We start from the raw sequence: 56,516 nt of genomic DNA, 5'->3' as shown, positions 1-56,516 counted from the left end.
GGCATCTCGGCCAGCATCGTCGCTGCCGTCGTCAGGATGGCCTTGCGGCGTTCGGCGCGCTGGTCCGCGCTCCGGGCGCGCTGGAATGTGGTCACCATCGCAGTTTACAGACCGGTGGTCCCTTGCGAACAGACCGCTGGTCGCTTATCGTCGACTTATCAGACCGCCGGTCTGCAAACAAGGAGTGACCATGTACGCAGTTCCTGATCAGACCGGACGTCTCGTCGTCGTCACCGGAGCCAACAGCGGTACCGGCAAGGAGGCCACCCGCCGGCTCTCCGCCGCCGGTGCGTCGGTCGTGATGGCGGTTCGCACCCTCGCCAAGGGCGAGCAGGCGCGCGCTGAGATCCTGGCCGACAATCCGGCGGCCGATCTCGAGGTCCGTCGCATCGACCTGTCCGACCTGGCCTCGGTCGCCTCGTTCGCCGACTCCCTGATCGCCGACGGGCGGCCGCTGAGCACGCTGGTCAACAATGCGGGCGTGATGGCGCCGCCCACCCGCAACACCACCGTCGACGGCTTCGAGTTGCAGTTCGGCAGCAACTTCCTGGGGGCTTTCGCGCTCACCACCCGCTTGCTGCCGCTGGTGCTCTCCGCCGACGCGCCGCGGATCGTGACGATGAGCAGCGGCATGGCAAACATCGGCAAGATCGACTTCGACGACCTGCAGTGGGAGCGGCGGCGCTGGAGCCCGATGCGCTCCTACGCCCAGTCCAAGCTGGCCGACCTGATGATGACCATCGAGCTGGCGCGCCTCGTCGATGCCCGCGGCTGGAACGTCCGCAGTATCGCGGCACATCCCGGCTTCACCCGCACCAACCTGCAGTCCGCCGGCGCGAGCCTGGGTCGGGACAAGCCGAAACGGTCCCTGGTCGACCTGCCACTGCTGCCCTCGCAGGACGTCCAGCAGGGCGCTGAGCCACTGCTGTTCGCCGCGGCTGATCCCGACGCTGCGCACGGCGGCTACTACGGGCCGGGCGGACGCTTCAAGCTGGTCGGTCCGACCGCGGTCGCGAAGATCCCCCGTCGGGCACGGGATCTCGAGGTCGCGTCACGGCTGTGGGCCGAGGCCGAACGGTTGACCGGAGCCCCTGTCCACGTCTGATCCGGAGCTGATCCGGGTGCTGCAGGTCGACGGGCAACAGGCCGGGCCACGACGAGTGCACTACGTTCCCAGGCATGACGGATTCCGCCACCCATGTGCAACCGACCTCCCTCAAGCGTTCGATCTCGAACACCCTGAAGGGATCGGCCGGCAACCTCGTCGAGTGGTTCGACGTGTATGTCTACTCGGTCTTCGCGACGTACTTCGAGAAGCAGTTCTTCGATGCGAACGATTCGAACTCGACGATCTACATCTGGGCGACGTTCGCGGTCACGTTCCTGATGCGGCCGATCGGCTCGTGGTGGTTCGGCCGCTACGCCGACCGGTACGGGCGCCGGGCGGCGCTCACCCTGTCGGTGACCATCATGGCGGGCGGATCGTTCGTCATCGCCCTGACGCCCACCGAGAACGCCATCGGTGTGCTGTCCGCGGTGATCCTGGTGCTGTGCCGGCTGGTGCAGGGCTTCGCCACCGGCGGCGAGTACGGGACGTCCGCGACGTACATGTCCGAGGCCGCGGTGCCCGGCAAGCGTGGATTCCTCTCGTCGTTCCAGTACGTCACGTTGATCGGCGGTCACGTGCTGGCGCAGCTGACCCTGCTGCTGATGTTGCTGTTCGGTGACCGGGAGTGGATCAGCAGCTGGGGATGGCGGATCGCGTTCGGTCTCGGCGGGGTGGCAGCCCTGGTCGTCTACTGGGTGCGCCGCACGATGGACGAATCACTGACCACCGAGATGATCGCGGATGCCAAGGCGGGCAAGGACTCCACCTCCGGCTCGATGAACGAGCTGCTGCGTCGCTACTGGCGTCCGCTGACCCTCGCGTTCTTCGTCACGATGGGTGGCACGGTGGCGTTCTACACCTACTCGGTCAACGCACCCAAGATCATCCAGGCCCAGTTCGCCGGCACCGACGTCATCACCGGCACCGTCATCAACCTGATCGGTCTCACGGTGCTGATGCTCATGCAGCCGATCGGTGGACTCCTGGCCGACCGGTACGGGCAGAAGACGCTGCTGGTGTTCTTCGGCGTCGGCGGCGTCGCCTACACCTGGTTCCTGCTCACGGCACTGCCCAAGCAGGACTCGGCCGTGGCGGCCTTTGCGATCCTGGTCGGCGGTTTCGTCTTCCTGACCGGGTACACGTCGATCAACGCAGTGGTGAAGGCGCAGCTGTTCCCGATCCACATCCGGGCGCTGGGCGTCGGTCTCGGGTACGCGCTGGCCAACTCGATCTTCGGTGGCACCGCGCCGCTGCTGTACAGCGCCGCGCAGGAGAACGGCAAGGTCACCCTGTTCATCGTCTACGTGACGGTGTTGATCGGACTGTCGCTGCTGACGTACATCTTCTTCCTCCGCAACAAGGCCCCGAACTGGCTGGAGGATCCCGAGGAGATGGCGGTGCTGCGCGATCGGCGCTCCCCCGCCCGCAGCAGCAGCTGAGAGCTGTCGTCGGTCCGGCGTGACACGCTTCCCGGGTGGCGAGCGAATGGACCGGTCCGGCCGGCGTGATGCAGCGAGCGGTGCTGGACGCAGTGTCTGCCGCGCGCGAGCACGACGCCGACGAGTTCAGCACCTGCCTGGCCGGCCTGTCGCGGCTGGATCGGGAGCAACTGTCAACACTGCTCGGCACCGTCGTGCAGGCGCTGCTCGAGCGGCGCCACCCGGACGGCCTCGACTCCGATGACGTCGATCAGCTGGTGGAGCTCACGGTGCGATCAGCGGCCTGGTATCCGCGGATCGACCACGACTCCGTGGTGCGGGTCATCGTCGGAGCGCTCGGCGTCACCGAGGTCGACGACGAGGAGCGGCGGGTCGACGGCATGACGATCATCGCGCACAGCCTCGTGTTGCTCGCGGACCAGCTGAGCGGGGTGCGCGACGGGGTACGCGCCCTGCTCGACCACGGGCTGCGGGAGCTGCACCGAGCGCAGACCCAGGAGATGCCCTGACCCGACCGTCCGTCCGCCAGCCGCTGGATTCAGCTGGGCGGCTTCACCCGGTTGCTCCGCCCGCGGCTGGATTCAGCTGCGCGGCTTGACCCGGCGGGTTGGTTCGGCGGTGAGCGGATCCTCCGGCCAGGGGTGGCGGGGATACCGGGCGCGCAGCTCCGCCCTTGCCTGCGGGTATCCCTGCACCCAGAACGACGCCAGATCCCCGGTGATGGCCACGGTGCGTCCGGCCGGCGACAGCAGGTGCAGCACGATCGGTGCGCGCCCGTCAGCGAGCCGTGGGGTGACCGTCCACCCGAACATCTCCTGGAGTTTGACCGCGACCACCGGCGGCGAATCTCCGTCGTAGCCGACTCGCACCTGGTTTCCCGACGGCACTCTGAGGCGGTCCGGGGCCAGCTCGTCCAGCCGCGCCGCCGCGGGCCAGGGCAGCAGTCGACGCAGCGCTCCGAGTATGTCGACGCGGCCGAGATCCTTGCTGCGGCGCACCTTCTGCAGGTCCGGGCCGAGCCATCCGTCGAGATCCGCCAGCAGGGCAGTATCGTCCACCGCAGGCCACGGCGCACCGATCATGGTGTGGCAGAAAGACATGCGCTCCCGGAGCCGGATCGCCGCCTCGCTCCACGGCAGGATCTCGAGTCCCGATCGGCGTAGTCCGTCGGTGATGGCGGCGACCAGCAGCGCCGGATCGGGTGTCCCGATCGGGCTCGCCGCCAACCGGATCGCGCCGAGCGATTCGACCCGCTCGGCGACCACACGTCCGTCGTGCCAACGGATGTCATCGGTGTGGGTGACCAGGTCACCGGCGACCAGCCGCGCGGTGGCCTCGTCGATCGGGGCGGCCGACCGGATCCGGGCGTCGGCGCGGCCCACCGGACGATCGGCGGAAGCCACGGCCAGCCAGGTCGATCGCCGTAGTCCCGACGTCACGACGAGTGCTGCACCGGTTCCCGACAGCAGTTGGTACGTCACGCCTTCCGTTGATCGCGCGCGGGCGATCCGGTCCGGGTACGCCAGTCCGACCACCATCCCGGCCGCGAGGTCGTCCGGTGTCCGGGAGGACGTCACGCCCGCCGACTCTGGTGACCGACCCGCTTCGCCGCTGCGCCCGAGTCGGCGGATCTCGTCCCGCCACCGGGCGGACGCGGCCCGATCCACGCCCTGCCGCATCTCGCGCCACCGCGCTGGGAGATCGTCGCTGCGGCCGGTGAGGGAGTCGTCCGAGAGCAGCGCCACCACCTCCCTGGCGCGATCGGTTCCCACCAGCGGCGCACCGTCCAGCAGCGCCCTGGCCAGCCGGGGATGGGCGCTGATCCCGGCGATCTGCTGTCCTCGCTGGGTGATCCGCCCGTCGGCGTCGACCGCGCCCAGCTCGCGCAGCAGGTCGACAGCCACGTCCAGTGCCGCGACCGGTGGAGCGCTCAGCAGCGCGAGGCCCCGACCGCCAGGAGCTCCCCACGCCGCCATCGACAGAGCGAATCCGGCCAGATCGGCGGTGGCGATCTCGGGGGGCGTGTGGTCCGCGAGGTGGGAGTGGTCGACGGCCGACCAGCAGCGGTAGACCCGACCAGGGCCTTCGCGACCGGCGCGGCCTGCTCGTTGGTCGGCGGCGGCTCTCGACACCCGGGTGGTGACCAGTGCGCTGAGCCCGCGGGACGGGTCGGTCCGGGGTTGGCGGGCGAGTCCCGCATCGACCACGGCGCGAATCCCCGGCACGGTCAGGGAACTCTCGGCAACCGCGGTCGTCACCACCACCTGCTGACGGTCCGATGGCGTCAGCGCTCGTTCCTGCTCCACCCGGGTCTGCCGACCGTAGAGCGGGAGCGCGTGGATGCCGCCACCGAGATTCCTGATGACACCGGCGATCTCGGCCTCACCGGGCACGAACACGAGGACGTCGCCCGGTCCTTCCTGCAGTGCCCGAAGCACGACGGCGGCGACGTGCACCAGCAGCCGGGGGTCGACCCGGGCGTCCGCCAGCAACGGGAGGGCCTGCGGCGGCGGGACCCACTCGACGGTCACCGGGAAACTTGCGGTGGCGGCAGTGACGACCGGGGTGTCTGCGCCCCCGAGCGCACGGGTCATGGCCTCGGTGTCCGGGGTCGCCGAGGTCGCGATCAGTGCGAGATCCGGCCGCAGCGTGTCCCGGACATCGACACAGAACGCCAACGCCAGATCGGCGTCCAGGTGCCGCTCGTGACACTCGTCGATGACGATCGCCCCGACGCCTGCCAGCTCCGGATCACGTTGCAATCGCTGCACCAACAGGCCGGTGGTGACGACCTCGACCCGCGTGCGCGCACTACCGGCCCGCTCGTCCCGCATGGCGTAGCCGATGCGGTCACCCGGCCGCTCCCCGATCAACCACGCCAGCCGATGCGCCGCCGCGCGGGTGGCGAGCCGTCGGGGCTCGGCCACGATCACCCGGCCGTCGACGGCGTCGGCCAGCGCGAGCGGTAGCAGCGAGGTCTTGCCCGATCCGGGCGGCGCGACCAGCACCGCTGTTCCGCGTGCGCGCACCGCCTCGACCAGCTCCGCCAGCGCGGGGCGGACCGGCAGATCGGCCCCCGGCGCCTCGGGTCCGGGGAGTAGCGGTGGAGAGGTCACGTCCCGACACTAGGGCTGCCTGGCGGACGAGGTGGTCGGCCCGAGCGACGACCCAGGCGCATGCCAAATCGTCAGCCGCATTTCGAATGGTCGAATCCAACCCTGCAGACACCCATTTCTGACCATCGAGAATGCGGCGGGGCCTGTGTCGGGGTGAGCGCAGCGCCCGGGAGCGCCGGGCAGCGAGGCCATCCGGACGCGTACGATCCCGCCAGACGTCGCCGTCAGCGTCCGTTGTAGTTGCCGACGGTCGGGCGTCGGGCCACCGGTGCTCCGGGTTCAGTTCGGGTGGCCGAGGGATGAGGGAGACGAGACCCCGCCGGTGATCCGGAGGAAGTCGAGCTTCTCCGCGGCCTCGGATCCTTCGGCCGCCGTGTACACGACGATGTGCAGGTCGGTGCCGGCGACGTTGAGCACGTCGCAGTCGAGTTCGATGTCGCCGACCGTCGCCGTCCGCACGACTTTGGCCTCGGACTGGTGCTCGCCGACGACGCCGCTGTTCCACAGTTCCCGGAACTGCTCGCTGCCCGCCGCGAGCTCCCCCATCAGGGCCGTCACGGCGCGATCTTCCGGATACCGGCCGTGGACCCGGCGCAGATCGGCGACGAGTGATGCACCGAACGCGTCGGTCCCGACGGATCTGCTGACGATCCGGTTGTCCGCAGCTCCCATGGACACGCCGGTGAAGTGCGCCCGCAACAGGTTCGGTCGACCGGGGCCCGGCTGGACGGGTTCACCCAACAACGTGACCCAGAGCGCGCTCCAGTGCAACAGGTCCCAGCTCGCGGTGAAGACCGCCAACGGCACCTCGCCGAGCCGGGTGACCAGCCGCTGCACACCGGGCGGGATGTGGGACGGGACCTGGGCCGGTGACGGCGGCAGCAGTCCGGCGACGACATGGAGATGGTCCCGCTCGCCGTCCGTCAACTGCAGCGCCCTGGCGAGCGAGGCGACGACCTGCGCCGAGGGTCGACTCGCCCGGCCCTGCTCCAGCCGGACGACGTAGTCGACGCTCAGCCCGGCCAGCGCCGCCAACTCCTCGCGGCGCAGACCGGGTGCCCGTCGCGCGCTCCCGGCGCGCAGACCGACGTCCACCGGCGACAGCCGGTCACGCCACGAGCGCAACAGCGGACCCAGCTCGGCGTGCAGGTGTGCCATGGCTCCAGTCTCCCCGTGAAGTCGACCCCGTGGGTGGTACTGCCGGTCCACCCGCTGGGCCGGGCCTGGCTGCCGCGGCATCCGGCGCCCAGACTGGGTCGCATGACCACCACCCTGATCACCGGCGCCAACAAGGGCCTCGGCCACGAAACCGCTCGCCGCCTCATCGAGGCCGGCCACACCGTCTGGATCGCCGCACGAGACCCGGAGCGTGGACGACAGGCGGCCGAAGGGCTCGGCGGTCGCTTCGTCCAACTCGACGTGACCGATGACGCCTCCGTCGCCGCGGCGGCCGAGATCGTTGCTGCCGCAGGCGGTCTCGACGTCCTGATCAACAATGCCGGCATCGCCGGTCCGCGGACCCCGGCTACCGAGCAGACGGGTGAGCAGGCGCTGGAGGTCTACAACACCAACGTCATCGGCATCGTGCGGACCATCAACGCTTTCGTTCCGCTGCTCCGGGAATCTGCGGCGCCGACGATCGTCAACGTCACCAGCGGCCTCGGATCCTTCGCACTGGTGCACGACGGATCGCGCATCGAGTCGACCATCGTCTCGCCGCTGTACACGTCGTCGAAGTCCGCCGTCACGATGCTCACCGTCCAGTACGCCAGGGCGCTGCCGGAGATGCGCATCAATGCGGCCGATCCCGGTTACACCGCAACGGATCTCAACGGTCACAGTGGCCCGCAGACGGCGACCGAGGGCACAGATGCCGTCGTCGAACTTGCCACCCGCGGGGGCGAAGGTCCGACCGGAACATTCATCGACCGCTCCGGCGTGGTGGAGTTCTGACCCGGCGTCGGCGGGTTGACGGTGGACGAGCGACGAGCGGGAATTCCCTCGACACCGATGGACCGCGATCTCCTGACCTGAAGCGCAGTGCAGGGTCCGGACCGACGATCGAGGTCCGGTGGACCGCATCGACGCGGCGGTGGCCACCGAGATGAGGAGGGCGTTCCGGATGCGGGTGACCATCGCCCGGCGGCTCCGAGGCGCCCCGATTCAACTCGGCGTTGCTGCGGGCGGAATCATCAGATCCGCACTGTGTACCCTTGCGGTTACGTACCTGATCAGTTACATTGAGTCCCATGGATGCGGTATTGCAGGCGTTGGCCGACGGTAGTCGTCGCACGGTGCTGGAGATCCTGCGGGATCACCCGGCGACGGCGGGTGAGTTGGCAGACGCGCTGCCGATCGCCCGACCGGGAGTTTCCCGGCATCTGCGGGTGCTGCGGGAAGCCGGCCTGGTCAGCGTGCACCAGGACGCGCAACGCAGGGTCTACAGCGTGCGGCCGGAAGCACTCGTCGAGCTCGACGACTGGCTGGAGAACTACCGCGCGCTGTGGCAGCACCGCCTCGATGCACTGCACACCGAGATCGCCCGAGGAAACAGGAGACGGACATGAGAATCATCGGCACGCTGCGAGAGCTCGACGACACGCGCGGGGCGGTGCGGGTCGAAGACGTGTACAACACCGACATCGACGACCTGTGGCAGGCATGCACCTCACCGGAACGGTTGGCGCGCTGGATCGCCGAAGTGTCCGGCGACCTGCAGGTGGGTGGGACGGTGCAAGCCGTCTTCACCAGCACTTGGAGTGGGCCGCTGCGGATCGACGTTTGCGAAACCCCTCACCATCTCCTGCTGACGGGCGAAGCGGGCACGGCCGACGAGAGCCAGATCGAAGCGTGGCTCACGGCCGAGGGGTCCCGGACCAGGCTCGTGGTCGAGGAGCGCGGTCTGCCGACGGACCAGTTGCACTTCCACGGGGCCGGTTGGCAGGTGCACCTGGAAGATCTCGGCAGGTCACTCACCACCGACGCCACCGTCCACCCGGAGGGCTGGTCGGAACAGGCGGCATCACCGACCTGGCATCGGCGCTGGAGCGAGCTCACGCCGGCGTATCAGACCGCGAAGCACTGACCCCCCGAACCATTTCGGCCCGGCGGCGACTCAAGGGCGGATCGGGGCATCTCGGCCAGTTGTTCATCTTGCGTAACTCTGACGGTCGCTACGGGGCGCGTGTCAAGACTTCGGGCGCCGGGAAGCCGGTAGCGTCCCGCTGATGACACAGAACACGCTGGACGTTGCCGCTGTTCGCGCTCGATTCTCCGCGCTGCACAACGGTTTCGCCTTCTTCGACGCTCCAGGGGGCACCCAGGTACCCGATGAGGTGGGGCAGGCCATGGCCACTGCGCTGCGGGAGGCCAGTGCAAATCTCGGAGCACCCTACGAGACCAGCCGGCGGGCTCAGGCCATCCTGGAAGAAGCAGAACTGCGGTCGGCCGAGTTCCTGGGGTGTTCGCCCGCGGAGATCGTCTTCGGTCTCAACATGACCTCCATCAACTTCGCGCTGGCCCGAACAGCCTCGCGCGACTGGCAACCGGGCGATGAGATCCTCAGTTCGTCACTGGATCACGATGGCAATGTCGCACCGTGGCTGGAGGTGGCCCAGGACCGCGGCCTGGTGGTCAAGTACATCGACGTACGCGCGGATTCCACCCTCGATCTGGACGACCTGGAGAGCAAGCTCTCCGACCGGACCAGGGTGGTGTCCTTCACCTGGGCTTCCAATGCGGTCGGCACCGTCACCGATGCCAGGCGAATCTGCGAGCTGGCACACCGAGTGGGCGCTCTGGCCTGGGTCGATGCCGTGCACTATGCGGCTCACCGGCCGATCGACGTCCGCGCCATCGATGCCGACGTGCTGCTGTGTTCGTCGTACAAGTGGTGTGGTCCGCATCTGGGCATGGCTGCCGTGCGCGAATCGGTCGGCCGACTCTGGCGGCCCTACAAGGCACGACCCGCAGCGACGACGCCGATGGGGCGGAGCTTCGCCAACGGAACGATGCCCTACGAGATGCTGGCCGGGCTGAATGCCACCTACCGCTACCTGGACGACGTCGGTGGTTTCGCGGCCATCGAGCCCTACGAGCAGCAGTTGGCGCAGCGGTTCGTGACCGGGTTGCCGGACGGGGTGACGTTGTACGGACTGCCCGGGATGGAGGGCCGGCTGCCGACGTTCCTGGTCACGGTGGACGGGGTCGATTCGGACGAGGTGGCAGAACGCCTGGCGCAGAGAAGTTATGGCGTCTGGTCTCACGACACCTGGTACTCGCTGGGCCTGTATCGCTCGTTGGGATACCCGAAGAAAGCGGTCCGGATCGGCATCGCGCACTACAACACGGCCGAAGAGGTCGACGGCCTGTTGTCCGAGCTGACCGATATCGCCCGGAAACCCTGATGGCGCAGGGGTACTGACCGCGGGGCGCCGCCGGGCTGCGCCACCGGGCAACGTCGACGGGCAGCAGCCCACCGGGATGCCGCCGGTCAGTGCCCGCGGAAAGCCTCCTCCAGCCACCAGGATGCTTGTCCCCTGGTGACTTTCGCGTCGATGAGCAACGGTCGCTCCCGCTGCCCGTTGACCCAGGTGCGGACCGCGTCGAGATCGGACGGGGCACGAACAGTGACCGCGTCGCAGCCGAACCCTGCTCCGATGGCTGCGATGTCGGTGTCGGGGAAGGTGACGGTGTCCATCGGCTCACCACTGCTGGCGAAGTGGTGGACCTCGGCGCCGTAGCCGTCGTCGTTGTAGACGACGATGACCATCGGGATGCCCAACCGGACGACGGTGTCCAGTTCCGCGATACCCATCAGTGCTCCACCGTCACCGAGCGCCGCCACGGGCAACCGGTCGGGTCTGGCCAGCGCGGCGCCGATCGCAGTCGCCAGACCGAGACCGATCGACTGGTACGCCTGGGTGAAACACATTCCCTGCTCGTCCGGAACCGACAGGAACATGCTCGGGTAGCCCATGAAGTTCCCCGAATCGACGGCCAGGATCCGCTCCGCCGGGAGGACATCGTCCAGACCGATGCTGAGGGTCCGCGGATCGATCAGCTCGTCAGTACTGTCGTCTTCGTAAGGCACTGTGCGCCAGGAGATTTCGGCTGCGATCCGCTGTTCCACCTGAGCGCTCCGATAGCCGGAGCTGTGGTGGTCCTGGCCGTGCAGTGCCCGCGCCGCGCTGACCGCCACGGCCGCCGCGTCGCCGGCGATCCCGACGTCGATCGGCCGGTTGGCACCCAATTCGCCGGCCTCGATGTCGACCTGGGCCACCGTTGCATCCGGGCCGATCAACCGGCCGTGACGCATCGTCCACATGTTCATCGAGCATCCCCAGCCGACGATCAGGTCGGCGCCGGTGATCAGCTCGGCGGCCAGTGGCGAGGCGAACCCGCCGGACACATCGAGCGCAAAAGGGTTGCTGTGGAACAGTCCACGGGCCACCGCTGAGGTGGCCAGCAGTGCACCGGTGCGTTCGGCCAGCTCGGCGATGGCATCCCTGGCGGCGTGCGAGCGGGCGCCGCGGCCGGCGATGAACACCGGCCGACGAGCGGCCGCGAGCGCGGCGACCAACTGTGCCATGGCGGCTGGATCCGAGGTGGGACTGGGCAATGGGGGTGCGGAGGGCACCGCGAGCGCACTCTCGGGAACTTCCTGCACCTGCAGTTCCAAGGGCAGATTGAGCAGCACGGTGCGTCGCTGATCGCGAGCGGCGTGGAACGCGGCGGCGCTCTCGGCAACAGCCATCTCGGCTGAGGTGACCCGGTGGGCCAGAGCGCCGACCGCGGTGGCCAGTGCTGCTTGATCGACATGGAAATTGGATCTGGGCGCGGTGGTCTCGGCCGCCAGCACCACCAGAGGTGTACGGCTCTTGGCCGCCTCGGTGATGCCGGTCAGCGCATTCGTCAGACCACATCCCTGGTGCACGGTGACCGCTGCAACCGTTCCACTGACCCGGGCATAGGCGTCTGCCATGGTCGCTGCGCCGCCCTCGTGGCGGGCGGCGAAGAACCGGGCACCACCGGCCACGAGCGCGTTCGTCACGTGGAAGTTCCCACTGCCGACCACACCGAAGGCCGCCTCGACCCCCAGGCGGGCAAGTGTCTGCCCGACAGCCTCGGCGACGTTCACGAAGATCGTTCGACCAGGGCCAGCGCTCGGGTCGGGCTGCCCGAGCCGCCGACGATCGGCAGCGGGGCTGTCACGACGAGGGCGCCGGTCGGCGGGAGGAGAGCGACGTTCTGCAGCTGGGTGAGTCCGAACTTCCCGGCACCGAGCAGCGACTGGTGGCACGGAAAGGGCGGGTCGAACGAATGGGCTGCGCCCGCGTCCGTACCGACCGTCTCGACGCCGACGCCGACGATCGGCGCCTCCTGGGCCAACCAGGTGGCGCATTCGACCGACACGCCCGGTGAGTGTGGGCCGGTGTCGTTGGCGTTCAGCAACCGTTCCTGGTCCTCGGAGAAGGCGTCCCAGCCGGTGCGGAAGATCAGCCAGCCGCCCTCCGGCAGGGCACCGTGCTCGGCCTCCCAGCTCCGGATGTGGTCCACCTCGAGCAGGAAATCGGGGTCTGCGGCTGCTTGGGCCGAGAAGTCGAGGACTGCCGCCGGGGCGATGAGCTGGGTCAGCGGCACCTGGGAGATGTCCAGACTCTCCCGCCCGGTGATCCAGTGCACGGGCGCGTCCATGTGGGTGCCGGCGTGCTCGCCGGTGTGGATGTCGTTCCAGTACCAGGCGGGACCGCGCTCGTCATACCTGCTGATCTCCTCCAACCGGAAATTGATGGTGTTCGCGAACGGCGGCGGCAACTGCAGGATCGGCGTGGTACTGGTCAACGGGGCCGTGAGATCGATGATCTGGACAGCGCCGGAACGCAGCGACCCGATTAGCTCGGTGAGAACGGACATGGCCATCTCCTTGTGGTGGTGGACCGGCCGACACGCGGTCGGTCCGGCGTGCTGGGGTGCGGCTGCGCTGGTCAGCGCAACAGGTGTCGATTCCGGTGCAGGGCCGCGATCACGGCCTCGACGTCCGCGTCATTGTTGTAGCAGTGCGGCGAGATCCGGACGTTGCCGTCACGGGAGCTGACGATGACGCCGTCGTTCTCCAACGCCTTCACTGCGGCGTGCTCGTCCGTGGTCGCCACCGCCAACATCGGTCCGGCCAGCGCGGCCGGCGTCGCCACGGTTCCACCGATGCCCTCAATGCCGGCGCGTAGCTGGGCCAGCAGGCTCTGCACGTGCAACCAGGAATCGGCGACGCCGATCTGCAGCATCAAGGAGATTCCGGCCTCCGCCGCATACAGACTCGGGACTGCCGGGGTGCCTGACTCGAAGCGACGGGCATCCTGGGCAGGGTCGTAGGAGTGGATGTCCATCGCGAAGATGTCCCGCGCGGCGAACCAGCCGGTCACCGTCGGCTGCAGGGCTGCAGTCGTGGCCTGCTTGGCGTACAGAAAACCCACACCCGGTGAGGACAACAGGTACTTCAGCACACCTCCGGTGACGAAATCGGCGTCGAGTTCGGCGACGTCCAGCGGTACGGCGCCGACCCCCTGGTAGGCATCCACCAGCACCAGCGCGCCACGAGAGTGCGCCAGCTCGATGATCGGCGCAAGGTCCATCCTCGCCCCGTTCCGATAGCAGACCTGGGTCAGCGAGACGATGGCCGTCCGATCGTCGATCGCGTCGGCGAACCGATCCAGCGGGATCGTGTTGTCCGGATCCGCCGGTACGTGGACCACCTCGGCCCCGCGCCGTTCCTGGGCATGCCAGATCTGACCGATCATCGGGAACTCGAGGTCGGTGGTCACCACCTTGGTCCGCCCGTTGCCGAAGTCGAACGAGCTCGCCAGCGAGCTGACGGCGGCGGACCCCGAGGTGGTCACCGCGATCTCGGCCGGCGTCGCTCCGAGCAGCGTGGCCAACTGGTCGCGGACAGATTCCTGCTTGCCCACCCAGTGTTCCCACAACGATCCTTCCCGCTCCAGTCCGTCCAGGTAGTCCTGGTAGGCCGCCCGCACAGAATCCGACAGCGCGCCCTGGGAACAACTGTTGACGTAGGTGAGATGCTCGAAGATCGGAAACCGGTGTCGGATGGACTCCGACAGGGAACCTGACGATGCAGCTGGCGATACAGCTACCGATCCGGTGGATGTTTCTTCCTCAACGGCCAAGATAAGCCCTCCTCAATTCTTCGTGGGCGGCCAGTTCTCCGGCCGGTCCGGTCAGCACGATGCGACCGGTTTGAAGCACATACCCTCGATCAGCCACGGACAGTGCCATGTTCGCGTTCTGCTCGATCACCAGCATCGAGACGCCGGCTGCATGGAGTTCGGAGATCAGTTCGAAACTCTGCTCCACCAGGCGCGGCGACAGCCCCATCGACGGTTCGTCCATCAGCAGCACCCTCGGCCGCGACATCAGCGCCCGCCCCACGGCCACCATCTGCTGCTCGCCGCCGGACAGCGTGCCCGCCAACTGGTTCCGGCGCTCGGCCAACAAGGGGAACAGGCTGTACACCCGGTCGAAATCTTCTGCCCTGGCATCGCCGTGCACATAGGCGCCGATCCGGAGGTTCTCCGTCACGGTCATCGGTGCGAACAAGCGCCGGTTCTCCGGAACGACTGCCATCCCGCCGGCGATCCGTCGGGACGGCGACCAGCTGGTCACGTCCTGGCCATCGAACAGCACCCGCCCGGACCGGGGCGCCACCAGGCCGAGGATCGTCTTGAGGGTTGTGGACTTGCCGCAGGCGTTTCCGCCCAGCAAGCACACCAGTTCACCGTCGGCCACCTCCAACGTCACTCCCTGCAGGATGTGGACCTGGCCGTAGTAGGTGTTCACCTCCACCAGACGCAGCAGCGGCTCCCCGACCGGGCGGCCGGACCCAGATGAATCACTGTGCGCAGCAACGGGTCCGGTCTTCCGGAAGCCCCTCATTTCGTGCCCGCCGTTCCGCGACCCAAGTAGGCTTCGACGACGTCGGGGTGCGCGGCGACCTCGTCGAACAGCCCGTCCGCGATCTTCACGCCGTGATCCAGCGCGATCACCCGATCACTGACTCCCTCCACGACGTGCATGTCGTGTTCGATGATCATGATGGTGTACCCGCGTTCGTCGCGGAGTCTTCCCACGAGCTCGCTGATCTCATGCGTTTCCGACGGGTTCATCCCAGCCGCCGGCTCGTCCAGGAGCAGCATCCTGGCGCCGGTGGCCATGGCACGGGCGATCTCGAGCCGTCGCCGATTGGCATAGGACAGCGAATAGGCCGGTTGATCCCACCGATATCCCATCAGTCGGGTGCCGAAGAACGACAGCAGCTCTTCGGCGCGGGCGCGGACCTCGCGCTCCTCGCGACGCGATCCCGGGGTACCCAGGGCCGAGCGCCAGAGTCCGGCCTTGGTGTGGCCGAAGGTTGCCGCCATCACGTTGTCGCGCACTGACATGTTGAGGAACAGGCGCACCGTCTGGAACGTCCGGGCGATGCCGCGGGAGGCGATGTCGGCGGGGGTTGCACCCACCAGGGACCGGCCGTCGAACCTCACGTCACCGGACGTGGGTGAGTAGATCCCGGTGATCACATTGAACAGGGTGGTCTTGCCCGCGCCGTTGGGGCCGATCACACTCACCACCTCTCCGGCGTCGACCCAGAGATCCAGCTCCTGCAGACTGCGCAGTCCGCCGAAACTCTTGCTCAGCTGCGAGAGTTCAAGCAGCCGGGTCCGGTTCGATCCGTCCGGGCTGATCACAGCACCTCCACCCGTTGCCGGCCGAAAAGACCCTGCGGCCGGGCGATCATCAGCACCACCAGCGTCGATCCGATCACCAGCTGACGGGTCAGGCTGGATTCCGTCGACAGGCGCACCATCCACACGAACACGGCCAACCACAGCAGCACGGGCAGGAACCACAGCTTCGCGCGACCGCGCATCCGCGAGAACACCGCCACCGAGGCGATCAACAACACGAACGCAACGTTGCCCCAGAGCAGCCGCTCCTGCGGGACGAACAGCCAGCGGCCCAGGAGCTGCCCGATGACGCCCTTGGTCCACTCATCGGCCGACAGGTACGGCACGCCGACAGCCAACAGCACCACGTTGATCCCGAACCCCAGGGCCACGGTGCCGGCAATCACCAGCGCGGCGATCTTCGGCCTGAGGATCCAGACCACCCCGGCGATCAGACCCACGAAGAACAGCAGCTCGCTGTAGTTGGGCTGTCGCAACACTTCGGGCAGCAGGCTCATGATCGCGGCGCCGATCAGGGTGCCTGGCAGCGAGCCGCTGCCGCCGAGAATCACCGCTGCGTACAACAGGATCAGCATCGGCAGGTCGAATGTGCTGGCATAGACGCCGACCTGCACGGCCGCGAAGATCGTTCCGCTCAGCCCGGCGATCCCGGCACCGACCACGAAGGCCAGCAACTTGAGCCGGTTCACCCGGATCGTCATGGCCGCAGCCGCGAGTGGGTCCTCACCGATCGCGCGCCAGGCCCGCCCCATCCGGGTCCGGCTGATCCGAGAAAGCCCCAGGACCAGGATGACGACGAAGAACAGCACCAGGTAGTAGTAGGAACGGTTACCGCTGAAAGTGAATCCGAACAACGACCAACCGCTGACCCCTGAGATGCCGTTGGCCCCACCGGTGATGTCCACCGGATCACTCGAACCAGGCAGGCTCACCGCGTCGCCGGCCAGCACCAGTTCGGTGAAGATCTGACCGAAGAACAGCGTGACGATGGCCAGATAGTCGCCGCTCAACCGCCGGGAGGGCAAGCTGACCAGCAGCCCGATCAGGCCGGTGAACAGCACCGCAGCGGGAACGGACACCCAGGTCGGCAGATGGACACCGAGTTGGTCCGACGACAGCAGCGCGTAGGCGTAGGCCCCGCACCCGTAGAACGCCACGAATCCCAGATCGAGCAGACCGGCATAACCGACGACCACGTTCAGGCCGAGCGCGAGCAGCGCGAACAGGCCCAGATTGACCCCGATCCGCAACAGATAGCCGCTGGACACCACGACCGGGAACAGCAAGAACACCAGCAGCGGAAGCCCCCATCGCACGGCGGCCGGCAATTTCGTCCACAGGAGCGTGACCCGTGCCCCCAGACCGTTCCCGGCGGTCGTCCGGGTTTCGTGCTGGGCCACCCATTCGTCGGTTCCGATCCCCAGCGGACTGACCGCGAGTGTCCCGGGACCTGGACCGGGGTCTCCGCTGATCGGATCGCTCCCGCTGATCGAGCGGGCGCCCTCGGTCGGATCGTCACCGGTCATCTCACACCTTCACAATCGCCGAACGTCCGAGCAAGCCGCGCGGTTTGACCAACATGACAGCAATGAGCGCGACGAACGAGATCAGGTTGGCCAGATTGGCTGACAGGTAACCGGTGGCAAAGGCCTCCAACAACCCGATCAGCAAGCCGCCGACCATGGCGCCACCCACCGAACCGATGCCGCCCACCACCGCTGCCGTGAAGCCCTTCAGGCCGGCCAGGAATCCCATGAAGTTGGAGACGTTGAAGAAGACAAGTCCCACCATCACACCGGCGGCGCCGGCCAGCGCGGAAGCACAGAAGAACGTCAGCACCACCACCCTGTTCACGTCGATGCCCATCATCACCGCGGCCTCGCGATCGAAGGCAACGGCCCGCATGCCGCGACCGAACCTGGTGCGGTTGACCAGACGCACCAGGACGAGCATCAAGATCACCGAGAGCACGACGACGAGAATGCGCATCGGATCGATGCGGATCGCACCGATCGAGAATCCACTGCCGATCGGTATGTACTCGGTGGTGGCGTAGTCGCGGATCCGCGGACCGAACAGCAGCAGCACCGCGTTCTGCAGGAACAACGAAACGCCGAGCGCACTGATCAGCGGGGCGATCCGAGGCGAGTTGCGCAACGGGCGATAGGCGAACTGTTCGATCAGCACGCCGAGAATTCCGCTCCCCAGCATGGCCGCCAGGAACATCGCCATGATCATCAACCACACCGGGACGATCGGGGCGGCGGGACCGCCCAGCCCGATCATCACGAAGAAGCCGATGAAGGCGCCGACCATGTACACATCGCCGTGCGCGAAGTTAAGCAGTTGCAGCACACCGTAGATGAGGGTGTAGCCCAGCGCGATCAAGGCGTAGACGCTGCCGAGCGTCAGCCCGTTGACCAGTTGTTGACCGAAAAACTCCACTCGAAGCCCTTTCGTTCCGCGCGCACCTGGGGGGACGAGCTACTGGACGAGCTCCGGCGTGCCGTCGGCTCCGATCTTGAACACGTAGAACTTGGCGCCCTCGACGTCACCGGAGGCCGTGAAGGTCAGGGTGCCGCCCAGGATCGAGTCGGCGATCTTGGTCGACTTCATCTGTGCCAGGACCGCTGCGCGATCGGAGCTACCGGCCTCGCACGCCCGTTGGGCTGCCTGCAGAATGGCCTGCGTCGCGACGTAGGTCGGCGGGCCGTAGGTGGTGGCGAAGTCGCCGTACTGCGACGTGTAGGCCTTCACCACGGCATCGGCGGACGGGATCGACTTCACATCCGGCGCGAAGGAGGAGACGTACCCGCCGGGGGTCTTGAAATCGGCCGAGAACGAGCCGTCAGAACCGAACACCACGGCCTTCTTGCCCTGCTGCTTGAGCTGGGTGGCCAGGACCTGGGTATTGGCCGCGATCTGGAAGGTGGCGAACACGACGTCCGTGTCCGCGGCCACCTTCGTCACCACTGCTGAGTAGTCGGGCTGGTCCTTGCTGACCGGAACGACCGTCACCGCAACGCCTTTGGTCTTCAATGCGTCCCCGACGGAGGCGGCCAGTCCCTGACCGTAGGAGGTCTTCTCCTGCACGATCACGACGTTCTTGGCGTTCAGCTTCTCGGCGATGAAGGTGGCATCGGTGGGCCCTTGCACTGCGTCGTTCGGGATCGTCCGGAAGAAGGCCGGGTACTTACCGGCCGTCAACTCGGTGGCGGTCGCCGATGAGCTGACGAACGACAGTGATGCCTCGCTGAACACCGGGCCGATCGCGTCCACCTCCTGGCTGCCTGCCGGCCCGACGACACCCAGGATCGCGTCGTTCGAGACGAACTGCTGCGCCACCGTGCTGGCCTGACCGGGGTCGAGCTGGGTGTCGCCCTGGACGATGTCGTAGGTGGAGGAGTTCGCGGCGTTGAACGTCTTGACAGCCAACTGGGCGAAGTGCAACTGCTCACCGCCGATGGCGGCAGCGCCGCCGGTGATCGGACCCATGAAGCCGATGGAACCGGCGCAGGCTTTCCCCGAGGCGCTCGGCGGCGAGCTGGAGCCGGGGGTCGACCCCGACGGGGTGGATTCGGGGGTCGACCCCGACGGGGTGGATCCGGTTGCCGAGGACGGGGGCGGGGTCACCGAAGAGGCGTCCGCTGTGCTGCCGACAGTCGGTGTGGTGCTCGTCCCGCCACCGACGGAGCTTCCGCCGGCAGAGTTTCCGCCGGCGCAGCCTGTGACGGACATCGTCAGGCAAGCGATGGCGGCAATACCTTTGACGAACTGGGAACGGCGCATGGGTCACGACCTTGCACTCGATGGGCTGCTGGGCTGCCAGCGATCGTGTCATCAGGACCGGGCTGTGTAAAGAATTTTGCGGTCGTCATTTTTTCGTAACATGACCGATATGGCGCCCGCGCCGGGTCATCAGGCGGAGAAGGCCGCACGTCCATCCGGGTAGTACGCCGCCGCAGCGGAGCCGGACGGTCGGAACACACCCAGCATGTGCAGGTCGTCGGCACCCGAATTGTGGACCGCGTGCAGGAAGCGCGGCGGTACATGGAAGGTCGAGCCGGCCGTCAGATCCTGCACGGTGTCGCCGACGAGCAGTCGGCCGGTCCCCCGCACGACGGTGCAGATCTCGTCGTAGAGGTGGTAGTGCTCCGGCGCGCCGGTCTGCGGGATGAAGCCGATGAACTGGGTCGCTCCGCCGCAGCCGTTGGCGCGGTCGTACAACACTTCGAACTCGCGGTCGGAGGTGGCCGCCTGGCGGGCCTGCTCCCCGACGTGATTGGTCAGCGCCCAGGCTCCCGGCTCCTGCCATTGACCGGCCGCCGCCGGCAGGCCCGGCGTCGGGAGCCGCACACAGGAAACATGCAACCCCGGGGAGTCGGCGCTGACGGCCCACTTCTCACCAGCCGGTATCAACGCAGCCGTTCCCGCGGTCAACGGAGCTGACCGGTCGCGGGCGCCCACCTGACCGGTCCCTGACAGGACGTACAAGAGGTGATCGTGGTGAGCTGCTGCGGGAACCTGGTACTCGCCTGCGGGGACGGTCAGCATGTGCTGTGTCATGGCCTCGGCCCGCCCGTCGGCGCCGACGAGACAGTTCGCCGCGATCCCGCTCGCGGCGAACTGGGCGGTGACGTCCTCGGCACTGTGGATGGTCACCGGATCTGCCTCGGTACGAACGATCCCTGCCGGCATGGTGTTTCCTCTCGCAGGCCGCTCCGAGGGCGTGGCGGCGGGTCTTGTACAGTTGACACGTTCTGATGACGGTCGTCCAAAGGAGAGTATAAACATGAAGATTCTGCGTCATGCCTTCGCCTCGTGGTCGGGACCGGTGGAGAAGGGTTCCGGCCTGATGCGCCTGGGTCGCGCCGGTGCCGAACTCCCGTTCTCGCTGAAGTCGAGGGTGGAGGACACCGCCGCCACCAATCCCGAGGAGTTGCTCGGCGCCGCCCACGCGGGCTGTTTCTCGATGGCTCTGAGCAGCCTGCTGGATGAAGCCGGCCACCAGAATCACCTGGTCAGCACCGACGCCACCGTCACCATGGAAGAGGTCGGCGGCAGCTTCTCGATCTCCAGGGTCGCCCTGCGGACCCGGGGCGAGGTCGAAGGCCTGACGGTCGACGAGTTCACCGCCTTCGCCGAGCAGGCCAAGGTGACCTGTCCGGTGTCCAAGCTGTTCGCCGCCGCCGAGATCACCATGACGGCCGCACTGGAGCATCCGTCCTCCTGAGGACCACTGGCCGGGCACCCGCTGCAGGGGACTCACTGCCCAAGACCGACCGGCGGGGCGCTTCCCGGGTGGGTGCTCGGGGCTGGTCGGATCCCGCAGGACAATTCATTCCGGGCACATCATGCTGAGCCACCGCATCCGGAGCTGTGGCCGTATTCGCTGATCACGGAGTTCTGGACATGGTCGCCTATTCTCACGGAGTGTCCGACCGTCCTTTGACCGCGCCGCGGCAGCAGTACCTGATCGTCACGGCGTTCGGGCTCTACCGGGATCTGCGTGGAGCGATCCCGATCTCCGTCCTGATCCGGATGCTCGGCGACCTCGGGGTGGAACCGGCCAGTGTCCGCTCATCGGTGTTCCGGCTCAAGAAACGCGAGGTTCTGGTCAGTGCGGTCCTCGACGGCGCGGCGGCCTACGCCTTGGCCCCACACCTGCGAGAGGTCTTCGACGAGGGTGACCGGCGGATCTTCGTGCGTCACAGCGAGGCGTCCGACAGTTGGCTGCTGGCCACTTTCACCGTGCCGGAATCACAGCGCAATCTCCGTCACAGAATCCGGATGGTGTTGCGGCGGTGGGGCTTCGGGGCGGTGGCACCCGGGCTCTGGATCGCGCCGGCCGGTGTCGCCGAAGCCGTGGGGGCGCGCTTGGCCCGCGAGCGACTGGACTCGTACGTGGAGTTCTTCACGGCCACCTACCGGGACACCGAGGGCCTGAAGGCCAAGGTCGCCCGTTGGTGGGATCTGGACAGCTTGGCCGAGCACTACTCGTCGTTCGTCGAGCAGCACGCATCGCTGGCAACCGGCGCCGAGTTGTCACCGGCCGCCGCCTTCGCACACCACGTTCCGCTGGTCACCGAATGGCGGCAGTTGCCCTATCTGGATCCGGGTCTACCCAACGAGTTGTTGCCGGCGAGCTGGCCCGGCGGTCGGGCGGAGAGCCTGTTCATGGAACTGCATCAGCGCTGGGCCGCGCCGAGCCGTGAGTACGCCCGGCAGCTGCTCGATCCGCGATGAGCTGTCGGGTCAGGATCTGACGGCACGCCCAGCGGAGGCCTTGCTGTCCGCAGCGGCCTGTCCGAGTCCAATGGTTCGTCCGCAGCGGCTGGGCCTGATCAGTCCAGGGCCGCCACTGCGGAGATCTCGATCAGGGCCTCGGGTTGCCACAGCCTGGTGATCCCGATGCCGGCCATGGCCGGGTAGTGGGTGCCGGCCAGCTCGCGCCAGATCCTGCCGATCTGTCGCCCGTTGGCCTGGTAATCGGGCACGTCGGTGAGATAGATGGTCACCGACACCAGGTCGTCCGGCGTGCCGCCGGCCGCCGCCAGCGCGGTGAGCACATTGCCGAATGCCTGCCTGAACTGCTCCAGGATTCCGCCGGGCACGATCGTCCCGTCCGCGTCCATGGCCGTCTGCCCGCTGAGATGCACGATCCGAGCGCCGGCCGGAGCGACCGTCGCGTGGGCGAACCCGCTGGGCCGCGCCAAGTTCGGTGGGTTGACGTTCTCGTGCGGCATGAAGGTCTCCCTCGTGACGAGCCGGACAGCGTTGGACCACGATGATACATTCTGTTCTATTGACGGCCGTAAGGATTAGAGTATAAAAGTCCGGAGCAGGCAGGTTCGAGGGCGGAGGGGCAATGCGACTGGCCACGGTACGACGAGCTGAGCGGACCCAGGCGACGGTGCAGGACGCCGATGGCCGACATCACCCCCTGCCGGCCCCCAGCGTCGAGGCCCTGCTGGCCACTCCGTCCTGGGCAGAGACCGCGCGTAGAGCGTTGGACGAGGCGCCACTCACCGAGCAGTTCAGCCTCGCGCCGGTGGTCGTCAACCCGGGCAAGGTGATCTGCTGCGGCTTGAACTTCGCCGATCACATCACCGAGATGGGTCGCGCGCTGCCGGAGTATCCGACCCTGTTCGCCAAGTACGCCGACACCCTGATCGGGGCAGACGACGACATCCTGGTGCCGCCGGCCGCCCAAGAGGCTCTCGACTGGGAAGCCGAGCTGGCGGTGGTGGTCGGTGCCACCCTGGTGCGCGCCGACCGGGACACTGCGGCCAGGGGGATCGCCGGTTACACGATCGCGAACGACCTCTCGATGCGCGACTGGCAACACCGCACGCTGCAGTGGTTCCAGGGCAAGGCCTGGGATGCCAGCACACCGGTCGGCCCGGTCCTGATCACCCCTGATGAGGTCGATCCGGTGGCCGGACTGACCCTCCGCTGCACGGTCGACGACCAGGTCCGCCAGGAGAGCAACACCCGAGAACTCGTCTTCGACGCCCCGAGCCTGTTGGCCTACATCTCCACCTTCACCACCTTGCGGATCGGGGACCTGGTGCTGATGGGGACGCCGGGTGGGGTCGGAAGTGCCTCGAAGCCGCCCACCTACCTGCGCGACGGCAGCCGGATGGTGACCGAGATAGAGACCCTGGGCCGGTTGGACAACACCGTCAGGTTCACCGCCGCCGAGGAATCGAGCAACGCAGCACCAGCCGTGAGCCGACCGGAATGAGTCCGGCATGGAACGTCTACCCGAGGAGCACGTTGATGGTCACTCCCGATCAGCCGGGTCTGCAGCAAGCCGGGCCCAACGAGCAGTACGCCGGTCCTGAAGGACGGGTGGTGCCGGTGGTGACCCGAGCCGGCGAGGAGAGCACCGACACCACACAGTCGGGTGATTGCGTGCGGGTGTCCGGGGTGAGCATCGCGCACACTCCAGCCACGCGGATCTGGTTCGGCCAGGTCAGCAACAAGCCGGGCTACCGGTCGGTGCCCCACCACCACGGTGAGGCGGAGACCGGCGGCTATGTGCTGTCCGGACACGGCCGCATCTACTTCGGCGCCGACTGCGCCGCATGGCTGGACATGACCCAGGGAGACTGGGTGTTCGTCCCCCCGTACATGCCGCACGTCGAGGCGAACATGAGCACCACTGACGACCTCGTCTGGTTGACCACGAGAACTCCGGAGAACATCGTCGTCAATCTCGACGAGGTCCCGGACGACTTGCTCGAGGGATTCCGTCGGGCATGACGACCGACACGGACCCGCCGGAGCATGGCTCCGGCCCGGTTGCCGCCGAGGCGGCGGCGCCCCCGACGGCGGCCACCTTCCTGGCTGCCATCGAGCTCACCGCGACCGAGCCCGTGCATTTCGATCGAGCTTTCCTGGCCACCACCCAGCCCTGCCCATGGCCGAAGGCCTACGGGGGAGACATGGTCGCGCAGGCCACCACAGCCGCGCTCCGGTCGGTGGCAGCCGATCGTGCTCTGCACTCGATGCACAGCTATTTCCTGCGCCCCGTCGAGATCGGCGCGCAGATCCGCTACGAGGTGGAGTTGCTCCGGGACGGCCGGAGTTTCTCCACCCGTCAGATCCGGGCGTACCAGGCGGACAAGGTCGTCTATGTCGGTCTGGCGTCGTTCCAGGTTCTGGAACCGGGCGCGGACCACCACGCGCCGATGCCGACCGGGATGCCGGACCCGGAATCGCTGCCGAGTGCGGCTGATGCCCTGGTCGGCGTACCGGGCCCGGCTGCCAGGTACTGGTCGTTCGGTCGCAGCTTCGACCAGCGCCATGTGACCGGCCCGATCTACACCGGGACCAACGGTGGACCGACGGCTGTCCAGGCCGTGTGGCTACGCCCGTTCAGCCGACTACCGGACGATCAGCAGGTGCACACCGCGGCCCTGGCCTACGTCTGCGACTACACGATCCTGGAACCGCTGTTGCGACAGCAAGGGCTCGCCTGGGCCGACGAGGGTCTGGTGACCGCGAGCCTCGATCACGCCATGTGGTTCCATCGGCCGGCCCGCCTGGACGACTGGGTGCTCTACAGCCAGCAGGCCGTGTCCGCACAGCACGCCCGCGGACTGGCCGTCGGTCACCTGCACACCCGTTCAGGGGAGTTGTTGGCCACGGTCGCCCAGGAGGGCATGATCCGCGCACCCGGTTCGGCAGGTTCGTCGCAGACCCGAGCCACTTCCGAGAGCCGGCGGCCATGATGCAGCATCAAGCGCTGAGCCCCAGCGCGCATCAAGACACCTTCACCCGCGATCACCTGCCACCCCAGGAATCCTGGCCGACGTTCGAGTTCACGGTGCCCGAGGTGCGCTATCCGGTGCAGCTCAACGCCGCCACCGAACTCATCACCCGCGCAGCCGCCGATTTCGGCGCCGATCGGCCGGCGTTGCATGCGCCCGGCCTGCCCAGTTGGAGCTACGGCGAGCTGCTGCGCCGGTCGAATCAGATCGCGCAGGTGTTCCGCGAGGATCTCGGCGTGATCCCCGGCAACCGCGTCATGCTGCGGGCCCCGAACAACCAGTGGCTGGTGGCCTGCTGGCTCGCCGTGCTCAAGGTCGGCGCTGTCGTGGTCACCACCTCGCCCGCGCTGCGGACCGGCGAGGTCCGGCAACTGATCGAACTCACCAGTCCCAGCGTGCTCGTGTGCGATCACCGTTCCACCGGCGACCTGCCGGTGGACGGAAGCGGACCGGACGGGGCGCCATCGCTACCCACGACCGTGGTGTTCGGCGGCGCGGGCCCGGAAGATCTCATCGCACGATGCGGCCTGAAGTCCGGCGAATTCACGGATGTGGCCACTGCCGCCGACGATGTCGCCCTGCTCGGGCCGACCTCCGGATCGACCGGAGTCCCGAAGATCACCATGCATTTCCACCGCGACGTGCTGGCCAACGCCGACACGTTCGCCCGCTACCTACTCGCACCGGTGCCGGACGACGTCTTCGGCGGATCGCCGCCGTTGGCGTTCACCTTCGGCCTCGGTGGACTGGTGGTGTTCCCGCTGCGTTTCGGCGCTTCGACGCTGCTCACCGAGAAGGCCGCTCCGGTGGAGTTGGCGCAGCTGTGCCACGACGCGGGGGTCACCGTGCTGTTCACCGCACCCACCGCGTACCGGGCCATCGTGAAGCAGGGCAAGGTGGCGCTGCTGGCCGGACTCCGGATCGGCGTTTCGGCCGGCGAACACCTCGGAGCCGATGTCTGGCAACAGGTTTTCGACGCGACCGGGCTGCGGCTGGTGGACGGGATCGGCGCCACCGAGATGCTGCACGTGTTCGTCTCCGCAGCGGGCGAGGACATCCGGCCGGGCGCCACCGGACGAGCGGTTCCCGGATACCGGATCGCAGTGCTCGACGAACACGGTCAGGCAGCGGGGATCGGCGTTCCGGGGCGGCTGGCGGTGATCGGCCCGACCGGTTGTCGCTACCTGTCCGGAGATCGGCAGGCCGACTACGTCAAGGACGGCTGGAACATCACCGGCGACGTCTTCGAGATGGACGCCGACGGGTACCTGACCTTCCATGCCCGCTCCGACAGCATGATCGTCTCCTCCGGTTACAACATCGGAGCACCCGAGGTCGAAGATGCGATCCAGAAGCATCCGGCGGTGCTGGAGACGGCCGTCGTCGCGCGACCCGATTCCGAACGAGGATCGGTGGTCTGTGCCTTCGTGGTGCTGACCCCCGGGGTGGAGCCCAGTGCAACGATCCGAAAGGACATCCAGGACTTCGTGAAGCAACAGATCGCTCCGTACAAGTACCCGAGGGAAGTCCGCTTCATCGCCGCTCTCCCGCGCAATCCGAGTGGGAAGCTGCAGCACTATCGTCTCCGCGAAGATCTCGCCGATGAGGGTTCCCGTGAGGGCGCCGTTGGTACCGCCGCCGCAACCGACGGGACACACCCGTGAAGATCGCCGTGGTCGGCGGGGGGCCGGCCGGTCTGTACTTCTCAGCGCTGATGATGCAACTGGATCCGGCGCACCGGATCACGGTGTGGGAGCGCAACGCGGCCGATGACACCTTCGGTTTCGGCGTGGTGTTCTCGGACGAGACCCTCGGCGGCATCGAGAATGCCGACACCACGATCGCCGCGGCGATGTCCGCCAGGTTCGCCCGGTGGACGGACATCGACATCCATCGAAGCCGCGTCGACGGCAGCCGCGAGGCCGAAACCGCTGGTGGCCAGGGCTTTGCCGCCATGTCCCGCAAGGATCTGCTGGCGCTGTTGCAACAGCGCTGCGTCGAGCTCGGGGTCGATGTCAGGTTCAGCACCCCCGCACCGGACGTCGAGGAGCTGTCCGCGACCCATGACCTGGTCCTGGCGGGGGACGGGGTGAACTCGCCGATCCGAGCGCGCTACGCGAGCGCATTCGGACCGACGATCGAGCGGCACGACTGCAAGTACATCTGGTTGGGAACAGATCTGGCCTTCGAGGCATTCGAATTCTTCATCAAGCAGACCGAGTTCGGCGTGATGCAGATCCACGGATATCCCTACTCGGACACCGGCAGTACCTTCATCGTCGAGATGACCGAGGACGTCTGGCGGGCGGCCGGATTCGACCACACCGAGCACCGGATCTTCGAACCTGGGCAGAGCGATGATTTCGCGATCGAGCGCATCCGCTCGCTGTTCGCCGAAGAACTGGATGGTCACCAGGTGCTGGCCAACAACTCGAAATGGCTCAACTTCACCACCGTCCGCAACCGCTCCTGGCGGCGCGGCAACGTCGTGCTGATCGGCGACGCTGCGCACACCGCACACTTCTCGATCGGATCGGGCACCAAACTGGCGATGGAAGACGCACTGGCGTTGGCCGCGTGCCTGCATGAGCACGCCGGCCTGGATGACGCGGTCCAGTCGTACGAGACTGAACGCCGACCGGTGGTCGAGTCCACCCAGCGAGCTGCGCAGGCCTCCCTCGAGTGGTTCGAGAACCTGGGCCAGTACATGGATCAGGACATGATCCAGTTCTGCTTCAACCTGCTCACCCGGTCCCGCCGGATCACCTACGAGAACCTGCGGGTGCGTGATCCCGAGTTCGCCTCGCTCGTCGATCAGGCTTTTGCCGCAGCGAACGGGCTCGATGAGGTGCGGCCCGCCATGCTGCAGCCGTTCCGGCTGGGCGAGCTCGAGCTGGTCAATCGGATCATCGTGTCCCCGATGGACATGTACTCGGCCACCGACGGGGTGCCGGGCTCCTTCCACCTCGTCCACCTGGGTAGCAAGGCGATGGGCGGTGCCGGCCTGGTGATGACCGAGATGGTGTGTGTGTCACCGCGCGGCCGGATCACCCTGGGCTGCACCGGACTGTGGACCGACGAGCAGCGCGACAGCTGGACCGACGTGGTGGACTTCGTGCACGCTCAGTCGGCGGCCAAGATCGGTGTTCAACTCGGGCACTCGGGCCGCAAGGGCTCCACCAGACTGATGTGGGACGGCATGGACGAGCCGCTGACCGACAACTGGCCGGTGGTCGGCCCCTCCGCGCTCCCCTACGGACCGGGCAGCCAGGTTCCTCATGAGCTGACCCTGGATCAGATGGAGGTGATCAAGGGCGAGTTCGTGGCGGCGACCATCCGGGCGGCAGCAGCAGGTTTCGATCTGCTGGAATTGCACTGCGCGCACGGATACCTGTTGTCCTCCTTCCTGTCTGCCGTGTCGAACCACCGCACCGATGCCTACGGCGGGACGCCCGAGAACCGTCTGCGCTATCCGTTGGAGGTGCTGGACGCGGTCCGCGCCGCCTGGCCGGCAGACCGGCCGATCACTGTGCGGATGTCTGCTGTCGACTGGATCGACGGTGGGACGACCGCGGACGACGCCGTCCGGATTGCCGCTGCATTCATCGAGCACGGCGTGGCCGGGATCGATGTCTCCACCGGTCAGATCGCTCAGCACGAGAGGCCCGCGTTCGGCAGGAGTTACCAAACTCCGTTCGCCGACCGGATCCGCAACGAGGTTGCAGCGCCCGCAGGGGTCGCCGTGATCGCCGTCGGCGCCATCTCGTCCTACGACGATGTCAATTCGATCCTGCTCGCCGGCCGCGCCGATCTGTGCGCACTGGGTCGGGCCCACCTGTACGACCCACAGTGGACGCTGCATGCCGCTGCCGAGCAGGAGTACGACGGGCCGGGCGCGTCGTGGCCGAAGCCGTTCCAGGCCGGGCGCCGCAAACCCCCCAACGCTCGCACCGATGCGGTCCGTCCCCGGCTGTCACTGGTCAGAGACACCGATCCGGCTGCACTGGACACCCATCTGCGCTGGGAGCCGAGGGCGCTCCTGCAGGGCGTGGGCCGACCCATCACCTGAGTGGCGGGCGCCTCGACAGACGCACAAGGGCGCCGGCAGCGGGGCGCCCGAGGGTCCCGATACCCAGTCCGATCAACGCCTGAGGGGCCCGACCAACAGCATGTCGGGCCCCTCAGGCGTTGTGGAGACGAGGAGAATCGAACTCCCAACCCCCGCCTTGCAAAGGCGGTGCTCTGCCAATTGAGCTACGTCCCCTGGACCGGGAATCCTCCCGGTGGGGTGGCTACTTCGGAGCAGGTGCGGTGCGGCCGGTGGCCTCGTCCCAGAGCTTGGCCTCTGCGGCTGCCTGCTTCTTCCGCTTCGTGAGCAGGGAGTAGACACCACCGCCGAGGGCGGCCAGAACAAGAAGCTTCTTCATCGCAACGTCACCTTTCCTCTTCCTGCCGGCGAGTCTCGCCGACAGGAGTCGTGACCAGTGGGCCTGGGAGGACTTGAACCTCCGACCTCTTCCTTATCAGGGAAGCGCTCTAACCGCCTGAGCTACAGGCCCGGAACAACCGAGCGCGGCACCGACGTGAGTCAGCGCCGCGAGGTCCAAGGCTACCGCACCCGCAGCGATGGTCCCAACCGGTTGATCTGCGACGACGTGCGGTGGTCCCGTTCGTCTCCTTCGTCGCTCAGGACAGGAAGCAGTGACGGACGAGCGTGACGAGACCCGGCCGTGCGTCTCATGGGATCTCGTCGCGCTCGTACCTCGCTTGCTCGGTCCCCGAAGGGCCGGGTCTCGACTCCTTCGTCGCTCGACCACCGGAACGGAGCGCCACCCAGGGTTCGGACCGGGTTGGTCAGGAGTGGTCGACCAGGGTTCGCTGAAGGAGGTCGGCGATGCTGATGCCGGCCAGCTCTGCGCGGACCCGGGCGGCGACGGCCCTGTCGAGATCCTCGAGGACCGCCTGCACCCCGCGGCCGACCGGGCAGTCCGGGTTCGGACCGTGCAGACCGAGCACCGGTTCGTCGCCGCGGACCAGATCCCACACCTGCACGACACTGATGCTCGCGGGATCCGCCCCGAGCACCCAGCCGCCCCCCTGGCCGGGCTTCGAAATGACGAGGCCGGCCTCGCGCAACGGACCCAGCACCCGGCGCACGTGCACCGGGGTGACGTTCGTACTGGCGGCGAACTCGTCCGAGCTGACGGATCGGTGCTCACCGGCCGCGGCCGTTCCCGCGAGGTAGGTGAGCACGTGCACCGCGACCGCGAACTGGGTGTTGGTGGGGCTGGGCATGACCCCATCTTGCCATACCGTAATCGTTCTGACTACAGTATGAACTGTCATCAGAACGATGCTTGATCAGATCCGCGCCGGACCTACCGCACGAGATCGTCCACCGAGAGGAAATCAGCCATGAGCACCATTGCCGTCACCGGAGCCACCGGAGCCCTGGGTACCCACGTCGTCGAAGCGCTGCTCGACCGCGGCGTCGCCGCCGGCGACATCGTCGCCCTGGCCCGCAACACCGCCAAGGCCGCTCCGCTCGCCGAGAAGGGCGTCGCCGTCAGGGCTTTCGACTACGACGCACCGGACGCGAGTGCCCTTGCAGGTGTCGACCGACTGCTGCTGATCTCCGGAAACGAGTTCGGCAAGCGGGTTACGCAGCACACCGCCGTGATCGACGCAGCCAAGAAGGCCGGTGTCGCGCTGGTCGCCTACACGAGCGTCGACAGCCCGGCCGAGCCGCTGCGCACCTCGATCAACCCCGTCTCCCCGGAACATGCCGGCACCGAGGAGTACCTCGCGGCCAGCGGCGTAGACCACGTGCTCCTGCGGAACGGTTGGTACAACGAGAACTACCTGGGGGAGCTGCAGACCGCGGCGCAGTCCGGCGGCGTCCTCAGCAGCGCCGGCGACGGCGCGGTGGCCTCCGCGTCCCGCCGCGACTACGCAGAAGCGGCAGCCGCAGTCCTCACCTCTGACGCGCCGAAGCCGCTCTACCGACTCGCCGGTGATGTCGCCTGGAGCACCGCAGATCGGGCAGCGGCCCTCACCGAGGTGCTCGGCCAGCCCATCACCGTCAACCAGGTCACCCCCGAACAGCAGAGCGAGATCCTCGCCGGCGCCGGACTCGACGCGGGTACGGCCGGCTTCGTCATCGGCGTGGACCAGGCCGTCGCCGCCGGGGAGCTGGCCGGCTCCGGCAACGACCTGAGCACTCTCATCGGCCGCCCCACCACGCCGCTCATCGACACCCTGCGCGCGGCGGTCTGACCCGCCCGGGATGCCGTTTGCTCACGCTGCGGTCGGATGTTCATGATCGAACGTGAGCATCCGACCCGGACGTGAGCGAACGCGGCTCGCTCAGCCGCCGCAGATTCCCGCAGCGCGGAATCGCACCACCCGACGCACCAGGTCCTCCGGTAGCTCGGAAGTGTGCGGAAACTGCACAGAACCCTTGCCCTGCTTGAACTTCGAGAACTCGGCGGCGAACGCCTCGTGCCCGTTCGGGGTGGCGTAGAAGCCGACGTGCCTGGCGAACCCACCGACGTACACGAGCGGCTTGCCGTCGAGCTTGTAGCCGATCAGTCCGTAGGCGGGCGACTCGGCCGCATCGGGCGCTTCCTCGGTGATCAACGTGCGCATCCGCTCGAGCCGCTCGCGCACGTCACCGTCGAAGGTGGCCAGGTACTGCTCGACACCGGCGTCTGGTGGCATGGATCGAGGGTAGGACGTTGCGACGGGCCGGTCGATGACGGATCGGGATCTCGACTCGGTCGTTCCTCCCTCGCTCGATCACCGGGGGGATTCGGGGGTCCAGTGGGTCAGTCGAGGCCGGCGCCTTCTGCGATCAACTGCTTGCCGCGCTCGTAGTCATCGTCACTGTTGTAGGCCAGCACACCGACGACCACCCCGTCCTGCAGATACCAGGCGGTGAATGGTGAGTCCTGCGTCGGGTCGCCGCCCTCGAATCGCACGACGTCGTATCCGTCACCCCAGGCGGCGTACATCAACCAGCGATCGCCGATACCGGTGAAGAAGCCGGGCACGTCCTCCCAGGCAGCCTCACCGCCGGCCACCACGGTTCCGACGACGGCGCCCATCGCCTCCGCGTCTCCCCAGTGCTCGACGGCCAGCGACCGGCCGGCCTTCGGATGGTGCGCCCAGGCGATGTCGCCGGCGGCGAAGACATGCGGATCCGAGGTGCGCAGGTGCTCGTCGACGGAGATCCGGCCGCCGGTCATCGCCAACCCGGCGCCGGTGAACGGATCGGTACGCGGACTCGCACCGGTGGCCAGCACCACCAGATCTGCCTCGTGACGGTCACCGTTCTCGAGCACCACCACCCGACCGTCCTCGATCGACGCGATTCGCGCATCGCCGATCAGGGTGACGTCGTCCTGGGACAGCCAACGTGCGATGCGCTCGGCGACGTCAGGTCCCAGCCGCTTCGCCTGCGGCCGGCTCTCCGAGGTCACCATCGTGACGGCGAGACCACGGCGCGCCAGCGAGACCGCCGCTTCACAGCCGATGAAGCCGGACCCGACGACGATCGCGGATCTGGCGTCCTCGGCACGGTGCCGCAGCGTCACGCCCTCGTCCCAGGAGCGCAGCAGCACCACGTCGGCATGGTCGGCGCCGTCGATCCCGGGCACCTTCGACCAGGAACCTGTGGCCAGCAGCAAGCTCTCGTAGCCGATGCGGCGCCCGTCGACGAGTCGCACCGCCCGCTGGGCGGTGTCCAGCGCAACCACCTCGGCGCCGAGCACCAACTCGATGTCGTGCTGGTCGTAGAACCCCTCGTCCTCCAGCGGCAGATCGCTCTCCGCACTCTCGCCCCGCAGATACTCCTTCGACAGCGGCGGACGGTCGTACGGCGGATGGTGCTCATCGGTGACGATCCGCACGGTGCCCGCGCCGCCGCCCTCCCGATAGGCCTTCGCCGCCGCGTTTCCGGCCGGGCCACTGCCGATGATCAGCAGGGACGTGGGAGAGGTGCTCGTCGACGATCCAGTCATGAGCCTCCGATACCCGACGGAGCAACCGGTCATGCTCTGTCGGTGGTGAGTGCGACGCTTGCCGCATGACCGACCGAGAACCAGGGCTGTGGGCTGTGACGGTCGACTGTGCGGACCCGGCGCTGCTCGCCACGTTCTGGGCTTTGGCGCTGGACTACCGGCCGGCGGATCCGCCGTCGGGGTTCGAGTCCTGGGAACAATGGTTCGAGCACTGCGAGGTGCCCGAGCAGGAGTGGAACGACGGCGCCGCGATCCAGGATCCGAGCGGTGTCCTTCCCCAGGTCGGATTCCTCAAGGTGCCGGAGGGCAAGACGGTCAAGAACCGCTGGCACCTGGATCTCAAGGTCTCCGGTGGTCGCGCCCAACCACCCCGACTGAGGTCCGAGCGGATCGAGGCGAGGGCCGTCGAACTGGTTGCAGCCGGTGCTTCGGAACTGCGGCGTGGGAGCAACCGTGGCCATCTCGACCACATCGTGATGGCCGACCCGGAGGGCAACGAGTTCTGCCTGGTCTGAGTGCGCACCACCGAGCGCCGCGGCTGATGGCTCAGAGCCGGCGGCACAGCTGCTCCGAGGTCTCGGTGGCCGTGCGCTGGTGCCCGTCGTCGTCCACGTACTGGTAAGTCACGGTGTCCTGCTCCCCGGTGCCGACGTACCCGAGGCGCTCGTACAGTGCCCTGGCGCGTGGATTGTCGAGGCCGACACCCACCTGCATCCGGTCGGCGCCCTGCGCCCGACACAGCTCCTCGGCCGCCCGGACGAGCGCGCTGCCAACACCACGGGAGCGGTGCGCCGCTCGCACGTTCAGGTTCTTGAGCTCCGGCACCACACCACCGGCGCCCGTCACCAGCACTCCGTCACCCAGGGGTTCGTCGCCGTCCCAGGCGATCAGGTAGACGACCCCACCCGCCTGCTGTGCCTCGAAGAACCTTCCGGCCAGATCGGCGCCGGCCGGCTGCACCCCACGCATCACCGCGACATCGGCCACGGTGCATGGTCTGACCTGCAGTTCCAACTGGCCCCCGTCGGCCGAGGGAGAGTCCGCCGGCATGCCCAGTATGCGGTACCGAGCGCACTCGTTCAGGGATCGTCGGAGAGCTGACGGGCCAGGATGCCTGCGGTGAAGGCAGCCACCGCCAGCGTCGAGAACACCGCGCGGACCGTGTTCCCGCCCGTCCATTCCCGCAAGTACGTCTGCCAGACCTCGGCGGAGAGCGGGCCACTCGGATCGAGTGCCGCCAGCGCCTCGTTGCGGGGCACATGGAAGGCGATGGTCAGCGCGAATCCCGCCAGGTACGCCAGCCCGCCGCCGGCCGCCAGCGTGTCGGCGAGGGTCCGGTTGCCCCGCAACCGGGCCATTGCAAACCAGATCCCGACCACTGCGGCGCCGAAGAAGGCGACCATGAACGGCGGCTTCACCGCGGTCCTGTTGAACTCCTGCATCCGAGCGATCCCCTGGGCTGCAGGAAGTTTCGCCAACCTCGGCATGACGGATCGGGAGAAGTGCAGGTAGACCAGTGCCGTCACCAGAGAAGTGAGACCACCGGCTGTCATCAGTGGGGTGGTCAGTCGCATCATGTCGTCACTCCTGGGATCGGTGTTCGCCGGCGTTCTCCCGCTCAGCCAACCGCAGCAGGAGACAGACCGGAATGGTGCACGCGCTGAGCTGCATACGCGATCGTCCAGGCGTACCGTCTGCGTCGTGGATCCGTTGGGTCAGTTCCTGGACCGTGGCCGCGCCCGACAGGCGTTCCTGCTGCGGGTCACGATGCAGCCGCCCTGGTCGATGAGCATCGAGGACCGGGCGCCGTTGACCGTGGTGGCGATGACTTCCGGGACCGGGGTCCTGCGCCTACCGGGCCGGCCACCGCTCGCCCTGCCGGCCGGCTCCGTTGCGGTGATCAACACGGCCGAGCCCTACGTCGTCGCGCACACGGCGATGCAGGAACCGTCGGTGGTGATCGGCCCGGGGGGGCACTGCTCGGGGCCCGGCGGGCACGACCTGGCGGGCTCGCACTCCGCACTGCGGACCTGGGGCAACGACCCGCACGGCCGCGACGTGATGGTGGTGGGCAGCTATCCGTTCGGAAGTGCCGCCGGCGCGCTGCTCACCGATGCGCTGCCGCCGGTCATCCTGGTACGGGTGGCCGACACTCGGATCGTCGAACTGTTGGTGGCGGAGATCGACCGGGACGACGTTGCGCAGGCAGTGGTGCTCGACCGGCTGCTGGACCTGCTGCTTGTCACGACGCTCCGGCAGTGGCACGGCTCCGCCGATGCCCAGCGCGCCACCTGGCTGAACGGCAGCCGGGACCCGGTGCTGAAGACGGTGATCAGTGCGATGCACAGCGCGCCGGAGCATCCATGGTCGGTGGCCGAGCTCGCCGGCCTCGCCCGCTGCTCACGCGCGAGCCTGGCGGCCCGCTTCACCGACCGGATCGGCTCGCCGCCGATGGCGTACCTGAGCCGGTGGCGGTTGGGCCTCGCTGCGGAGCTGCTCGGCGAGGGGGATCTGACGCTGGCAGCCATTGCCGGCCGCGTTGGCTACCGCACCCCGTTCAGCTTGAGCGCCGCGTTCAAGAAGGAATTCGGGGTGAGTCCGCGGTACTACCGCGAGCAGGTGCGCGATGAGGCCGCGTCGATGATCTGACAGGGTCTCGACACGCTCGTTCCTCGCTGCTCGACCACCGAGGTTTCCGAGCCAGTCGGTGATCGAGCGAGGAACGAGTCGAGATCCCGTGGGAGCCGGTCGATGATCTGACAGGGTCTCGACACGCTCGTTCCTCGCTGCTCGACCACCGAGGTTTCCGAGCCAGTCGGTGATCGAGCGAGGAACGAGTCGAGATCCCGTGGGAGCCGGTCGATGATCTGACAGGGTCTCGTCGCGCTCGTTCCTCGCTCGCTCCCTGCCCTGAGCGACGAAGGAGTCGAAGGGGACCACCGTGGGTCCGGCCCCGCTCGAGCACCGTGGGTCGGCCGCCCGCTCGAGCACCGTGGGTTCGGCGTGCGTGAAGATCAGTCGCGCTCGCCGAGAGTGAGCTCGACACCGCCGGCCATGCCGGCGGCGGCGTTGTAGACGAACGCGCCGATGGTCGACAGGGCCGTCAGCAGCACGATGTTGATCGCACCGATCACCGCCGCGATGCTGAACACCCGGGCCGGGGTGATCAGGTCGCCCAGCGAGGCGGTGGTCTCGGACGAGGTGAGCGTCTTGAACGTCTCGTTGACCTGCGTCCAGACGTTCATCCCACCGAGCACCAGGTAGATGATGCCGACGGCGATCATCCAGACGAAGAACAGCACGATCGCGACGATCAGGCTGACCTTCAGCACGGTCCAGGCGTCGATCCGCTTGAGCTGCAGTGAGGCCAACCGCGGCGGCCGCTTGGCGGGCTTGGTGCGCCGCGGGGGTTGCTTGCCGCGGGCTACCCCGGCGGACGATTCGGTGGTGCTCACGCGCCACCACCGTCGGTTCCGGGTTCGGGTGCCACCACGTCGTCGGCGAGGTCTTCGATGTCGGTGGTGTCGGCGTTGCGTGCCACGGCGAGCAGCTGATCCTTCTCAGCGAGGTTCATCAACTTCACTCCCATGGTCTGGCGCTTGGCCTTGCGCACTTCCTTCGCCCTGGTCCGGATCACCCCACCGCTGGAGGTGATGGCGAAGATCTCGGTGTCCAGGTCGACGATCAGCGCGCCCACGAGTGTGCCACGACGTCGGTCGTACTGGATCGTGAGAACACCCTTGCCGCCGCGGCCCTGGACCGGGTACTCGGCCATCGACGTCCGCTTGGCGAAGCCGCCGGCCGTCGCGACCAGCACGTACGCGTCGTCGCGCGCCACGTCGAGCGACAACAGCACGTCGCCCTCGCGGAACCGCATCCCGAGCACACCTGAGGTCGCCCGACCCATCGGACGCAGCGCCTCGTCGGTGGCGTGGAAGCGGATCGACTGGCCTTCTGCAGAAATGAGGAGAAGATCATCCTCTGAGGAGCACAACACGGCTCCGACCAGCTCGTCGCCCTCGCGGAGGTTCACCGCGACGATGCCGCCCTGGCGGTTGGAATCGAAGGCCGTCAGCTCACTCTTCTTGACCAGACCCGCCTTGGTGGCGAGCACCAGGTACGGGGCCACCGAGTAGTTGCGGATCTGGATGACCTGGGCGATCTTCTCGTCCGGCTGGAACGCGAGCAGGTTGGCCACGTGCTGGCCGCGGGCCGTGCGAAGCGCTTCCGGCAGGTCGTAGGCCTTGCAGCGGTACACCCGACCCTTGTTGGTGAAGAACAGGATCCAGTCGTGCGTCGAACACACGAAGAAGTGGGCGACGATGTCGTCCTGCTTCAGTTGTGCGCCCTGCACGCCCTTGCCGCCACGCTTCTGCGCGCGGTACAGATCGGTCTTGGTGCGCTTGGCGTACCCGCTCCGGGTGATCGTGACGACGACATCCTCGACGGCGATGAGGTCCTCCATCGAGACGTCGCCGTCGTAGGGGATCAGCCGGGTGCGACGGTCATCGCCGTACTTGTCGACGACCTCGGTGAGTTCGTCAACAACGATCTGCCGCTTCCGCTCGTCCTTGGACAGGATGTCCTGCAGGTCGGCAATGGTCAGCTCGATGGCGGCCAACTCGTCGACGATCTGCTGCCGCTGCAGGGCGGTGAGCCGACGTAGCTGCATCTCGAGGATGGCGTTGGCCTGCACGTCATCGATGTCGAGCAGCTCGATCAGGCCGGTACGGGCAGTGTCGACGGTGGAGGACGCCCGGATCAGGGCGATCACCTCGTCGAGCGCGTCGAGCGCCTTGACCAGACCACGCAGGATGTGGGCGCGCTTCTCGGCCTCGTCGAGTCGGTACTGGGTGCGCCGGGTGATGACCTCGATCTGGTGCGCCACGTAGTAGCTGATCATCTGGTCGAGGCGCAGTGTCCGCGGGACCTCGTCGACGATCGAGAGCATGTTCGCACCGAAGCTGGTCTGCAGCTGGGTGTGCTTGAACAGGTTCGCCAGCACCACCTTCGCGACCGCGTCCCGCTTGAGCGTGATCACGATCCGCATGCCGATCCGGTCGGAGGACTCGTCGGCGATGTCGGCAACACCGGCGATCTTGCCGTCGCGGTGCAGCTGGGCGATCGACTCGACCAGGTTGTCGGGGTTGACCTGGTACGGCAGCTCGGTGGCGACCAGGATGGTGCGCCCCTTGGCGTCCTCCTCGATCTCCACGACCGCGCGCATCCGGATCGAACCACGGCCGGTGCGATAGGCGTCCGCGATGCCGTCGCCCCCGACGATCAGCGCACCGGTCGGGAAGTCCGGGCCCTTGATCCGCTCGATGCAGGCCTCCAGGAGTTCCTGGGCCGTGGCCTCCGGATTCTGCAGTGACCAGATGACAGCCTGCGAGACCTCACGCAGATTGTGCGGCGGAATGCGGGTCGCCATGCCGACCGCGATTCCTTCGGAACCGTTCACCAACAGGTTCGGGATGCGAGACGGCAGCACGATCGGTTCGGTGGTCTTGTTGTCGTAGTTCGCCCTCATGTCGACGGTGTTCTCGTCGATTCCGGTGAGCATGTGCATCGCCAGGTTGCTCATCCTGGCTTCGGTGTACCGCATCGCAGCGGCAGGGTCATTACCGGGCGAGCCGAAGTTTCCCTGGCCATCGATCATCGGGTACCGCAGTGACCAGCGCTGCGCCATCCGGACCAACGTGTCGTAGATCGAGGAGTCACCGTGCGGGTGGTAGTTGCCCATCACGTCACCGACGATGCGGCTGCACTTCACCCGGCCGCGATCAGGGCGGAAGCCGGAGTCGTACATGCCGTACAGCACACGGCGGTGTACCGGCTTCAGACCGTCACGCACGTCCGGCAGGGCGCGGGAGACGATGACGCTCATCGCATAGTCGATGAACGAGCGCTGCATCTCGGCCTGGATGTCGATCGGCTCGGTGCGATCGGTCTGCGTCACCACGATCTCGGCGTCACCCTGGGTGGCGTCCGGGTCGACCGGAGAGCCGTCGACCCCAGAGCTGACGTCGGGGACGTCCGGGGACTCGGGCGGTTCGTTGCCGTCGGTAGGACCGGTCACGATGTTGATGGCCTTTCAGCTCGCCTGCCACCGGCGGAATGAATCTGCGAACTACCGCAGGAATTCATCCACACTGGGGACAAAGTGTGTGAACAACTCTTTTCTTGACCCGCTGCATGAACAACATGTGAACGAGAGTGAGATCGCCGGACAATCACCCGTGGCCGACCGCATCCCACCCTGTCCACCTCGATCAGGTGTCGAGGAACCGCACGTCCCGCGCGTTCCGGGTGATGAACGACCGGCGGGCAGCGACGTCCTCGCCCATCAGCACGCTGAAGAGCTCGTCGGCGGTGGCGGCATCATCGAGCGTCACCTGCAGCATCAGCCGGTGGGTCGGATCCATGGTGGTCTCCCACAGTTCCTTCGCGTCCATCTCGCCCAGGCCCTTGTACCGCTGGATACCGTCATCCTTCGGCAGTCGACGGCCTGCCTCGGCGCCGATCTTCATCAATCCGTCACGCTCGCGGTCGGTATAGGCGAATTCATGTCCGCCCTTGGTCCACTTCAGCTTGTACAACGGTGGCTGGGCCAGATACACGTAACCGGATTCGACGAGCGGCCGCATGAAGCGGAACAGCAGGGTGAGCAGCAGGGTGCGGATGTGCTGACCGTCGACGTCGGCGTCGGCCATCAGCACGACCTTGTGATAACGCAACTTCGTCACGTCGAACTCGTCATGAATGCCGGTACCCAGGGCCGTGATCAGGCTCTGGACCTCGGTGTTCTTGAGCACCCGGTCGATCCGGGCCTTCTCGACGTTGATGATCTTGCCGCGGATCGGCAGGATCGCCTGGAACATCGAGTCGCGGCCGGACTTGGCGCTGCCGCCGGCCGAGTCGCCCTCGACGATGTAGAGCTCGGAGCGGGCCGGATCGGTCGAGCGGCAGTCGGCGAGCTTGCCGGGCAGGCCGCCGATCTCCAGCGCACCCTTGCGGCGGACCAGGTCGCGGGCCTTGCGGGCAGCGGCGCGGGCCTGCGCCGAGGAGATGACCTTGTTGATGATGAACTTCGCCTCGGCCGGATTGCGCTCGAACCAGTCGGTGAGCCAGTCGTTGCAAGCCTTCTGGACGAACGACTTGGCCTCGGTGTTGCCCAGCTTCGTCTTCGTCTGACCCTCGAACTGGGGCTCCTGCAGGCGGATCGAGATGATCGCCGCCAGGCCCTCCCGGACGTCCTCGCCGGAGAGGTTGACGTCCTTGTCCTTGAGGTACTTCTTGTCGCGCGCGTATTTGTTGACGACGGTGGTGAGGCTGGACCGGAAGCCCTCTTCGTGGGTACCGCCCTCGATGGTGTTGATCGTGTTGGCGAAGGAGTGCACCGACTCCGAATAGGTCGAGTTCCACTGCATCGCGACCTCGACCTCGACGGTGTCGCTCTTGGCCTCGAAACCGATCACCGTCGGGTGGATCGCTTCCTTGGAATGGTTGAGGAACTTGACGTAGTCGATCAGACCGTCCTGGTAGAGGTAACGCTTCTCGACCGGCAGCTTCGCACTGGGAATGACGTCTTCGATGCTGTCGGCGACACCCTCGGCAGCCGCGTCGTCCTGAGCGACAGCCTTGGGGCGCTCGTCGCGCAGCACCATCTCCAGGCCCTTGTTGAGGAAGGCCATCTCGCGCAATCGACGGGAGATCGTCTCGAAGGAGTAGGTGGTGGTCTCGAAGATCGTCGGATCGGCCCAGAAGGTGAGGCTGGTGCCGGTGCCGGTCGCCGACCCGAGGGTCTGCAACGGACCGGCCTTGGCACGCTCGTAGTCCTGGCGGTAGAGGGTGTCGTCGCGGCGGATCTCGACCTCGAGCCGGACGGAGAGGGCGTTGACGACGGAGATGCCGACGCCGTGCAGGCCGCCCGAGACCTTGTAGGTGTCGGAGTCGAACTTGCCACCGGCGTGCAGGACGGTCAGGGCGACCTCGACGGCCGGCTTCTTCTGGGTGGGGTGCATGTCGACCGGGAAACCACGGCCGTTGTCGGTGACGTTGACCCCACCGTCGGCGCGCAGGGTGACGGTGATCGTGCTGCCGTGGCCGGCCATCGCCTCGTCGACCGAGTTGTCGACGACTTCCTGGACCAGATGGTGCAGGCCCCGCTCACCGGTGGAGCCGATGTACATACCCGGACGCTTCCGGACCGCTTCCAGACCCTCGAGGACGGTGATCGATGATGCGCCGTACTCGTTCTTCTTCGTCGCCACAAGTCTCCTTCGTCGGTACAGGACGGTGACGAGGAATCGCTCAGCGTGGACGCTGGGGGCCTTTCCTGGTCACAGCCTCTTCATGCTACCGGTACCGACGGACAGAGGACCGCGCGGAAGGCACCTGACACGGCCGTGGCGCAATTTTCTGTCCCGACTTCGGGACGGGGGACGGAGCCTGCTCTCCGGAGCGCCCAGATCGCAGCTGCGTCGCTGTGCCGGACCCAGCTCCTCAGCGGCGGCCGTCCGCTTGTCGATCAGGAGGTGCGACCGGCCGGCGGAGCACCCGCGCCATGGGCCGCGACGGACGACATCAGCCTGCGCAACGTGCGCTGGAGATCGCGGGCCGCCGGCTCCGGCAGGGCCATCGCGTCGATGATCGTGCACTTCAGCTCGTCGAACCGGGCCTTGAGCACGATGCCGTCGGGCGTGAGGGCGATCTGCACGACCCGTTCGTCGGCCGCGCTGCGAGTACGGGACAGCAGACCGGCGCTCTCGAGCCGGCGCAGCAGCGGGGTGAGCGTTCCGTGGTCCAGCTGCAGGTCGCGGGCGATCGAGGAGATCGGCCGGATCTCCTCGGGCTGCAGCAGCACCAGCACCAGGTACTGGGGGTAGGTGAGGCCCAGCTCGTCCAGCAGCGGTCGGTAGAGCGCGGTGACGGCGCGGGAGGCGGCGTAGAGGTCGAAGCACAGCAGGTCCTCGAGCGCGGCCGCCCCTGCTGTTACCTGTTCCGTCATCCGACGTGCTTCCTCCCGTGACCACGCAGTGTTGCGTCCCGCCAGATTACCGTGCACACTTGTCTTGTACACAAGACTTAAGGTCACCCGGCCCCGACCCCCGGGGTCGCTCTCGAAGGAGCAGCGCAGATGCCGACACGTACCGCTCGTACCGCCTGGAACGGGACCCTGCAGGACGGTTCCGGCCAGGTCGAATTGGCCAGCTCGCACGTCGGCACCTACCAGGTGTCGTTCCCGAAGCGCGCCGCCGAGGATGCCGACGGCACCACCAGCCCGGAAGAGCTGATCGCTGCCGCACACTCCTCCTGCTACGCCATGCAGCTCTCCGCGCTGATCGGCGAGGCCGGCGGCACGCCGGACTCGCTCGAGGTCACCGCGAACGTCTCCCTCGGACCGGACCCGGCCGGCGGCTTCCGGCTGACCGGCATCGCGCTCAAGGTGGTCGGTGAGGTCAGCGGCCTCGACAAGGCCGGCTTCGAGAAGGCGGCCCAGGACGCCAAGGCAACCTGTCCGGTGAGCAAAGCGCTGACCGGCGTCGACATCACCCTGGAGACCGAGTTCGTCTCCTGACCCTGCAGGACCTGCGTGGGCCCGCCCCACGTCCGCACACCTGGCGCCCCGGTCGTTCCCCCGTCGACCGGGGCGCCGGCCTGTCCCGGATCTGTTGCAGCACACCAGGTTCCTAAGACCCAGAGCATACCAGTCTCAGAGGATGACGCCGATCGGCTCCCGCTTCTCGGCCTGGAACCTGTCCTCGGTGCGACCGTTGGCCCAGTAGCCGGAGAGCGACAGGTCACCACGGCTCAGGTCCCAACTCTGCAGCGCGTCGCGCACGGCCTTCATCGACTCCCGCTCGCCGTGTGCGAACACCTGCACCCGACCGGCAGGCCGGCCGAGCTCGCGGAGCGCGTCGGCGAGCAGTGTGGTGGTGCCCGCCTCGGCGTCGTCGCGGTGCAACCAGTGCAATCCAACGCCGACGGGCCGGTCGAGTGCGAGTTCGTCAGCCGGTCCGAAGGTCTCGATGAACACCGAACCCCGGGCATCGGGCGCCATCACCTCGAGTGCGGCGGCGATCGCCGGCAGGGCCGACTCGTCGCCGGCCAGCACATGGACGTCGGCCGCCGGGTCCGGCAGGTACCCGCCTCCCGGGCCGCTGAGCACGAGCTGGTCGCCCGGCCGGGCAGCTGCGGCCCACGGTCCGGCGATCCCGCTGTCACCGTGCACGACGAAGTCGATCGCCAGCCGGTCCTCGCGCACCTCACGGATCGTGTACGTGCGGGTGACCGGCAGATCCCCCGGCGCGAGCCGATCCCGCAACTCCGTCAGGTCGTACGGCGGGGTGAGGCCGAGCTCGGGCTTGGCGAAGTGCAGCTTGCAGTAGCGGTCGCTGAATTCGTTGTTGCGGAACTCCGGGAAGCCCGGTCCGCCGACCCAGACCCGCACCAGATGGTCGGTGAGTCGCTCGCTGCCCAAGACCTGCAGCACGACCACCGGCCTGGTCTTCTTCCGCGGCCGCTCGGGGGCGGTGGCAGACGGGCTCCGGGGCTCTGCGCTCGGGACAGCAGCGGACGGATCGGGTGAACTCACGGGGTCGGGCTCCTCAGGTCGGTAAGGGTGACCTTACTCGGCAGACCCCTGTCACTCGGGCACACGTGGACCGATCAGTTGCGGGTCCGGGCGTCGTCCCCACTACTGGGGACACTGAGCTCCTGGACACACACCGAGCGCAGAGGAGCGCGCACCATGACCGAGAGCACCGTCGACGATCTGTATCTGCTGGAACGCAACCGACTGACCCAGGAGTTGTCCGCCGCAACGCGCACCGACTGGGAGCAGCAGAGCCTGTGCGCGGGCTGGACGATCCGCGATCTGGCCGCACACCTCCTGATGCCCTTCGAACTCACCGTGCCCGGCGTCCTGCGGCGGTTGGTGACCGCCCGCTTCGACTTCGACCGGCTGGCAGATCGATGGGCGCGAGCTGATCGTCGCACCGGCACCGAGATCACGGCCGCCTTGTCCGTCACCACCGCGGATGCTTTCAACGTTCCCGGGGCCGGCGAGCGCGCACCGCTGAGCCACCTCGTGATCCACGCGCAGGACGTCCGGGTCCCGCTCGGACTCGCCGGTTCCTGTGGACCCGAGGCCGGCCGCCTCGTGCTGACCGGCCTCACTGCGGGGCGGCACTCGGTCGGTCCGCACCTGCTGACCGGCCTGCACCTCCGGGCCACGGACGCCGACTGGTCCCTCGGTGACGGACCCGTCGTCGAAGGTCGTGCGTCCGCTCTGATCAGTGCCCTCGCCGGACGGGCCGCGTCCGCCGCTGCGCTGGCCGGGGACGGAGCGCCCGAGCTTCGCCGACGGCTGGCCATCTGACACAGGACCGATGGGTCTGCTGCGGACGTCCGGGGTCGGCTGGGGGGTGGCGATCCTCGATGCGGGTGTCGGGGGTTCGTGCGAAGCTCGGAGCCATGACCGATGCCAGGATCACCGCCAGTGAGTTCGACGCCTTCGACCTTCCGCACTGGAGGTTCGTGCTGCAGCGACTGCACACCCGGTTCCGCACCCCGGACTACGACACCGGTCTGGCGCTGGTGGCCCGGATCGGGGCCGCTGCGCAGGAAGCGCAACACCACCCCGAGATCGATCTGCACTACGGCAGCGTAGGAGTGATCACCAGCTCGCACGACGTCGGCGGGGTCACGTCCCGCGACATCGGATTCGCCCGCACGATCAGCGCCATCGCCGACGAACTGGGCGCCACTGCCGATCCGAAGAGCGTGCAGGTGCTGGACATGGGCCTCAACACCAGCAACCCCTCCCGGATCAAACCGTTCTGGCAGGCCCTGCTGGGGGCGGAGACCGATCCCGACGATGACGACGGGCTGCGGGACGCCTTCGGTACCAACGTGCTGTGGTTCCAGCAATCCGCGGAGACCAGCACCGGTCCGGACGCCCCGGAGATGCGCTTCCATGCCGATGTCGTCGTCGCGGACGACGCGGCTCCGGACCGGATCGCGGCAGTTCTCGCTGCCGGTGGGCGGATGGTCACCGAGGAGTTCGCGCCGGCGTTCTGGGTGCTCGCCGATGCCGACGGCAACCAGGCCTGCATCTGCACCGCGCAGGGCCGCGACTGACCGGCGCGCCCACCTGCCGCGGGCGCCGGGATCCACCACCCTGGCCACTTTCACTGCAGCGGGAACGGTGGCTGCCACCAGTCCGGGCGATCGCTGACCCGCACGGTCGCCACCCACTTCACCCACCAGAACCCGCGCCGACCAGGGGCGACCAGGCGGACCGGGGCCCCCGTCCCGACTCCGAGCGGCACCCCGTTGCGCCGCGTCACCAGCCAGAGCGCACCGGCCTCGGCGACCGGGAAGTGTCGGGTGTAGCCGGTGGTGCTGACCACCTCGATCGAGGAACCTGCGGACGGAGAAGTGTTGTCCAGCAACCGGTCCAGCGGTACGCCGATCCAACTTGCGTCGGCATACCAGCCACTGGTGCAATCCAGGCGAGCCGCGACCGCCAGCGACTCGGCGGCCGCCAGCGCATCGAGCTCGGCCACCGACCAGGTATGGTCGCCGATCATCAGCCGGTGGGTGGCAGGGTCGAGCACCGGCACACTGTCCAGCAGCCAGATGGTCGCCGGGATGTCGGCAGCGGCCAACTCGTGCGACCCGGTGGCGATGCGCGACGCGGCCGGCGAACCCGTCCAGCTGCCGACCCCCTCCATTGCCAGCCAACTGCCGCCGGCAGCGGCCGTGAAGGCGGCGGTGCGCAGCAGAGCCCGTCGGGACAGGTCACGGCGCTGCAGTCGCTGCCGTCGACGATGCCGGATCACGTGCCAGGCGAAGAGCGGCACCGCGATCAGCGCGGCACCGACATGCACCTGGATGGGCGTCACCCCGAGGAAGAACCGGTAGCCGACGAAGACCTGGACGAAGCCCGCGACGACGCACAGCAGGATCAGCACCAGCAGGGCCAGGCTCGCCCACCGGATCGCCGGGGCCCGGCTGATCACCACGCTCTTCCACGGCACCAACAGCACGACGCCGATCCCGAAGACACCGTGGGCCACCGTCGCCGAGGTCGCCGGCACCGCGGTCCCGGCGGCGAAGGCCGCCCAGCCGGAGAGGAAGGCCCCGATGACCACCGCGAACAGTGCGATGTTCGTCCGTCGTCCGGCACGTCGGAAGAGCGTCTTCAGGTTCATCCCCGGAGTATCACCGCTGCTGTGGCGATGCCGGTGGGGCGCCCGTGCACTCAGCCGTAGGTGTCGCGGGGTCCCCGCCCGGAGACATGCCGTGGCCCGAACTTCCAGGACGGTGCCGTCGGTCCGATGGCGTGCACCCGCGTCACCGTGCCGTGTCCGAGTGCTTCATTGATGGTCCTGACCACCTGGGGAGCCATCAGCCGGATCTGCGCGGCCCACGCCGTCGACGTGCACTGCACGGTGACCACCCGGTCGACGAACTGGCTGGGCTCGCAATGGTCGGCGATCCCAGGCCCGACGATCTCGGCCCAGCGCGCAAAGAGCTGGGCCTTGACCAGATCGGCGCCGGCGCCGCTGGCCTGCACGAACTTCTGCAGAGCAGATCCGAGGGTCTGCGGGTCGCGCGGATCGGCCCCCGATCCGGACCACCGCCGGCGTCGCAGCGACCGGGCCGAACCTCCGTTGCGCTGGATCAGCGTCGCTCGGTCCTTGCGGTTGGCGGCGTTCTTGGCCCTGGCGGCGGCCAACGCCTCGCGCGCCAGGTCAGCGCCGCGGGGCACCACCGGATCGGCGTCGTCACCCGAACCCCTGCCCGCGTCTCCTGTGCCGCCGGAACCCGTGCCGTTGGTGTTCATGTACTCACCTGCCCGTCGGCGATCCGGATCCTGGTGCCACCCAACACCGCGGGGACGTCGGAGTCCACCGCTGCCGTGATCAACACCTGTTCGGCGTCTGCGATCAACGCCGCCAACTGGTCGCGCCGGCCGGTGTCGAGTTCGGCGAACACGTCGTCGAGCACCAGGACGGGGTCGACCCCGTCGGTGCGCAGCAGTGCGAACGATCCGAGCCGCAATGCGAGCGCGAACGACCACGACTCCCCGTGGCTCGCGTACCCCCGCGCCGGTCCGCTGCCGAGGGTCAGTTCCAGCTCGTCCCGGTGCGGACCGACCAACGACACTCCGCGCTCGAGTTCCGCGGATCGGCGCTCCTGCAGTCGCTCGACCATCGCGGCGCGTACCTGCTCGATCGGGGCGTCGCCGGGGAGGCCGGGCTCCGTCCCGTAGCCGGAAACATCGCCCGGCCCGTCGAGCACCGTCGAGCGGTAGAGCAGGTCGATCGGCTCCGAGGCCGGCGCGAGTTCGGCGTAGGCAGCGATCACGTGCGGCTGGAGCGCCGCCACCAGCTCACGGCGCTGCACGATCAGCTCGGCGCCCACGGCCGCCAGGTGGTCGTCCCAGACGTCCAGGGTCGACAGGTCGGGTGTCCGTCCGCTGCGCCGCGCGACGCCGGACGTCTTCAGCAAGGTGTTGCGCTGCTTCAGGATCCGCTCGTAGTCGCTGCGGACACCGGCCAGTCGCGGGGTGCGCATCACGAGCAGCTCGTCCATGAACTTCCGGCGCTCGGACGGATCGCCGCGGACCAGAGCAAGGTCCTCGGGGGCGAACAGCACCGTCCGGACCACGCCGAGGATGTCCCTCGCTCTGGTGACGGGCGATCGGTTGATCCGCGCCTTGTTCGCCCTGCCGGCGGTGATGTCGATCTCCAGCAGCAGCTCGCGTTCCTGCGAGACCACCGCTGCGCGGATCATGGCCTGCTCACGCCCACGGCGGATGAGGGCCTGGTCGGTGGAGACCCGGTGGGAGGCCAGCGTCGCCAGATACCCGACCGCTTCGACGAGGTTGGTCTTGCCGACCCCGTTCCGGCCGACGAGCACGTTGACACCCTGCTGCAGGGGGACCTCGACGAGCTCCCACGATCGGAAGTCGGCGACGGTCAGATGCCGGACGTACATACCGTCAGCCTCCCATCGAATCCGGTGATCGATCCGCGATGGCCGGTTTACGACCGTCAGCACCGCGAACAAGGCAGCCAAACGACCGTCACTACCGCGAACAAGGCAGCCAAACGACCGTCACTACCGCGAACAAGGCAGCCAAACGACCGTCACTACCGCGAACGGCGGGGTCAGGAGATCGGGACCTCGGTGGTCGAGCCGGCCTTGCCGACGGCATGCCCGCCGAACTCGTTGCGCAGGGCGGCGACCACCCGCATCGCCAGCGAATCGTCCTGGCGGGAGGCGAACCGGGCGAACAGCGCAGCGGTGATCACCGGCAGCGGCACGGCGTGCTCGATGGCAGCCTCGATGGTCCAGCGACCTTCGCCGGAGTCCTGGGCGAACCCGCGGACCTCCGTCAGACCCGGATCCTTGCCCAGCGCTTCGACCATCAGGTCCAGCAGCCAGGACCGGATGACGGTCCCTTCCTTCCAGGAGGCGAACACGGCGTCCGGGCTGTCGACCAGGTCGACGGCCTTGATCAGCTCGTACCCCTCGCCGTAGGCCTGCATCATCCCGTACTCGATACCGTTGTGGACCATCTTCACGAAGTGACCGGCACCCACCTTGCCGGCGTGCACGAAGCCGCCCGCAGACTCCGGCTTGAGGGTGTCGAAGACCGGCTGCACGAGTGCCACATCTTCTGCGGCCCCACCCACCATCAGGGCATATCCCTCGGTCAGACCCCAGACACCGCCGGACACACCGCAGTCGAGGAACTTGATCCCCTTCTTGGCCAGCTGCTCGGCGTGGATCTGGTCGTCGGTGTAGCGGGAGTTGCCACCGTCGATGATCACGTCGCCGGGCTCCAGCACCTCGGCGAGCGCAGCGACCGTGGCGCGGGTCGGCTCACCGGAGGGCACCATCACCCACACGGCGCGCGGCGCGGCGAGCGAGGAGACCAGTTCCTCGAGCGAGGAGACGGAGCGGGCCGACTCGGGATTGCGATCGAAACCGACCACCTCATGACCACCGCGGCGCAGACGTTCGGCCATGTTGCCGCCCATCTTGCCCAGTCCGACCAAACCGATCTGCATGACCACTCCTCGGGTTTCTTCCCACAGGTGCTCCACCTGCAGACATCATTGTGCGCCGACACCACCGGCGTGCACGCTCGACAGTAGAGCGCCCGGGTACCACTCCGGACGGCGCCCGTACCCCTCGGGATACCCGCGCGTGCTCACTCACCTCAAGGGGTGGGGACCACCGGCGTCCCACCGATGACCGTGCCGCTCGGCACCGAACCACCCGTTCCCGACCCACTGGTCGGAGAATTGCTTGACGTGTCGTCCGCTGGGATGGGTCGCGCGGCGACGAGCAGGTCGACCGCACTCTGCTGGGTCGCACCGGTGACGATCCCCGGTGGCCCCGCCCACCGGAGCCCGTAACCGGAATCGGCGCTCCGGTCGTGCGCGAAGGCGCTGGCGGCCTGCTCGGCGAGGTACTCGTTGAACGGATGGTCCGTGAGCGCTCGGTCGAGCTCCCCGAGATTGCGGACGTAGATTCCCTTGAAGCTCTGCTGGTCGATGTTGCAGCCGTCCGGTTCGCAGGGTTCCACCAGGATCCCGTCCTGGTGGAGTGAGTCGGCCGCGATCGAGGCACCGGCCATCGCCCTGGCCCGCTCCAGATATGCGTCGTCGCCGGAGGCCTCGGCCAACGCCACCAGCGCACCGAGCACCACACCCTGGTTGTAGGTCCACGTGGTGCCGCCGTTGTTGCGGCAGTCCGACAGACCGTCGTTCACCAGCAAATCATCGTTGATCATCCCGGAGGCGTCGAACCACTTCCAGACCTGCACCGCCTGATCGAGGTAGCGGGTGTCACCCACCCTGACGGACAGCTCCGCAGCGGCCTTGATGAACAGCTCGTTGGTGATGGCGTTCTTGTAGGTGCGACTGTTCGTCCACCACAGACCTCCCCCGCAGGCGTCGTCCCGATAGCGCCACATGTGGTCGACCCCGGCCCGTGCGGTGTCCAGGTAGCGGCGATCGCCGGTCAGGTCGTAGGCGCGGATCCAGGCGAGCGCCCACCAGCCGGTGTCGTCCAGGAACGAATTGACGAAGTTCCCCTGCAGCGCATGGCGTTTCAATGACCAGGTGTTGCCGAGCACCCATACGTACCGGCGGTCACCGGACAGCAGCATGTGGTCGGCCAGCGCGGTGAGCGCATTGGCGCTGTTCCACCAGCCCGTCGTCGGCCAGACACCGGACCCCACGTCGTAGAATCGGACCAACGTGTCGACGGCCGGCAGGTCCGAGGGGGCCTGCGTCCCGCAGCCGGCGGTGGTGAGCACCGTGGCCGCCGCGAGCACTGTCGCCAGACGGCTCCGGAGCCCTGAACGCATGCCACCTCCATCGATCGGATCTTGTCTCCTGTGGGTACCACACGCTGGGCCGGGCACCGGCTTCCTGGTGTGCTGGCCATGGTCGTCAGCGTGCTGGTGACCGGGTGTACCACACCCACCGGACCCACCCCGAGCAGCTCGGCTCCGACCGGCGTGACCTCGACACCCGTGACGAGCACCTCCCAGACAGCCCCATCACCGAGCGCGACGAGCACGACCGGATGGCCGGCCGGCGTGGTCACACCCTTCCGGACCACCGAGGCGGGCAGCGCGACCGGAAAGCGGATCGGTCTGATCAGCCCCGACGCCACGGACCCGTTCAGCCGCGCGGTCACCGACTCGATCATCGCCGAGACCACCACGGCCGGCGCCGCACTGATCCGCTGCGACCCGGGAGCTGACGGCGAGTTCGCCCTCGAGTGCGCGCAGCGGTTGTCGAACCAGCAGGTGGACGGCTGGATCGTGCAGCGCTCGGGCTGGATGCCCGGCAACTCACTGTGCGGGGCCGGTCCGCGGACGGTCCCGATGATCGTCGTCGACGGACCGCCCGGCCCCTGCACCACAGCTACCGTGACCGCCGACGACAGCGCCGCGGGCCGGCTCGCGGGCAGTCACCTGGGGGAGTACTCGATCCACGATCACGACTGCCGGTTCGACAGCTTCATCCTGATCACCGACCCCACCGAGAGTGCCGCCTCGACCGCCAGGGCCGAAGGCATCCGCGAGGGCTTCCGACAGTCCTGTCCCGACCGGCTCGAGATGCCGTTCACCACTGCGCCCGGCACCACGGTGGCACCTCCACCCACGACCACCGACCCGTCACAGCAATCCGCCTCGAGCAGTGCGGCAGCCGAACGAGCTCGGGTGACGGTCGTCGACACCGCCGACCAGAAAGCCGTCTACGACGCGGTGCAGCGGGCGATCGGCGCCCAGCCGGACAGCGGGCGCATTCTGATCGCCGCCGTGTCGGACGGGCCTGCCTTCACCGCCATGACGGCCGTCCGGTCCGCGGGACGGCTCGAGGACGTACGGCTGGTCGCGGTCGGCGCCGACCAGCGCTCTCGCTGCGAAATCGCAGGCAATCCTCGGTGGCTGGGTGATGCAGCGCTCTTTCCCGACCGCTACGGAGAACTCGTGGTGCCGTCGCTGATCGACGCCATGGCCGGCCGCAGCATCCCGCAGGCAATGCTCACCACACCGCAGTTCGTCGATGTGTCGACGGTGAGTGGCTCCTACGACGTGAGCAGCTGCCCGGAGAACCCATGACACAGACCCTTGTCGTCACCTCCCCGAGGCGGCTGCCGCGCATTCTCCGCACTGCACTGGTGTTCCTGGTGCTGCTCGCTGTCGTCGGCGCAGTGTTCTCCGCGGTCAGCCCGTACTTCCTCACCTCGGACAACCTGGTCACCTTGATCACCTCGATCTCAGTGACCGGCATCGTGGCGTTGCCGGCGACGTTCCTCATCCGGGCCGGCCAGGTCGACCTGTCGGTCGGAGCACTGGCCGCCACCAGCGGCGTCCTGCTCGCCGGATTCGCCCCCGACCTCGGCAACGTCGGTGCCGTGCTGGTGGCGGTGATCGCGGGTCTGCTCTCCGGGGCGATCATCGGTGTGCTGGTTTGCGTGCTCGGCATCAACAGCTTGGCCGCCACGTTCGCCGCGATGGCGCTGCTGCGGGGGGTCGCCTACCTGCTGCCGGGTGGCCTGGCGGTGACGGCGCCGAACTTCTCGACACTCAGCGCGACGACGTCGGTGTTCGCGCTGAGCGTGCCGGTGCTGATCTTCCTCGGACTGCTCGTCGCAGCCGCAGGAATCCAGGCGCTCACCGGATTGTCGCAGACCCTGTCGCCGCAGCCGTCACCCATCGGGCGGTCCGGGATCCTCGGTCTGGGCCTGCAGGACCGGCCGCTCGATCCCGGCACCGACGAGGCGGACCAGGCCGGATCGTCCCAACAACAACGTGCTGCCCGTCGTCACACCCTGTCCCTGATCGGCATGTTCATCGCCTCGGGGGCAGCCGCTGCACTGGTGGGGATGATCCTCACGTCCCAGCTGGGAACGGGCCTGCCGGCAGCGGCAGGGGGCCTGGAACTCACGGTGCTCACCGCAGTCGTGCTCGGTGGTGGCAGCCTGGCCGGCGGCCGCGGCTCCGTCGCCGGGACGGTGCTTGCGCTGCTGGTCCTCAGTACCGTCGACAACGGTCTCGCGCTGGTGAACATCAGCTCGTACGCCCAGCAGGTCCTGCACGGGGCGCTGCTGGTGATCGCCCTGGTCGCCGACCGGGTGTTCGTGGTACTCCGGGCCCGTCGGGAGCGACGGAGAGCCTGAGCGACGACGATCATCCGGTGGTCGATTGCTGCATTCATCGGGACCGCGTCGTCGATCTGTCGGGATCTCGACGCGCTCGTTCCACGCTTGCTCGATCACCGGAGACTGCGGTGGTCGAGCGACGAAGGAGTCGAGACCCATCAGCTGGTCGAGCGACGAAGGAGTCGAGACCCAATCGGTGGTCGAGCGACGAAGGAGTCGAGACCCCCTCGATCAGCGCACTGGATCAGCCTGGAAGGCGGGCCGGCATCACGAGGTAGCGGTAGGCGATGTCCTCGGACGCGGTGCCTGCGGGTGCCTCGCCATCCTCATCGATGGGCAGCAGCAACGCGGGCCGACTGGGCGTGGTGAAGGCGAGCCGCACCTTCGCGGTGCGCAGCACCCCCAGTCCGTCGAGCAGATACGTCGGGTTGAAGGCGATCAGCAGTTCGGCGCCGTCGGCCTCGACCTGCAGATCCTCTTCGGCCCGGCCCTCGTCGTCGCCGCCGGCGGTGAGGGTCAGGGCTCCGTCACCGACCTGCAGCCGCAGGTGGTGGCCACGATCGGTCACCAGCGACACCCGCTTGATCGCATCGCTCAATTCGCTCACCGCGACATCGACGGTGGTGGTCGACTCGGTCGGCAGCAGTGAGCGGTACTTCACGAACTCGAGGTCCATCAGTCGCACGGTGGTGCGGCGGCCGCCGGCCTCGAGGCCGAGCAGTCCGTCACCGAGGGCGAAGGTGACGTCCTTGCTGCTGCCGAGCGATTTGGCCGCATCCGAGAGGGTGCGGGCCGGCACCAGCACCGACGTCGACAGCGGGGTGGCACTGGTCGGCGTCCAGCTGAGGGTGCGCAACCCGAGCCGGAAACGGTCGGTGGCGGCGAGCGTCAGGGTCTCGCCCTCGATCTCGATGCGGACACCGGTGGTCATGGGCAGTGCGTCGTCGCGACCGGCGGCCACGACGGTCTGTGCGACGGCTTCGGCGAAGGTCGCCGCATCGACACTTCCGGAGGCCTCGGGCATCTGGGGCAGCGCCGGGTAGTCATCGACCGGCATCGTCGGCAGGGTGAACCGGGCGGCACCGCCCTTGATGGTGACCTTGTTGCCCTCGACCGACAGGTCGACCGGCTTACCGGCCGGCAGCGATCGGGTGATCTCGTTGAGCAGTCGCCCGGAGACCAGGACCCGGCCGGCGGTGTCGGCATCGACGGAGACGGTGGCACGGGTCGAGACCTCGTAGTCGAATCCGGCGACCGTGAGCACCGGGGTGGTCTCGTCGCTGACCTCGAGCAGCACGCCACCCAGGACGGGCATCGGCGGCCGTGCCGGCAACGACTTGGCCACCCACGACACGGCGTCGGCGAGATCCTCGCGGGCAACGCGGAACTTCATCTGGAGGCCTTTCGGGTCACGAGATCGAGCAGTGCTGGGCGGAGCGACGGGTGTCGGGACCGATCCGTGCGAGGAGCCGTTGTCGGCCACAGCTCCTCAGGGGAGAGAATCCCCAGAGGACGCGCCGGAATGCCGACACGATGCCCCGGGCTGCCAACGGTAGAGGTTCGCGGGCCTCCCGTCATCTCCGGGGGCCCGGAAAGATTCCGGGGCGGCTGGATCGACCGGTCCAGGGGTCGAATCGGGATTCGCCTGGATGGCACCGGTGTTCCGGTTGTCCCCACGGTGGTTGTTCTTGTAGACCCTTATAGAGATCAAACAGTCGTAGTAGTAGGCAGTGTGGACGGTGTGGATGCGGGGCTGTTCCTGCTCGTCACGTCGCGTGGCGTCGGTGTGGACCGTCCTCGGACGGTCGGTGTCGCATTCATGTCATTCGGTGGAGCACTCGCAGAGGTGGGGACACCGGCCGTCGAAGAGGGCAGTTGTGGACGTGCTGTCCCCGTGCTGTCCCCATCCGTCCACAGAGTTGTCCACACATGGTGACAACTCTGTGTGGTCGGGGTCACTCCGGAAGGTGGCATCGGCCCCTTCAGTCGGCTGTTTCCGCAGGCAGTCATCGTGCAATCGATATCGCCGGCATTGTGGACAACTCCGGCTACCGCGGGGGTGGCGTGCAGCAGGGGATCGGTGGGACGAATGGGGCTCGTGGATCGGTACCGCCGGCGGCGATGAACACCCGGAGAGACGACGTCCACCCGGAGGGAGCGATCGAGCGACGCAGGAGACTGGTTGGTCGTCGGACAGGGCCTCATCGCGTTCGTTCCTCGCTCGTTCTTCGTCCTGAGCGACGAAGGAGACGAAGGGGATCAGCGGAAACCCACGGCGATCGAGCGAGGAACGAGAGGAGATCCGGTGTGCGCTGCGCCCGGGTTTGCACTCGACCAGCGTGTCGAGCGGTGCTCGAGGGACGTAGGAGTCGAGATCCCGTGGTGGAGGCGACTCAGTGTCGGTTGCGGTCCCGGATCCGGGCAGTGAGTTCCTGGACCGTTTCGTAGGTCTGCCGGCGCTCCGTCATCTCGAGGCGGATCTTCTTGTCCGCATGCATGACCGTGGTGTGATCGCGACCGCCGAAGAGCTGGCCGATCTTGGGCAACGTGAGGTCGGTGAGCTCGCGGCACAGGTACATGGCGGTCTGTCGGGCCCGGACGATGGCCTTGGTCTTCGTGGCCCCACAGATCTCGTCGAGGGTGAGGTCGAAGTATTCGGCCGTCACCGCCATGATCGTCGGCGCATCGATGTCGCTGGAGGATGCGTCGCGGATGACGTCCCGCAACACGGTCTGCGCCAGCGAGAGGTCCGTCGTCTGTTTGTTCAGTGATGCGAAGGCCGTGACCCGGATCAATGCGCCCTCGAGCTCGCGGATGTTCCGTTCGATGTGGCTGGCGATGAACTCCAGGACCTCATCCGGCACCGAGTAGCCCTGGTGCGCGCACTTCTTGCGCAGGATCGCGATCCGGGTCTCCAGCTCGGGCGGCTGGATGTCGGTGATCAGGCCCCACTCGAACCGGGTGCGCATGCGATCCTCCAGGGTCTCCAGCCGCTTCGGCGGCGAGTCCGAGGTGATGACGATCTGCTTGTTCGCGTTGTAGAGGGTATTGAAGGTGTGGAAGAACTCCTCCTGGGTCGACTCCTTGCCCTGCAGGAACTGGATGTCGTCCACCAGCAGGACATCCACATCGCGGTAGCGGCGCTGGAAGGCCACCTTCCGGTCGTCACGCAGGGAGTTGATGAAGTCGTTGGTGAATTCTTCGCTGGAGACGTAGCGGACCTTGATGCCCGGGAACAACTTCTCCGCGTACAGGCCGATGCCGTGCAGCAGGTGGGTCTTGCCCAGGCCGGATTCACCCCAGATGAACAACGGGTTGTAGGCCTTGCCCGGTCCTTCGGCGACGGCGACGGCTGCGGCGTGGGAGAACCGGTTGGACGCGCCGCGGACGAACGTGTCGAAGCTGTATTTGTCGTTCAAGCGGCTCTGCGCCGGATTCGGCGGGCTGACGTCGCGCCGGCCGGTGTAGGTCGGCCAGATCTCGGTGACCGTGGCCATGGCCTCGGCGCGTTCTTCGAAATGCGGGTCGCTCTCGGACTGACCATCGAACTCGGAGTTGCCGATGGTGTGGCCGTCCCTGGTCGAGGACTCACGGCCGGTGGCACCGTCGGTGGCGGCGTGCTGCACGGCGGCGCTGTGGTTGCCGACCGCACTGTGGTTGTTGATCGAACCGTGGTTGTCGCCCGAGCTGTGGTTGTCGGCTGCGCTGTGGTTCTCCGCAGCACCGTGATCGCCGGGGGTACTCGGGTCGGCGGCACTCTGGTGGAGATCCTCGACCGTGACGGCCAGGCTGACCTGGGTTCCGAGACGTGCTGAGAGTTCCGCGAGGATGGGTTCGCGCAGGGCGCGTTCGAGGGCGTCCTTGGCGTAAGTGGTGGGAACTCGCAGCAGGACCGTGGTTCCGAGGAGACCGACCGGAGTGGTCAGCGACAGACACGCCCGGTGTTGCTGGCTGACGGTGGGTGAGAGTGCAGCGACGACGCCTGGCCATGCCTGGAGGATCGGGTCACTCGGGTCGTCGACCGGCACGCTGTTGGACCCCTCTGCTCCGTCACGGACCTCTTCCACCGGGAAGTCCACCGCGTCATCC

General features: G+C 67.7%; 54 protein-coding genes and 2 tRNA genes (1 of these 56 running past the window's edge). 23 read left to right on the top strand and 33 right to left on the bottom strand.

Annotated elements, in window-relative coordinates; translation table 11 throughout:
* Positions 1-95, bottom strand: partial view of a TetR/AcrR family transcriptional regulator gene (locus tag ABLG96_RS00280; protein ID WP_353649446.1) — the 5' end (the start) only. It extends 631 nt beyond the left edge of the window; 95 of the gene's 726 nt are visible here — the first part of the coding sequence; the start codon lies at positions 93-95; the stop codon falls past the left edge of the window.
* Between the two features lie 95 nt (positions 96-190).
* Here ABLG96_RS00280 and ABLG96_RS00275 point away from each other — a divergent pair, with 95 nt between their 5' ends.
* From ABLG96_RS00275 to ABLG96_RS00265, 3 genes are all read left to right on the top strand, one after another.
* Positions 191-1,105, top strand: coding sequence for an SDR family oxidoreductase (locus ABLG96_RS00275; RefSeq protein WP_353649445.1), 915 nt, complete (start codon positions 191-193; stop codon positions 1,103-1,105).
* A 74-nt stretch (positions 1,106-1,179) separates the two neighbouring features.
* Positions 1,180-2,547, top strand: a complete 1,368-nt coding sequence (locus ABLG96_RS00270; RefSeq protein ID WP_353649444.1) for an MFS transporter — start codon at positions 1,180-1,182, stop codon at positions 2,545-2,547.
* Positions 2,548-2,582: 35 nt separating this feature from the next.
* Positions 2,583-3,056 carry a hypothetical protein gene (locus ABLG96_RS00265; RefSeq protein ID WP_353649443.1) on the top strand — a complete coding sequence of 158 codons (474 nt, stop codon included), beginning with the start codon at positions 2,583-2,585 and terminating at the stop codon, positions 3,054-3,056.
* Positions 3,057-3,128: 72 nt separating this feature from the next.
* Here the strand turns inward: ABLG96_RS00265 and hrpB are convergent, their stop codons facing one another.
* Positions 3,129-5,663 carry an ATP-dependent helicase HrpB gene (gene hrpB, locus ABLG96_RS00260; RefSeq protein ID WP_353649442.1) on the bottom strand — a complete coding sequence of 845 codons (2,535 nt, stop codon included), beginning with the start codon at positions 5,661-5,663 and terminating at the stop codon, positions 3,129-3,131.
* A 279-nt stretch (positions 5,664-5,942) separates the two neighbouring features.
* Complete coding sequence (locus ABLG96_RS00255) at positions 5,943-6,821, bottom strand: helix-turn-helix transcriptional regulator (RefSeq protein WP_353649441.1); 879 nt, start codon at positions 6,819-6,821, stop codon at positions 5,943-5,945.
* Between the two features lie 102 nt (positions 6,822-6,923).
* On the opposite strand from ABLG96_RS00255, the gene ABLG96_RS00250 reads away from it, so the two are divergent.
* The 4 genes from ABLG96_RS00250 (at position 6,924) to ABLG96_RS00235 (ending at position 10,069) form a co-directional block, all read left to right on the top strand.
* On the top strand, positions 6,924-7,616 hold the full coding sequence (locus ABLG96_RS00250; protein ID WP_353649440.1) for an SDR family NAD(P)-dependent oxidoreductase: 693 nt from the start codon (positions 6,924-6,926) through the stop codon (positions 7,614-7,616).
* A 296-nt stretch (positions 7,617-7,912) separates the two neighbouring features.
* Positions 7,913-8,230 (top strand): metalloregulator ArsR/SmtB family transcription factor, encoded by a 318-nt coding sequence (locus ABLG96_RS00245; protein WP_353649439.1) that lies wholly within the window; start codon positions 7,913-7,915, stop codon positions 8,228-8,230.
* Positions 8,227-8,748, top strand: a complete 522-nt coding sequence (locus tag ABLG96_RS00240) for an SRPBCC domain-containing protein (RefSeq protein ID WP_353649438.1) — start codon at positions 8,227-8,229, stop codon at positions 8,746-8,748. The genes ABLG96_RS00245 and ABLG96_RS00240 overlap by 4 nt, the downstream gene beginning before the upstream one ends.
* Positions 8,749-8,890: 142 nt before the next feature.
* Positions 8,891-10,069 carry a cysteine desulfurase-like protein gene (locus ABLG96_RS00235; RefSeq protein WP_353649437.1) on the top strand — a complete coding sequence of 393 codons (1,179 nt, stop codon included), beginning with the start codon at positions 8,891-8,893 and terminating at the stop codon, positions 10,067-10,069.
* Between the two features lie 86 nt (positions 10,070-10,155).
* Here ABLG96_RS00235 and ABLG96_RS00230 read toward each other — a convergent pair whose 3' ends face one another.
* The 8 genes from ABLG96_RS00230 to ABLG96_RS00195 all read right to left on the bottom strand — a co-directional run bounded on the left by ABLG96_RS00230 (position 10,156) and on the right by ABLG96_RS00195 (position 18,916).
* Positions 10,156-11,802, bottom strand: coding sequence for a thiamine pyrophosphate-binding protein (locus ABLG96_RS00230; RefSeq protein ID WP_353649436.1), 1,647 nt, complete (start codon positions 11,800-11,802; stop codon positions 10,156-10,158).
* On the bottom strand, positions 11,799-12,578 hold the full coding sequence (locus ABLG96_RS00225) for a cyclase family protein (protein ID WP_353649435.1): 780 nt from the start codon (positions 12,576-12,578) through the stop codon (positions 11,799-11,801). The genes ABLG96_RS00230 and ABLG96_RS00225 overlap by 4 nt, the downstream gene beginning before the upstream one ends.
* Positions 12,579-12,649: 71 nt before the next feature.
* Positions 12,650-13,693 carry an aminotransferase class V-fold PLP-dependent enzyme gene (locus ABLG96_RS00220; RefSeq protein WP_353649434.1) on the bottom strand — a complete coding sequence of 348 codons (1,044 nt, stop codon included), beginning with the start codon at positions 13,691-13,693 and terminating at the stop codon, positions 12,650-12,652.
* Positions 13,694-13,835: 142 nt separating this feature from the next.
* Entirely contained in the window at positions 13,836-14,612 is a 777-nt protein-coding gene (locus ABLG96_RS00215) for an ABC transporter ATP-binding protein (RefSeq protein WP_353649433.1), read from the bottom strand.
* On the bottom strand, positions 14,609-15,421 hold the full coding sequence (locus ABLG96_RS00210) for an ABC transporter ATP-binding protein (protein WP_353649432.1): 813 nt from the start codon (positions 15,419-15,421) through the stop codon (positions 14,609-14,611). The genes ABLG96_RS00215 and ABLG96_RS00210 overlap by 4 nt, the downstream gene beginning before the upstream one ends.
* Positions 15,418-16,947: a branched-chain amino acid ABC transporter permease gene (locus ABLG96_RS00205; RefSeq protein ID WP_353649431.1), complete on the bottom strand. Its 1,530-nt coding sequence runs from the start codon at positions 16,945-16,947 to the stop codon at positions 15,418-15,420. Before ABLG96_RS00205 ends, ABLG96_RS00210 begins: the two co-directional genes overlap by 4 nt.
* Before the next feature lies 1 nt (position 16,948).
* On the bottom strand, positions 16,949-17,866 hold the full coding sequence (locus ABLG96_RS00200; protein ID WP_353649430.1) for a branched-chain amino acid ABC transporter permease: 918 nt from the start codon (positions 17,864-17,866) through the stop codon (positions 16,949-16,951).
* A gap of 39 nt (positions 17,867-17,905) precedes the next feature.
* Complete coding sequence (locus ABLG96_RS00195; RefSeq protein WP_353649429.1) at positions 17,906-18,916, bottom strand: branched-chain amino acid ABC transporter substrate-binding protein; 1,011 nt, start codon at positions 18,914-18,916, stop codon at positions 17,906-17,908.
* Here ABLG96_RS00195 and ABLG96_RS00190 point away from each other — a divergent pair.
* Positions 18,915-19,280 carry a hypothetical protein gene (locus ABLG96_RS00190; protein WP_353649428.1) on the top strand — a complete coding sequence of 122 codons (366 nt, stop codon included), beginning with the start codon at positions 18,915-18,917 and terminating at the stop codon, positions 19,278-19,280. The two genes, ABLG96_RS00195 and ABLG96_RS00190, sit on opposite strands and share 2 nt — an antisense overlap.
* Positions 19,281-19,339: 59 nt before the next feature.
* Here ABLG96_RS00190 and ABLG96_RS00185 read toward each other — a convergent pair whose 3' ends face one another.
* Positions 19,340-20,083: a cupin domain-containing protein gene (locus ABLG96_RS00185; protein WP_353649427.1), complete on the bottom strand. Its 744-nt coding sequence runs from the start codon at positions 20,081-20,083 to the stop codon at positions 19,340-19,342.
* A gap of 130 nt (positions 20,084-20,213) precedes the next feature.
* Here ABLG96_RS00185 and ABLG96_RS00180 point away from each other — a divergent pair, with 130 nt between their 5' ends.
* Both ABLG96_RS00180 and ABLG96_RS00175 read left to right on the top strand, forming a co-directional pair.
* Positions 20,214-20,654 carry an OsmC family peroxiredoxin gene (locus tag ABLG96_RS00180; protein ID WP_353649426.1) on the top strand — a complete coding sequence of 147 codons (441 nt, stop codon included), beginning with the start codon at positions 20,214-20,216 and terminating at the stop codon, positions 20,652-20,654.
* A 200-nt stretch (positions 20,655-20,854) separates the two neighbouring features.
* Complete coding sequence (locus ABLG96_RS00175; protein ID WP_353649425.1) at positions 20,855-21,667, top strand: PaaX family transcriptional regulator C-terminal domain-containing protein; 813 nt, start codon at positions 20,855-20,857, stop codon at positions 21,665-21,667.
* Positions 21,668-21,765: 98 nt separating this feature from the next.
* On the opposite strand, the gene ABLG96_RS00170 is transcribed toward ABLG96_RS00175, so the two are convergent.
* Positions 21,766-22,167 carry a RidA family protein gene (locus ABLG96_RS00170; protein ID WP_353649424.1) on the bottom strand — a complete coding sequence of 134 codons (402 nt, stop codon included), beginning with the start codon at positions 22,165-22,167 and terminating at the stop codon, positions 21,766-21,768.
* Positions 22,168-22,289: 122 nt separating this feature from the next.
* On the opposite strand from ABLG96_RS00170, the gene ABLG96_RS00165 reads away from it, so the two are divergent.
* Genes ABLG96_RS00165 through ABLG96_RS00145 form a run of 5 tightly spaced genes read left to right on the top strand, consistent with a single transcriptional unit; the run spans position 22,290 to position 28,768 of the window.
* Positions 22,290-23,168, top strand: coding sequence for a fumarylacetoacetate hydrolase family protein (locus ABLG96_RS00165; protein WP_353649423.1), 879 nt, complete (start codon positions 22,290-22,292; stop codon positions 23,166-23,168).
* A 35-nt stretch (positions 23,169-23,203) separates the two neighbouring features.
* Positions 23,204-23,689, top strand: coding sequence for a cupin domain-containing protein (locus ABLG96_RS00160; RefSeq protein WP_353649422.1), 486 nt, complete (start codon positions 23,204-23,206; stop codon positions 23,687-23,689).
* Positions 23,686-24,660 (top strand): acyl-CoA thioesterase domain-containing protein, encoded by a 975-nt coding sequence (locus ABLG96_RS00155; protein ID WP_353649421.1) that lies wholly within the window; start codon positions 23,686-23,688, stop codon positions 24,658-24,660. Before ABLG96_RS00160 ends, ABLG96_RS00155 begins: the two co-directional genes overlap by 4 nt.
* Positions 24,660-26,363 (top strand): AMP-binding protein, encoded by a 1,704-nt coding sequence (locus ABLG96_RS00150; protein ID WP_353651624.1) that lies wholly within the window; start codon positions 24,660-24,662, stop codon positions 26,361-26,363. Before ABLG96_RS00155 ends, ABLG96_RS00150 begins: the two co-directional genes overlap by 1 nt.
* Positions 26,360-28,768 (top strand): bifunctional salicylyl-CoA 5-hydroxylase/oxidoreductase, encoded by a 2,409-nt coding sequence (locus ABLG96_RS00145; RefSeq protein WP_353649420.1) that lies wholly within the window; start codon positions 26,360-26,362, stop codon positions 28,766-28,768. The genes ABLG96_RS00150 and ABLG96_RS00145 overlap by 4 nt, the downstream gene beginning before the upstream one ends.
* A gap of 122 nt (positions 28,769-28,890) precedes the next feature.
* On the opposite strand, the gene ABLG96_RS00140 is transcribed toward ABLG96_RS00145, so the two are convergent.
* The 4 genes from ABLG96_RS00140 to ABLG96_RS00125 all read right to left on the bottom strand — a co-directional run bounded on the left by ABLG96_RS00140 (position 28,891) and on the right by ABLG96_RS00125 (position 29,994).
* A tRNA-Ala gene (locus tag ABLG96_RS00140) sits at positions 28,891-28,963 on the bottom strand.
* A gap of 28 nt (positions 28,964-28,991) precedes the next feature.
* Positions 28,992-29,126: a DLW-39 family protein gene (locus ABLG96_RS00135; protein ID WP_353649419.1), complete on the bottom strand. Its 135-nt coding sequence runs from the start codon at positions 29,124-29,126 to the stop codon at positions 28,992-28,994.
* Between the two features lie 58 nt (positions 29,127-29,184).
* Positions 29,185-29,258, bottom strand: a tRNA-Ile gene (locus tag ABLG96_RS00130).
* Between the two features lie 295 nt (positions 29,259-29,553).
* Positions 29,554-29,994 (bottom strand): Rrf2 family transcriptional regulator, encoded by a 441-nt coding sequence (locus ABLG96_RS00125; protein ID WP_353649418.1) that lies wholly within the window; start codon positions 29,992-29,994, stop codon positions 29,554-29,556.
* Positions 29,995-30,114: 120 nt separating this feature from the next.
* On the opposite strand from ABLG96_RS00125, the gene ABLG96_RS00120 reads away from it, so the two are divergent.
* Complete coding sequence (locus tag ABLG96_RS00120; RefSeq protein WP_353649417.1) at positions 30,115-30,975, top strand: SDR family oxidoreductase; 861 nt, start codon at positions 30,115-30,117, stop codon at positions 30,973-30,975.
* A gap of 90 nt (positions 30,976-31,065) precedes the next feature.
* On the opposite strand, the gene ABLG96_RS00115 is transcribed toward ABLG96_RS00120, so the two are convergent.
* Entirely contained in the window at positions 31,066-31,419 is a 354-nt protein-coding gene (locus tag ABLG96_RS00115; protein WP_353649416.1) for a DUF1801 domain-containing protein, read from the bottom strand.
* Positions 31,420-31,526: 107 nt separating this feature from the next.
* Positions 31,527-32,720 carry an FAD-dependent oxidoreductase gene (locus ABLG96_RS00110; protein WP_353649415.1) on the bottom strand — a complete coding sequence of 398 codons (1,194 nt, stop codon included), beginning with the start codon at positions 32,718-32,720 and terminating at the stop codon, positions 31,527-31,529.
* Between the two features lie 65 nt (positions 32,721-32,785).
* On the opposite strand from ABLG96_RS00110, the gene ABLG96_RS00105 reads away from it, so the two are divergent.
* Positions 32,786-33,235: a VOC family protein gene (locus ABLG96_RS00105; RefSeq protein ID WP_353649414.1), complete on the top strand. Its 450-nt coding sequence runs from the start codon at positions 32,786-32,788 to the stop codon at positions 33,233-33,235.
* A 31-nt stretch (positions 33,236-33,266) separates the two neighbouring features.
* On the opposite strand, the gene ABLG96_RS00100 is transcribed toward ABLG96_RS00105, so the two are convergent.
* Both ABLG96_RS00100 and ABLG96_RS00095 read right to left on the bottom strand, forming a co-directional pair.
* Complete coding sequence (locus ABLG96_RS00100; protein ID WP_353649413.1) at positions 33,267-33,707, bottom strand: GNAT family N-acetyltransferase; 441 nt, start codon at positions 33,705-33,707, stop codon at positions 33,267-33,269.
* A 92-nt stretch (positions 33,708-33,799) separates the two neighbouring features.
* Positions 33,800-34,297 (bottom strand): anthrone oxygenase family protein, encoded by a 498-nt coding sequence (locus tag ABLG96_RS00095; RefSeq protein ID WP_353649412.1) that lies wholly within the window; start codon positions 34,295-34,297, stop codon positions 33,800-33,802.
* 124 nt (positions 34,298-34,421) lie between these two features.
* Between ABLG96_RS00095 and ABLG96_RS00090 the strand changes: the two genes are divergently transcribed.
* Entirely contained in the window at positions 34,422-35,369 is a 948-nt protein-coding gene (locus ABLG96_RS00090; protein WP_353649411.1) for an AraC family transcriptional regulator, read from the top strand.
* Between the two features lie 365 nt (positions 35,370-35,734).
* On the opposite strand, the gene ABLG96_RS00085 is transcribed toward ABLG96_RS00090, so the two are convergent.
* From ABLG96_RS00085 to ABLG96_RS00070, 4 genes are all read right to left on the bottom strand, one after another.
* Complete coding sequence (locus ABLG96_RS00085; protein WP_353649410.1) at positions 35,735-36,175, bottom strand: DUF3566 domain-containing protein; 441 nt, start codon at positions 36,173-36,175, stop codon at positions 35,735-35,737.
* Complete coding sequence (gyrA, locus tag ABLG96_RS00080) at positions 36,172-38,682, bottom strand: DNA gyrase subunit A (protein ID WP_353651623.1); 2,511 nt, start codon at positions 38,680-38,682, stop codon at positions 36,172-36,174. The genes ABLG96_RS00085 and gyrA overlap by 4 nt, the downstream gene beginning before the upstream one ends.
* A gap of 310 nt (positions 38,683-38,992) precedes the next feature.
* A complete protein-coding gene (gyrB, locus tag ABLG96_RS00075) occupies positions 38,993-40,993 on the bottom strand; it encodes a DNA topoisomerase (ATP-hydrolyzing) subunit B (RefSeq protein WP_353649409.1) in 2,001 nt (666 codons plus the stop codon).
* 257 nt (positions 40,994-41,250) lie between these two features.
* Positions 41,251-41,730, bottom strand: coding sequence for a MarR family transcriptional regulator (locus tag ABLG96_RS00070; protein WP_353649408.1), 480 nt, complete (start codon positions 41,728-41,730; stop codon positions 41,251-41,253).
* A gap of 129 nt (positions 41,731-41,859) precedes the next feature.
* Between ABLG96_RS00070 and ABLG96_RS00065 the strand changes: the two genes are divergently transcribed.
* Entirely contained in the window at positions 41,860-42,300 is a 441-nt protein-coding gene (locus ABLG96_RS00065) for an OsmC family protein (protein WP_353649407.1), read from the top strand.
* 135 nt (positions 42,301-42,435) lie between these two features.
* Here the strand turns inward: ABLG96_RS00065 and ABLG96_RS00060 are convergent, their stop codons facing one another.
* Positions 42,436-43,221 (bottom strand): siderophore-interacting protein, encoded by a 786-nt coding sequence (locus ABLG96_RS00060; RefSeq protein WP_353651622.1) that lies wholly within the window; start codon positions 43,219-43,221, stop codon positions 42,436-42,438.
* 252 nt (positions 43,222-43,473) lie between these two features.
* Between ABLG96_RS00060 and ABLG96_RS00055 the strand changes: the two genes are divergently transcribed.
* Both ABLG96_RS00055 and ABLG96_RS00050 read left to right on the top strand, forming a co-directional pair.
* Positions 43,474-44,103, top strand: a complete 630-nt coding sequence (locus tag ABLG96_RS00055; protein WP_353649406.1) for a maleylpyruvate isomerase family mycothiol-dependent enzyme — start codon at positions 43,474-43,476, stop codon at positions 44,101-44,103.
* 95 nt (positions 44,104-44,198) lie between these two features.
* Positions 44,199-44,864 carry a VOC family protein gene (locus ABLG96_RS00050; protein WP_353649405.1) on the top strand — a complete coding sequence of 222 codons (666 nt, stop codon included), beginning with the start codon at positions 44,199-44,201 and terminating at the stop codon, positions 44,862-44,864.
* A gap of 50 nt (positions 44,865-44,914) precedes the next feature.
* On the opposite strand, the gene ABLG96_RS00045 is transcribed toward ABLG96_RS00050, so the two are convergent.
* From ABLG96_RS00045 to ABLG96_RS00025, 5 genes are all read right to left on the bottom strand, one after another.
* Positions 44,915-45,940, bottom strand: coding sequence for a molybdopterin-dependent oxidoreductase (locus ABLG96_RS00045; protein WP_353649404.1), 1,026 nt, complete (start codon positions 45,938-45,940; stop codon positions 44,915-44,917).
* A 50-nt stretch (positions 45,941-45,990) separates the two neighbouring features.
* Positions 45,991-46,575, bottom strand: coding sequence for a DciA family protein (locus tag ABLG96_RS00040; RefSeq protein WP_353649403.1), 585 nt, complete (start codon positions 46,573-46,575; stop codon positions 45,991-45,993).
* Positions 46,572-47,732: a DNA replication/repair protein RecF gene (gene recF, locus ABLG96_RS00035; RefSeq protein WP_353649402.1), complete on the bottom strand. Its 1,161-nt coding sequence runs from the start codon at positions 47,730-47,732 to the stop codon at positions 46,572-46,574. Before recF ends, ABLG96_RS00040 begins: the two co-directional genes overlap by 4 nt.
* A gap of 173 nt (positions 47,733-47,905) precedes the next feature.
* Positions 47,906-48,811, bottom strand: coding sequence for a phosphogluconate dehydrogenase (NAD(+)-dependent, decarboxylating) (gene gnd, locus ABLG96_RS00030; protein WP_353649401.1), 906 nt, complete (start codon positions 48,809-48,811; stop codon positions 47,906-47,908).
* Between the two features lie 152 nt (positions 48,812-48,963).
* Positions 48,964-50,118 (bottom strand): glycoside hydrolase family 76 protein, encoded by a 1,155-nt coding sequence (locus ABLG96_RS00025; RefSeq protein ID WP_353649400.1) that lies wholly within the window; start codon positions 50,116-50,118, stop codon positions 48,964-48,966.
* Between the two features lie 30 nt (positions 50,119-50,148).
* Here ABLG96_RS00025 and ABLG96_RS00020 point away from each other — a divergent pair, with 30 nt between their 5' ends.
* Together ABLG96_RS00020 and ABLG96_RS00015 are read left to right on the top strand one after the other, a co-directional pair.
* Positions 50,149-51,384, top strand: coding sequence for a substrate-binding domain-containing protein (locus tag ABLG96_RS00020; RefSeq protein WP_353649399.1), 1,236 nt, complete (start codon positions 50,149-50,151; stop codon positions 51,382-51,384).
* The gene (locus tag ABLG96_RS00015) at positions 51,381-52,445 is read left to right on the top strand and encodes an ABC transporter permease (protein WP_353649398.1); all 1,065 of its coding nucleotides are present in this window, start codon (positions 51,381-51,383) and stop codon (positions 52,443-52,445) included. The genes ABLG96_RS00020 and ABLG96_RS00015 overlap by 4 nt, the downstream gene beginning before the upstream one ends.
* A 226-nt stretch (positions 52,446-52,671) precedes the next feature.
* On the opposite strand, the gene dnaN is transcribed toward ABLG96_RS00015, so the two are convergent.
* Both dnaN and dnaA read right to left on the bottom strand, forming a co-directional pair.
* Positions 52,672-53,820 (bottom strand): DNA polymerase III subunit beta, encoded by a 1,149-nt coding sequence (gene dnaN, locus ABLG96_RS00010; RefSeq protein WP_353649397.1) that lies wholly within the window; start codon positions 53,818-53,820, stop codon positions 52,672-52,674.
* 1,000 nt (positions 53,821-54,820) lie between these two features.
* The gene (gene dnaA / locus ABLG96_RS00005; RefSeq protein ID WP_353651621.1) at positions 54,821-56,428 is read right to left on the bottom strand and encodes a chromosomal replication initiator protein DnaA; all 1,608 of its coding nucleotides are present in this window, start codon (positions 56,426-56,428) and stop codon (positions 54,821-54,823) included.
* Between the last annotated feature and the right edge of the window lie 88 nt (positions 56,429-56,516).

Origin of the sequence: Nakamurella sp. A5-74, from assembly GCF_040438885.1 — a bacterium.
Lineage (GTDB): Bacteria > Actinomycetota > Actinomycetes > Mycobacteriales > Nakamurellaceae > Nakamurella.
This window is presented reverse-complemented; position numbering and strand designations above follow the sequence as displayed.

Bases quoted from the DNA above. Each gene is read 5' to 3' on its own strand.
- ABLG96_RS00275 (WP_353649445.1), top strand. From the start codon at position 191: ATGTACGCAGTTCCTGATCAGACCGGACGTCTCGTCGTCGTCACCGGA.
- ABLG96_RS00270 (WP_353649444.1), top strand. From the start codon at position 1,180: ATGACGGATTCCGCCACCCATGTGCAACCGACCTCCCTCAAGCGTTCG.
- ABLG96_RS00255 (WP_353649441.1), bottom strand. From the start codon at position 6,821: ATGGCACACCTGCACGCCGAGCTGGGTCCGCTGTTGCGCTCGTGGCGT.
- ABLG96_RS00250 (WP_353649440.1), top strand. From the start codon at position 6,924: ATGACCACCACCCTGATCACCGGCGCCAACAAGGGCCTCGGCCACGAA.
- ABLG96_RS00245 (WP_353649439.1), top strand. From the start codon at position 7,913: ATGGATGCGGTATTGCAGGCGTTGGCCGACGGTAGTCGTCGCACGGTG.
- ABLG96_RS00240 (WP_353649438.1), top strand. From the start codon at position 8,227: ATGAGAATCATCGGCACGCTGCGAGAGCTCGACGACACGCGCGGGGCG.
- ABLG96_RS00235 (WP_353649437.1), top strand. From the start codon at position 8,891: ATGACACAGAACACGCTGGACGTTGCCGCTGTTCGCGCTCGATTCTCC.
- ABLG96_RS00225 (WP_353649435.1), bottom strand. From the start codon at position 12,578: ATGTCCGTTCTCACCGAGCTAATCGGGTCGCTGCGTTCCGGCGCTGTC.
- ABLG96_RS00215 (WP_353649433.1), bottom strand. From the start codon at position 14,612: ATGAGGGGCTTCCGGAAGACCGGACCCGTTGCTGCGCACAGTGATTCA.
- ABLG96_RS00205 (WP_353649431.1), bottom strand. From the start codon at position 16,947: ATGACCGGTGACGATCCGACCGAGGGCGCCCGCTCGATCAGCGGGAGC.
- ABLG96_RS00190 (WP_353649428.1), top strand. From the start codon at position 18,915: ATGAAGCCGATGGAACCGGCGCAGGCTTTCCCCGAGGCGCTCGGCGGC.
- ABLG96_RS00195 (WP_353649429.1), bottom strand. From the start codon at position 18,916: ATGGGTCCGATCACCGGCGGCGCTGCCGCCATCGGCGGTGAGCAGTTG.
- ABLG96_RS00180 (WP_353649426.1), top strand. From the start codon at position 20,214: ATGAAGATTCTGCGTCATGCCTTCGCCTCGTGGTCGGGACCGGTGGAG.
- ABLG96_RS00170 (WP_353649424.1), bottom strand. From the start codon at position 22,167: ATGCCGCACGAGAACGTCAACCCACCGAACTTGGCGCGGCCCAGCGGG.
- ABLG96_RS00165 (WP_353649423.1), top strand. From the start codon at position 22,290: ATGCGACTGGCCACGGTACGACGAGCTGAGCGGACCCAGGCGACGGTG.
- ABLG96_RS00160 (WP_353649422.1), top strand. From the start codon at position 23,204: ATGGTCACTCCCGATCAGCCGGGTCTGCAGCAAGCCGGGCCCAACGAG.
- ABLG96_RS00155 (WP_353649421.1), top strand. From the start codon at position 23,686: ATGACGACCGACACGGACCCGCCGGAGCATGGCTCCGGCCCGGTTGCC.
- ABLG96_RS00150 (WP_353651624.1), top strand. From the start codon at position 24,660: ATGCAGCATCAAGCGCTGAGCCCCAGCGCGCATCAAGACACCTTCACC.
- ABLG96_RS00135 (WP_353649419.1), bottom strand. From the start codon at position 29,126: ATGAAGAAGCTTCTTGTTCTGGCCGCCCTCGGCGGTGGTGTCTACTCC.
- ABLG96_RS00125 (WP_353649418.1), bottom strand. From the start codon at position 29,994: ATGCCCAGCCCCACCAACACCCAGTTCGCGGTCGCGGTGCACGTGCTC.
- ABLG96_RS00120 (WP_353649417.1), top strand. From the start codon at position 30,115: ATGAGCACCATTGCCGTCACCGGAGCCACCGGAGCCCTGGGTACCCAC.
- ABLG96_RS00115 (WP_353649416.1), bottom strand. From the start codon at position 31,419: ATGCCACCAGACGCCGGTGTCGAGCAGTACCTGGCCACCTTCGACGGT.
- ABLG96_RS00110 (WP_353649415.1), bottom strand. From the start codon at position 32,720: ATGACTGGATCGTCGACGAGCACCTCTCCCACGTCCCTGCTGATCATC.
- ABLG96_RS00105 (WP_353649414.1), top strand. From the start codon at position 32,786: ATGACCGACCGAGAACCAGGGCTGTGGGCTGTGACGGTCGACTGTGCG.
- ABLG96_RS00095 (WP_353649412.1), bottom strand. From the start codon at position 34,297: ATGATGCGACTGACCACCCCACTGATGACAGCCGGTGGTCTCACTTCT.
- ABLG96_RS00070 (WP_353649408.1), bottom strand. From the start codon at position 41,730: ATGACGGAACAGGTAACAGCAGGGGCGGCCGCGCTCGAGGACCTGCTG.
- ABLG96_RS00065 (WP_353649407.1), top strand. From the start codon at position 41,860: ATGCCGACACGTACCGCTCGTACCGCCTGGAACGGGACCCTGCAGGAC.
- ABLG96_RS00055 (WP_353649406.1), top strand. From the start codon at position 43,474: ATGACCGAGAGCACCGTCGACGATCTGTATCTGCTGGAACGCAACCGA.
- ABLG96_RS00050 (WP_353649405.1), top strand. From the start codon at position 44,199: ATGACCGATGCCAGGATCACCGCCAGTGAGTTCGACGCCTTCGACCTT.
- ABLG96_RS00045 (WP_353649404.1), bottom strand. From the start codon at position 45,940: ATGAACCTGAAGACGCTCTTCCGACGTGCCGGACGACGGACGAACATC.
- ABLG96_RS00040 (WP_353649403.1), bottom strand. From the start codon at position 46,575: ATGAACACCAACGGCACGGGTTCCGGCGGCACAGGAGACGCGGGCAGG.
- recF (WP_353649402.1), bottom strand. From the start codon at position 47,732: ATGTACGTCCGGCATCTGACCGTCGCCGACTTCCGATCGTGGGAGCTC.
- gnd (WP_353649401.1), bottom strand. From the start codon at position 48,811: ATGCAGATCGGTTTGGTCGGACTGGGCAAGATGGGCGGCAACATGGCC.
- ABLG96_RS00025 (WP_353649400.1), bottom strand. From the start codon at position 50,118: ATGCGTTCAGGGCTCCGGAGCCGTCTGGCGACAGTGCTCGCGGCGGCC.
- ABLG96_RS00015 (WP_353649398.1), top strand. From the start codon at position 51,381: ATGACACAGACCCTTGTCGTCACCTCCCCGAGGCGGCTGCCGCGCATT.
- dnaN (WP_353649397.1), bottom strand. From the start codon at position 53,820: ATGAAGTTCCGCGTTGCCCGCGAGGATCTCGCCGACGCCGTGTCGTGG.